The 55878-nt window shown below is 58.9% G+C and carries 41 protein-coding genes (1 of these 41 cut by a window edge); 19 read left to right on the top strand and 22 right to left on the bottom strand.

The window, feature by feature from the left end; genetic code table 11:
• On the top strand, positions 1-1048 hold the 3' portion of the coding sequence (locus HMPREF2847_RS02810; RefSeq protein ID WP_070851445.1) for a restriction endonuclease subunit S. It extends 119 nt beyond the left edge of the window; 1048 of the gene's 1167 nt are visible here — the last part of the coding sequence; the start codon falls outside the window, past its left edge; it ends in the stop codon at positions 1046-1048.
• Between the two features lie 136 nt (positions 1049-1184).
• Here HMPREF2847_RS02810 and HMPREF2847_RS02815 read toward each other — a convergent pair whose 3' ends face one another.
• Entirely contained in the window at positions 1185-2906 is a 1722-nt protein-coding gene (locus tag HMPREF2847_RS02815) for a DUF5635 domain-containing protein (protein ID WP_070851446.1), read from the bottom strand.
• Positions 2907-3104: 198 nt separating this feature from the next.
• On the opposite strand from HMPREF2847_RS02815, the gene HMPREF2847_RS02820 reads away from it, so the two are divergent.
• The 8 genes from HMPREF2847_RS02820 (at position 3105) to HMPREF2847_RS02855 (ending at position 17779) form a co-directional block, all read left to right on the top strand.
• Entirely contained in the window at positions 3105-6314 is a 3210-nt protein-coding gene (locus HMPREF2847_RS02820) for a type I restriction endonuclease subunit R (protein WP_070851447.1), read from the top strand.
• A gap of 280 nt (positions 6315-6594) precedes the next feature.
• Positions 6595-7830: an acetyl-CoA C-acetyltransferase gene (locus HMPREF2847_RS02825; protein WP_070851448.1), complete on the top strand. Its 1236-nt coding sequence runs from the start codon at positions 6595-6597 to the stop codon at positions 7828-7830.
• 74 nt (positions 7831-7904) lie between these two features.
• Positions 7905-10136, top strand: a complete 2232-nt coding sequence (locus tag HMPREF2847_RS02830; RefSeq protein WP_070851449.1) for a 3-hydroxyacyl-CoA dehydrogenase NAD-binding domain-containing protein — start codon at positions 7905-7907, stop codon at positions 10134-10136.
• Between the two features lie 142 nt (positions 10137-10278).
• Complete coding sequence (locus HMPREF2847_RS02835) at positions 10279-11895, top strand: protein adenylyltransferase SelO (RefSeq protein WP_070851450.1); 1617 nt, start codon at positions 10279-10281, stop codon at positions 11893-11895.
• A 540-nt stretch (positions 11896-12435) separates the two neighbouring features.
• Positions 12436-14181 (top strand): peptide ABC transporter substrate-binding protein, encoded by a 1746-nt coding sequence (locus HMPREF2847_RS02840; protein ID WP_070851451.1) that lies wholly within the window; start codon positions 12436-12438, stop codon positions 14179-14181.
• A gap of 4 nt (positions 14182-14185) precedes the next feature.
• Complete coding sequence (locus tag HMPREF2847_RS02845) at positions 14186-15112, top strand: ABC transporter permease (protein WP_016421610.1); 927 nt, start codon at positions 14186-14188, stop codon at positions 15110-15112.
• Positions 15105-16100, top strand: a complete 996-nt coding sequence (locus tag HMPREF2847_RS02850) for an ABC transporter permease (protein ID WP_070851452.1) — start codon at positions 15105-15107, stop codon at positions 16098-16100. The genes HMPREF2847_RS02845 and HMPREF2847_RS02850 overlap by 8 nt, the downstream gene beginning before the upstream one ends.
• A complete protein-coding gene (locus HMPREF2847_RS02855; protein WP_070851453.1) occupies positions 16097-17779 on the top strand; it encodes a dipeptide ABC transporter ATP-binding protein in 1683 nt (560 codons plus the stop codon). Before HMPREF2847_RS02850 ends, HMPREF2847_RS02855 begins: the two co-directional genes overlap by 4 nt.
• Before the next feature lie 238 nt (positions 17780-18017).
• Here HMPREF2847_RS02855 and HMPREF2847_RS02860 read toward each other — a convergent pair whose 3' ends face one another.
• The 8 genes from HMPREF2847_RS02860 to HMPREF2847_RS02895 all read right to left on the bottom strand — a co-directional run bounded on the left by HMPREF2847_RS02860 (position 18018) and on the right by HMPREF2847_RS02895 (position 28836).
• Positions 18018-18761: a response regulator transcription factor gene (locus HMPREF2847_RS02860; RefSeq protein ID WP_049181799.1), complete on the bottom strand. Its 744-nt coding sequence runs from the start codon at positions 18759-18761 to the stop codon at positions 18018-18020.
• 6 nt (positions 18762-18767) lie between these two features.
• Positions 18768-21371, bottom strand: a complete 2604-nt coding sequence (locus HMPREF2847_RS02865; protein ID WP_070851454.1) for a sensor histidine kinase — start codon at positions 21369-21371, stop codon at positions 18768-18770.
• Positions 21372-21417: 46 nt separating this feature from the next.
• Positions 21418-22008, bottom strand: coding sequence for a K(+)-transporting ATPase subunit C (gene kdpC / locus HMPREF2847_RS02870; protein ID WP_070429892.1), 591 nt, complete (start codon positions 22006-22008; stop codon positions 21418-21420).
• Positions 22009-22089: 81 nt separating this feature from the next.
• Complete coding sequence (kdpB, locus tag HMPREF2847_RS02875; RefSeq protein ID WP_070851455.1) at positions 22090-24198, bottom strand: potassium-transporting ATPase subunit KdpB; 2109 nt, start codon at positions 24196-24198, stop codon at positions 22090-22092.
• Positions 24195-25847 (bottom strand): potassium-transporting ATPase subunit KdpA, encoded by a 1653-nt coding sequence (kdpA, locus tag HMPREF2847_RS02880; protein WP_070851456.1) that lies wholly within the window; start codon positions 25845-25847, stop codon positions 24195-24197. Before kdpA ends, kdpB begins: the two co-directional genes overlap by 4 nt.
• Positions 25844-25936 carry a potassium-transporting ATPase subunit F gene (locus tag HMPREF2847_RS02885; protein WP_048734304.1) on the bottom strand — a complete coding sequence of 31 codons (93 nt, stop codon included), beginning with the start codon at positions 25934-25936 and terminating at the stop codon, positions 25844-25846. Before HMPREF2847_RS02885 ends, kdpA begins: the two co-directional genes overlap by 4 nt.
• 667 nt (positions 25937-26603) lie before the next feature.
• Positions 26604-27275, bottom strand: coding sequence for a YdhK family protein (locus tag HMPREF2847_RS02890; protein WP_083327301.1), 672 nt, complete (start codon positions 27273-27275; stop codon positions 26604-26606).
• A 76-nt stretch (positions 27276-27351) separates the two neighbouring features.
• Complete coding sequence (locus tag HMPREF2847_RS02895; protein ID WP_070851457.1) at positions 27352-28836, bottom strand: YeeE/YedE thiosulfate transporter family protein; 1485 nt, start codon at positions 28834-28836, stop codon at positions 27352-27354.
• Positions 28837-29059: 223 nt separating this feature from the next.
• Here HMPREF2847_RS02895 and HMPREF2847_RS02900 point away from each other — a divergent pair, with 223 nt between their 5' ends.
• Entirely contained in the window at positions 29060-30052 is a 993-nt protein-coding gene (locus HMPREF2847_RS02900) for a hypothetical protein (protein WP_070600990.1), read from the top strand.
• On the opposite strand, the gene HMPREF2847_RS02905 is transcribed toward HMPREF2847_RS02900, so the two are convergent.
• From HMPREF2847_RS02905 to betT, 3 genes are all read right to left on the bottom strand, one after another.
• A complete protein-coding gene (locus HMPREF2847_RS02905; RefSeq protein WP_070851458.1) occupies positions 30039-30806 on the bottom strand; it encodes a CDP-alcohol phosphatidyltransferase family protein in 768 nt (255 codons plus the stop codon). The two genes, HMPREF2847_RS02900 and HMPREF2847_RS02905, sit on opposite strands and share 14 nt — an antisense overlap.
• Before the next feature lie 143 nt (positions 30807-30949).
• Entirely contained in the window at positions 30950-32518 is a 1569-nt protein-coding gene (locus HMPREF2847_RS02910; protein WP_070851459.1) for an aldehyde dehydrogenase family protein, read from the bottom strand.
• The gene (gene betT, locus HMPREF2847_RS02915; protein ID WP_070851460.1) at positions 32519-34699 is read right to left on the bottom strand and encodes a choline BCCT transporter BetT; all 2181 of its coding nucleotides are present in this window, start codon (positions 34697-34699) and stop codon (positions 32519-32521) included. It lies immediately after the preceding gene.
• A gap of 338 nt (positions 34700-35037) precedes the next feature.
• On the opposite strand from betT, the gene betA reads away from it, so the two are divergent.
• Together betA and HMPREF2847_RS02925 are read left to right on the top strand one after the other, a co-directional pair.
• Positions 35038-36777 (top strand): choline dehydrogenase, encoded by a 1740-nt coding sequence (betA, locus tag HMPREF2847_RS02920; RefSeq protein ID WP_070851461.1) that lies wholly within the window; start codon positions 35038-35040, stop codon positions 36775-36777.
• A gap of 109 nt (positions 36778-36886) precedes the next feature.
• On the top strand, positions 36887-37993 hold the full coding sequence (locus HMPREF2847_RS02925; protein ID WP_070851462.1) for an NAD(P)H-dependent flavin oxidoreductase: 1107 nt from the start codon (positions 36887-36889) through the stop codon (positions 37991-37993).
• A 115-nt stretch (positions 37994-38108) separates the two neighbouring features.
• Here HMPREF2847_RS02925 and HMPREF2847_RS02930 read toward each other — a convergent pair whose 3' ends face one another.
• The 6 genes from HMPREF2847_RS02930 to HMPREF2847_RS02955 all read right to left on the bottom strand — a co-directional run bounded on the left by HMPREF2847_RS02930 (position 38109) and on the right by HMPREF2847_RS02955 (position 44229).
• Complete coding sequence (locus tag HMPREF2847_RS02930) at positions 38109-39305, bottom strand: globin domain-containing protein (RefSeq protein ID WP_070851463.1); 1197 nt, start codon at positions 39303-39305, stop codon at positions 38109-38111.
• 191 nt (positions 39306-39496) lie between these two features.
• Complete coding sequence (locus HMPREF2847_RS02935; RefSeq protein ID WP_048734285.1) at positions 39497-39970, bottom strand: RrF2 family transcriptional regulator; 474 nt, start codon at positions 39968-39970, stop codon at positions 39497-39499.
• A gap of 112 nt (positions 39971-40082) precedes the next feature.
• Positions 40083-41918, bottom strand: a complete 1836-nt coding sequence (locus tag HMPREF2847_RS02940) for a phosphoenolpyruvate carboxykinase (GTP) (protein ID WP_048734283.1) — start codon at positions 41916-41918, stop codon at positions 40083-40085.
• Positions 41919-42216: 298 nt separating this feature from the next.
• A complete protein-coding gene (locus HMPREF2847_RS02945; protein WP_070549951.1) occupies positions 42217-42642 on the bottom strand; it encodes a DUF6802 family protein in 426 nt (141 codons plus the stop codon).
• A 34-nt stretch (positions 42643-42676) separates the two neighbouring features.
• Positions 42677-43705, bottom strand: a complete 1029-nt coding sequence (locus HMPREF2847_RS02950) for a hypothetical protein (protein WP_070851464.1) — start codon at positions 43703-43705, stop codon at positions 42677-42679.
• Complete coding sequence (locus HMPREF2847_RS02955) at positions 43687-44229, bottom strand: hypothetical protein (protein WP_070851465.1); 543 nt, start codon at positions 44227-44229, stop codon at positions 43687-43689. The genes HMPREF2847_RS02950 and HMPREF2847_RS02955 overlap by 19 nt, the downstream gene beginning before the upstream one ends.
• A gap of 325 nt (positions 44230-44554) precedes the next feature.
• Between HMPREF2847_RS02955 and trmB the strand changes: the two genes are divergently transcribed.
• The 7 genes from trmB to HMPREF2847_RS02990 all read left to right on the top strand — a co-directional run bounded on the left by trmB (position 44555) and on the right by HMPREF2847_RS02990 (position 51107).
• Positions 44555-45403, top strand: a complete 849-nt coding sequence (gene trmB / locus HMPREF2847_RS02960) for a tRNA (guanosine(46)-N7)-methyltransferase TrmB (protein WP_246821916.1) — start codon at positions 44555-44557, stop codon at positions 45401-45403.
• Positions 45404-45407: 4 nt separating this feature from the next.
• Positions 45408-46091, top strand: a complete 684-nt coding sequence (locus HMPREF2847_RS02965) for an NYN domain-containing protein (protein WP_070432088.1) — start codon at positions 45408-45410, stop codon at positions 46089-46091.
• A gap of 47 nt (positions 46092-46138) precedes the next feature.
• Positions 46139-47182: a lysylphosphatidylglycerol synthase transmembrane domain-containing protein gene (locus tag HMPREF2847_RS02970; protein ID WP_222866939.1), complete on the top strand. Its 1044-nt coding sequence runs from the start codon at positions 46139-46141 to the stop codon at positions 47180-47182.
• A 62-nt stretch (positions 47183-47244) separates the two neighbouring features.
• Positions 47245-47616: a DUF3054 domain-containing protein gene (locus tag HMPREF2847_RS02975; RefSeq protein ID WP_016421636.1), complete on the top strand. Its 372-nt coding sequence runs from the start codon at positions 47245-47247 to the stop codon at positions 47614-47616.
• 87 nt (positions 47617-47703) lie between these two features.
• Positions 47704-49230 (top strand): peptide MFS transporter, encoded by a 1527-nt coding sequence (locus HMPREF2847_RS02980; protein ID WP_048734263.1) that lies wholly within the window; start codon positions 47704-47706, stop codon positions 49228-49230.
• Between the two features lie 228 nt (positions 49231-49458).
• The gene (locus tag HMPREF2847_RS02985) at positions 49459-49728 is read left to right on the top strand and encodes an ACT domain-containing protein (RefSeq protein WP_016421638.1); all 270 of its coding nucleotides are present in this window, start codon (positions 49459-49461) and stop codon (positions 49726-49728) included.
• 14 nt (positions 49729-49742) lie between these two features.
• Positions 49743-51107 (top strand): PFL family protein, encoded by a 1365-nt coding sequence (locus HMPREF2847_RS02990; protein ID WP_069359737.1) that lies wholly within the window; start codon positions 49743-49745, stop codon positions 51105-51107.
• Between the two features lie 18 nt (positions 51108-51125).
• Here the strand turns inward: HMPREF2847_RS02990 and HMPREF2847_RS02995 are convergent, their stop codons facing one another.
• The 4 genes from HMPREF2847_RS02995 to HMPREF2847_RS03010 form a co-directional block, all read right to left on the bottom strand.
• Positions 51126-51683 (bottom strand): TM2 domain-containing protein, encoded by a 558-nt coding sequence (locus HMPREF2847_RS02995; protein WP_070549946.1) that lies wholly within the window; start codon positions 51681-51683, stop codon positions 51126-51128.
• A gap of 219 nt (positions 51684-51902) precedes the next feature.
• A complete protein-coding gene (locus tag HMPREF2847_RS03000) occupies positions 51903-52829 on the bottom strand; it encodes a cutinase family protein (RefSeq protein ID WP_070851467.1) in 927 nt (308 codons plus the stop codon).
• 5 nt (positions 52830-52834) lie between these two features.
• Positions 52835-53323 carry a DUF732 domain-containing protein gene (locus HMPREF2847_RS03005; protein WP_049190969.1) on the bottom strand — a complete coding sequence of 163 codons (489 nt, stop codon included), beginning with the start codon at positions 53321-53323 and terminating at the stop codon, positions 52835-52837.
• A gap of 37 nt (positions 53324-53360) precedes the next feature.
• Complete coding sequence (locus HMPREF2847_RS03010) at positions 53361-55472, bottom strand: alpha/beta hydrolase-fold protein (protein WP_070851468.1); 2112 nt, start codon at positions 55470-55472, stop codon at positions 53361-53363.
• Between the last annotated feature and the right edge of the window lie 406 nt (positions 55473-55878).

Genomic DNA, 55878 nt, shown 5'->3' on the forward strand with positions numbered 1-55878 from the left:
AAGCGGTGTCGGCTGTATTCACTACGGCCAGATTTATACCCACTACGGAATCTGGGCTACGGAAACTAAGTCATTTGTCAGCGATGACTTCGCTGCGAAGAAGCGGAAGATGCTGCCTGGTGACGTTTTTATCGCTACCACTTCTGAAAACGATGAAGATTTGGGCAAAGCCACGGCTTGGCTGGGCACTGAGGAGATTGTTACAAGCGGAGACGGTTATATCTTCCGACACAGTATGAATCCAAAGTTTGTTTCATACTTCTTTAATAGTTCACTTTTCCATCGATCAATCGAACGCTGGATTACCGGAACAAAAGTTCGTCGTATTTCTTCAGCAGCAATGTCAAAAGTGATGACACCATGCCCTCCGATTGAGATACAACAAGAAATTGTAAAAATTCTCGATACCTTCCAATCGCTGGAAGCGGAGCTGGAAGCGGAGCTGGAAGCGAGGAAAAAGCAGTATGAATCTTATCTTCACTCATTCTTTTCAAATGAGAACTTTTCTAGATTCGAACCATTAGGAAACCTCAGCGATATTGGGACTGGAAGTAGAAATAGCAACGAAGCACAAGAATCCGGGAAATACTGTTTTTACACACGAGGCCAAACTATTAAATACTTAGATAAATATGATTTTGACGAGATTGCAATCATTACCGCAGGCGACGGTGTAGGAGTGGGGAAAGTCATCCATTTTATGGATGGAAAATACGCACTCCATCAACGTGCATATCGAATTCATCCAACTTCTGATGCTATTATTCCAAAATTTATTTACTACTTTATGCATGCGCAATTTCTCGAATATATGGAGCGTAAATCAGTTCATGCGTCGGTAACTTCCGTCAGAATGAAGATGCTCGTCGAGTTCCCAATCCCCATCCCTCCCCTCGAAGAACAGCAGCGCATCGTGAATATTCTCGACAAGTTTGATGCACTCGTGAACGACCTCACCTCTGGCCTACCTGCCGAAATTGAAGCTCGCCGGAAGCAATACGAGTTCTACCGGGATCAACTACTCACGTTTAAGGAGCTTTCGGCATAAACCAGGGAGGCGTCGGCGAGTCCCAGCGGGACGCCGGACTTCCCTCGCTCCATCAGGTCAGCGATACTTCCGCATTCATCACCCACCTCCAGATTGTCAGATTAGGCAGTGTCTAATCTGACAATGATTTCGGTTTCTACAGGGACCTTGACGGATTAGTGAGCCGATACCTGCGCGATCGGCCGTTGCCAATGGCAGTGACAATGCCGGCTTCTACCATGACGTCGATACAGGCCTTCACTGTGCCGCGGGAGCTTCCAGACAGAACCATGAGGTCACTTGTAGCGATATCCCCAACCTCACACAGCCACAACATCGCTGCTTTCTGGAGTTCATCCTGATCGGTGGTGAGGTACCGCGCAGGCAAGAATGGCGTCGGTTCAGCTTTGCGCAAGATTGCTCGGCATGTTTCGCCAAGCACCCGCACTCCAGCATGGGGGACAATCAGCGGTTCACCCAGTACCGTCGTTTGCCGGGCTGCATCCAGGGCATTGTGAGCCGATTCAGGCCCGGCTTGCAGCCCACGCGCTACTTCCGCAACCGTGACAAATGGGCGCTGAAAAAGTAGATACAACACGATTGCAATGCGGTAATCTTCCTGCCGTGCTTGCGGGATTATCCTTGACATCAGCTCAAGAACGGGCAGCACGGGACTGCCACCCACCAAAGTCGTTTCCACAAACGGGCCCGCTACTTCTTCAATGGTGGGCGGCCGATGCCCCAGGGCAATCATCGATTGGTACATGCGATCCACCCCAACACCCTGCTTGTCTACGAGCCCAATTGCGCGATACACATCAGCCAGAGCGGGGTAACGAGCAGAACGGTTACTTAACACATTGTTTTCGGTGATTGCTCCTGGAAAACCACCGGGGCTTCGCACAATCAAGGTGCTGTCGAGCTCAATCCATCGCACATCAATGGCTTCGCTTCGATTCCAATCGCGGTGAATCATGGCATTTAGCATCGCCTCACGCACTGCACCGCGTGGAATCTCTGGTACCGGCTTATGTACGAACCCCTCCACCACAGTGTTGTTTTTATTCACCACATTCAGAGCCTGCTCTATGTACGCAAGCTGCTCAAGACACGACTTCTCAGGTTCCGGCACCACTCTGTTAAGCACCTGACCACCGTGAACATCAAAAATGCTGAGCTCAATAACCGTACGCCCTGCCGAAGTAAATAGCTGCTTTCCTGCCATTGATAGGAATCCATTGGCATCAAGAGCACCAATGCCGTGCAGCACTTCTTGGTCGGTAAGCTCGGCAAACACTGGGGCCCATTTCCTGGCCAACGCCAGGGCACCGGGACGGACATCGGAAAGTGTTGCGGCACTAACCTGCGCCATTGAATCAAAGCCGTCCTGCGCACGCCGATACTCCCACCATTCCGACCGGTCCACCGGCTTGCACGAATCACCAACACGCCAACGCAGCCTATTCCCAGTATCTTCAACGGGTTCAGAGGCTGCCGCAACATAGATGACAAGCACCCGCTGGCCCTGCACACGCTTTTCGACAACATCAGGCGCAATATCAATCCGGCTATAGATAGCCTGCCGCAACCAATCTATGTCCAGTTCGGTACCGATAATCCGCCCTGTTTTATCCTCGATTCCAACAATCAAGGCACCGCCACCAGGAGTATTGGCCATGCAGGCCACTTCGTCGGCAAGTTTGTCGGCAGCTGTCGGATTCTCCGACTTACCAGGTTCGATCTGGGAACCTCTACGTCGGCCAGCTTCCTCTTTGAAATCAATCGACTGGGTCTCTTTGGTTTTACGCACACAATCGTCGATTGCCGACTCCAAAATAGCGTCAACTTGAGCAATCAGCTGCTCCCGGCGAACTTCCATTCCCGGAAAAGTCGGAGCCACAGCGAACCACCACCTGGGGATTGTTAGATTAGAGCCCCCTTATTCTAACAGCGGTTGTGGTTTTTTGGGGAACCTTGGTGGATTAGCTGCACCACCCCGTGCTACCCCGGACTCTCTAAGATAGAGACTCATAAAAGTAACGCTTCAAATTAACACTATGGAAAAGGTGCTGGCAGCATGAACCAGGACGGCGTCGGCAAGCGACGAGTAACCAAGTACGACCCGATCGCTGTCGGTGAGCAGAGCACCGTCGTCGCGGAGTACCAGGCCGAGGAGCGCACCTCAGAGGACTACCAAACTGAGGCGCAACTGGAGCAAGAACTCATCGACATCCTCCAGTCGCAGGCCTACGACTACCTGCCTATCCACAGCGAAGCAGATCTCGTTGCCAACCTTCGCCGCCAACTAGAAACCCTCAACCACGTCACCTTCAGCGACGCGGAATGGGAACGGTTCTATCGCACCTGCATCACCAGCGCCAACGACGGAATCAAGGAAAAGACCCGTCGCATCCACGAAGACCACATTCAGGTTCTTACGCGTGACGACGGCACAAGCAAAAACATCCGACTGCTGGATAAAGCAAATATCCATAACAACCGGCTGCAGGTCATTAACCAGTACGAGGTGGAAAAGGGCGAAAGCGGTGCGAAACACTCCAATCGTTACGACGTCACCATCCTGGTCAATGGCCTTCCCATGGTGCATATCGAACTCAAGCGTCGTGGCGTAGAGCTGCGTGAAGCCTTTAACCAGATCAGGCGCTACCAGCGTGACTCTTTCTGGTCTGGCGACGGTTTGTTCGATTATGTGCAGCTGTTTGTCATCAGTAACGGCACGCTGACCAAGTACTACTCCAACACCACCCGTGAACTGCACATCAAGGAAACGGGAGGAAAAGGCCGCCCAGCACGCGGTGCTAAGAGCTTTGAATTCACATCGTGGTGGGCTGACGCAAACAACCAACCCATCCGGGATCTTGTTGGCTTCACTAAGACATTCCTGTCCAAGCACTCGCTTCTCAATATTCTGACTAAGTTCTGCGTCTTCACCGCCGCGGAAGAACTACTGGTGATGCGCCCGTACCAGATTGTCGCTGCTGAGAAGATTCTGCAACGAATTGAGATTTCCAATAACTATCGTGAACGCCTTGGCACCACGGAGGCCGGCGGCTACATCTGGCACACGACCGGTTCGGGGAAAACCCTCACCTCATTCAAGGCAGCACAGCTGGCTAGTAAACTCTCGCATGTCGATAAGGTCCTTTTTGTCGTCGACCGCAAGGACCTCGACTACCAAACCATGCGTGAGTATGACCGCTTCCAAAAGGGTGCTGCCAACTCCAACACCTCGACCGCCGTGCTGAAGAAGCAGTTGGAAGACGACGATGCGGCCATCATCATCACCACAATTCAGAAGCTGTCGAACTTCATCGCAGGCAACAAACACCACGATGTCTACGGCAAGCACGTGGTCATCATCTTCGACGAATGCCACCGCTCCCAATTTGGCGACATGCACACTGCCATTACTAAGGCATTCAAGAAGTACAACCTCTTCGGATTCACCGGGACACCCATCTTCGCTGACAACTCCACCAGCGGCACCAAGGCCAACCTCAAAACCACCGAGCAGGCTTTCGGCAAACGACTCCACGCCTACACCATCGTTGACGCCATCACCGATAAAAATGTCCTGCCCTTCCGGATCGACTACGTCAACACCATCTCGGTTGGAAACGTTAAGGACAAGGAAGTCACAGGCATCGATACTGAAGGCGCACTCCTGGCCAAGCCACGCCTAAAAAACGTCGTCGACTACACGCTCGAACACTTCGCGCAGAAAACGAAGCGGGAAACCTTCTACGAACACCGCGTTGTCGAGAACGTATCCGCCTCAGCAAAGGCCCGACACCGCGGTCGCATTAAGGAAATAAAGAAAAATCAACGAGTTCGTGGCTTCAATGCTATCTTCGCCACCGCTTCTGTTGAGGCTGCCTACACCTATTACAACCTCTTCAAAGAAGCGCAAGCGTCACTGCCGGAAGCAGAGCGGCTGAAGATCGCCATGATTTACTCATTCGCGCCAAATGAGGCCGAAAAGGATGAGTCACCGACGATTCCGTCGTCAAGCGAAAAGAAAAACGCTGCGGCAGCTACTGCCGTGGCCGACGAGACAGGCTTGCTCCTTGAAGAAGGCATGGAGCCCGAGCAGCTACCCAAGGTTGCGCGCGATTACCTGGAAGCGGCGATTGCCGACTACAACGGGTATTTCAAGACCAACTACGACACCACTGCCGAGAAATTCCAGAACTACTACAAAGACCTCTCCCTGCGAATGAAAAACAGGGAAGTCGATATGACCATCGTGGTCAACATGTTCCTCACCGGATTCGATGCCACCACCTTGAACACCCTGTTCGTGGACAAGAACCTGAAGTACCACGGATTGATTCAGGCATTCTCGCGTACCAACCGAATCCTCAACTCAGTCAAGACGTACGGCAACATTGTCTGCTTCCGAGACCTCGAAGATGCCACAAATGAGGCGCTGCGGCTCTTCGGCGACACCGATGCGCAAAGCGTAGTGCTGCTCAAGCCCTACGCGGATTACTTTGCGGAATACGCCAAGTTGGTGAATCAGCTGCTCCAGGAATATCCACTGAACAAGGTCATTGTTGGCGAGAAGGCGAAAAAGGAGTTCATCAAGCTTTTCGGCGCGATTCTGCGTGTCCAAAACATCCTGACCTCCTTCGACCAATTCGCCGATGACGCGCTGCTGACGCCTCGCCAGGAGCAGGACTATCGCAGTATCTACCTCGACCTGTTCGCGGAATTCCGTACTGAAAGCGACGGGGAACGGGAGTCCATCAACGAAGATGTGGTCTTCGAGATGGAGCTGATTAAGCAGGTAGAGATCAATGTCGACTACATTCTCATGCTCGTCGAGCAATACCGCGAAACCCACGGCAGTAACGAGAGAGAAGAAATTCGTGCCCAGATTTCTCGTGCTGCAAACTCCAGCCCATCGCTGCGGAACAAGCGCGACCTGATTGAAGAGTTCGTCAACACCGTGAGCCTGACCCAGCCCGTTGATGAGCAGTGGGAAGAATTCATCAGGACCAAACGCACGGAAGAACTCAATGCGATCATCGCTGAAGAAAAGCTGCGGATGCCCACTGCGCAATCTTTCATTGAAGAGGCGCTGACCACCGGCATTGTCAGCACGCTTGGCACCGGAATTGTTCGAGTTCTTCCGCCAATGTCGCGGTTTACCCCAGGTAATGAGCGCGAGAAGGTCAAGACGCGGGTGCTGCAGCGCATCCAGGCCTTTGTCGAGCGCTATCGGAACTTGGGGTTCGCGCAGGATGATGGAGAGGCGGCTTGATGGTTGCGGACGGGCTTTTGCGGGGCCTGGAGGGGCGGGCGTGGCAGCTGGACAGGCGTAACGATTGGACCTTCACATGGCAGACCGTTACCGCCTCGCTTCCGCGAAGCTGTGTTTAAAACTACTTATGTAATTACCCCCGGTTTCTCCCATACCCCCAGGTGAGAGACTACGGCGAGTCAACTTTCTCCCCAGCACCCCTCAAATCACCCCCGGCAATCCGCCATTCGTTATAGAGTGACGCACGACACTTTACGACGAATCTGTGAGGTAAAAACACATGACTTCCGCCACCATTCAGCCGGGCGGCGAAGCCTTCATCTACGAGGCAATTCGCACCCCGCGCGGCAAGGGCAAGAAGGACGGCTCCCTCCACGAGGTACGCCCGGTATCACTTCTCGTCAGCCTCATCGACGAAATTCGCAACCGCTTCCCGGAGCTGGATGAAGAACGCATCAGCGACCTCATCGTTGGCTGCGTCAGCCCGGTCGGCGACCAGGGTGCGGACATTGCCCGCACCGCAGCACTCACCGCAGGCCTGCCGTACCGCACCGGCGGTGTCCAGATCAACCGCTTCTGCGCTTCCGGCCTCTCCGCCATCAACTTGGCTGCTCAGAAGGTCCGCTCCGGTATGGACGAGCTCGTCCTCGCCGGTGGCGTCGAGTCCATGTCCCGCGTGCCAATGATGTCCGACGGCGGCGCAATGGCAATGGATGCACAGGTCTCGTTCGCAACTGACTTCGTCCCGCAGGGTATCTCCGCTGACCTGATTGCATCGCTCGACGGCTTTGACCGCGAGTCCCTCGACGAAATGGCAGCACTCTCCCACGCCCGTGCCGCAAAGGCTTGGTCTGAGGGCCGCTTCGACCGCTCCGTCGTCCCAGTCAAGGACGCTAACGGCCTGACCATCCTCGACCGCGATGAGACCATCCGCGAAGGTGTCTCCGCAGAGTCCCTGGCCGGCCTGCGCGCAGCCTTCACCATGATGGGCGAGCAGGGTGGCTTCGACGCAGTTGCACTGAAGAAGTACCCGCAGCTTGAGCGCATCAACCATGTCCACCACGCAGGTAACTCCTCCGGCATCGTCGATGGCGCTGCACTGACCCTGGTTGGTTCTGAGAAGGCCGGCGCAGACATGGGTCTGACCCCGCGCGCACGCGTTGTCGCCACCGCCGTCAATGGTGTCGAGCCGACCATCATGCTCACCGGTATCGAGCCGGCTGTCCGCGAGGCTCTGGCCAAGGCCAACCTGACGGTCGACGATATCGACGTGTGGGAAATCAACGAGGCGTTTGCCGCCGTCGTCAAGCATGCTCAGCAGAACCTGGGCATCGACTACGACAAGCTCAACATCAACGGTGGCGCAATGGCCATGGGTCACCCGCTGGGTGCAACCGGTGCCATGATCACCGGCGCCGCAATCGACGAGCTGCACCGCACCGGTGGCCGTTACGCCCTCATCTCGCTCTGCGTGGCTGGCGGTATGGGTGTTGCAACCATCATCGAGCGCGTCTAAAGCAAACCGGAACGAAACTCACAGCGACAATTACCGCGGCCACACCGCGATAACCACAAAGGACTGACTGATTTATGAGCACAGATAACATGTTCCGGTGGGATCAGGACGACGCCGGAATCGTCACCCTCACCATGGATGACCCGAACGCACCGGTCAACACCATGAACAAGACTTTCCAGGACGACATCCGCGCCACCGTGGAGCGCCTGGAAAACGAAATTGGCGACGGCTCTGAGACCTCCATCAAGGGCATCATCATCACCTCTGCGAAGAAGACCTTCTTCGCAGGCGGCGACATCAAGCAGATGTCCAAGGCCACTGAGGACGATGCAGCTGACATGTTCAACATGGTCGAGGACATGAAGGCCTCCCTGCGTCGCCTGGAGAAGCTCCCGGTGCCGATTGTTGCCGCCATCAACGGCGCAGCACTGGGCGGCGGCCTCGAGGTCGCACTGGCTGCTAACCACCGCGTTGCTGCCGATGCCCGCGGTTCCAAGATTGGCCTGCCGGAGGTCACCCTCGGCCTCCTGCCGGGTGGCGGCGGTGTCTCCCGCGTCGTTCGCATGCTGGGTATTCAGGACGCGCTGATGAAGGTCATTCTGACCGGCGCTCAGATGAACCCGGGCAAGGCCCTCGCAGCTGGTCTCGTTGACGAGGTTGTTGCTCCGGAGCAGCTCATTGACACTGCTCGAGCATGGCTGACCAGCGAAGATACCAAGGCCGCACAGCCGTGGGACGAGAAGGGCTTCAAGATTCCGGGCGGCGACCCGAAGACTCCTAAGTTCGCAATGAACCTGCCGTCCTTCCCGGCAAACCTGACCAAGCAGCTCAAGGGCTCCCCGATGAAGGCTCCGCGCCTTGCGATGCAGGCTGCCATCGAGGGCTCTCAGGTCGACATCGACACCGCACTGCGTGTCGAGTCCCGCTACTTCACCGAGCTGGTCACCGGCACTCAGTCGAAGAACATGATGCAGGCGTTCTTCTTCGACCTCAATCACGCTCAGGGCGGCGGCTCCCGTCCGCTGCAGGCTGACGGCACCCCGTACCCGAAGCGCGAGTTCAAGAAGGTTGCCGTCGTTGGTGCCGGCATGATGGGCGCAGGTATTGCATACGTGTGTGCAAAGGCTGGCATGGAAGTTGTCCTGAAGGACATTTCCCTGGAGAACGCCGAGCGCGGCAAGGCCTACTCCGAGGGGCTGGAGGCGAAGGCTCTCAAGCGCGGTCGCACCACTGAGGAGAAGTCCGCAGCACTGCTGAACCGCATCAAGCCGACCGAATCCTACGATGACCTGTCCGACGTCGACCTGGTCATCGAGGCCGTCTTCGAGAACACCGACCTCAAGCACAAGGTTCACGCCGAGATCGAGGCCGCAGTTCCGGAGACCTGCATCCTGGGCTCCAACACCTCCACCCTGCCGATTACCGAGCTGGCTTCCCACGTCAAGCGTGAGAAGGACTTCATCGGTCTGCACTTCTTCTCCCCGGTGGACAAGATGCAGCTGATTGAGATCATCTCCGGCGACAACACCGACCCGGCAATCCTCGCCGCTTCGCTGGACTTCGCTGTTGCAATCCGAAAGATTCCGATTGTCGTTACCGACTCCCGCGGTTTCTACACCTCCCGCGTCATCGGCACCGTCATCAACGAGGCCCTGCGCATGGTTGCCGAGGGCTACGACCCGGCCATCATCGAGGCCGCTGGTCGCCAGGCTGGTTACCCGGCACCGCAGCTCCAGCTTGCCGACGAGCTGAACCTCAAGCTCATGGAGAAGATCGCTGGCGAGACCCGCGCTGCCGCCGAGGCCGCAGGTCAGACCTTGGACGAGGGCGGCGTGCCGGCTCTGGTCGAGGCCATGCTGCACAAGTTCGAACGCCCGGGCAAGCTCGAGGGCAAGGGCTTCTACGAGTACGTCGACGGCAAGCGCTCCGGTCTCTGGCCGGGCCTGTTCAACGAGCTGCGCGAGGAGCTGAACATCACCCCAATCGCTCCGGAAGACACCGACCTGCAGGAGCTGGTCGACCGCATGCTCTTCATCGAGGCCATCGAGACTCAGAAGTGCGTCGACGAGGGCGTTCTGCTTCACGACGCCGACGGCAACATCGGCTCCATCTTCGGTATCGGCTACCCGGCCTGGACCGGTGGTACTCGCCAGTTCATCAAGAACTACGACGGCGCCACTGTCGTCGACCCGGCTGCAGCTCACCCAGAGCGCCGCGGTGTCGCAGGCTTCGTCGAGCGCGCCGAAGAGCTGGCCGCTAAGCACGGCGAGCGCTTCAACGCTCCGGAGTCCCTGAAGAAGTAGGTTTCTTCGCGCATCCACCCCAGTTGCTGGAATTGTTCCAGTAACCGGGGTTTTCTGCCTTCGAGGCCATGCAAGGCGCATAGCACCGCTGAACGCACGAGCGCGGCAACACCTGTAAGGACATCCCCGTTAAACTGCGCACATGGCTAGAAACGTCGTTGATCTGCCCTCCGCACTGCCTGAACTCGCTATCGACCAGCAGGGGTTTGACGCCCCATCGCCGCAGCTCGTCATGCTTAACGACGAACTCGCGAGCCAGCTCGGCCTTTCCCCACAGTGGCTCCGGTCAGACGCTGGCCTGAAGTTCCTCACTGGCCGCGGAGTCGGCAAGGAAACCGATACCCCACCCGGCGCATACACAACCCCGATGGCCACGGCCTACGCCGGCCACCAGTTCGGTAACTTCGCAGGCCTACTCGGTGATGGTCGCGCGCTCTTGCTTGCCACAGTTGAGGCTGAACCGGGGCTGACTGGACTGCCGGATTACCCCAAAGAGACAACCCACAGCGACAACACCCAGGCCTACGAGATTCAGGCGAAAGGCACCGGCCCCACGACCTTCTCCCGTGGCGGTGATGGCAAAGCTACGCTGACCTCCGCCCTGCGGGAGTACCTCATCAGCGAAGCCATGTATGCGCTCGGCATTCCCACCACCCGCGCGCTGGCGGTCATCAAAACCGGCGAGGAAATCTACCGCGGCTCACAAACCCCTTTCGACAACACCGACCCCACCACCGAACTTCAACCGGGCGGCATTGTCGTGCGCGTAGCATCCAGCCACCTGCGAGTCGGCACGTTCGAGCTGGTCGCACGCTCCGGAGCGGACACCGGAATTATGGATCGGCTCATCGACTTCGCCGCGCAGCGGCATGGCTACGAGGGTTCGGCGGAGTCGGTTCTCCGGGACGTCGTCAAGCGGCAAGCCAATCTCGTTGCGGCGTGGCTGGCCTGCGGTTTTGTCCACGGTGTGATGAACACCGACAATGCCAGCATCGCGGGCGAGACCATCGACTTTGGGCCGTGTGCGTTTCTGGATGCGCACGATCCGCGGGCAGTGTTTAGCAGTATTGATCGCGGCGGTCGATACGCGTACGGCGCGCAGCCAACAATCGCGGGGTGGAACATGTCGAAGCTCGCGGAGACTTTGCTGCCGCATTTCGCAGGCACCCCGGAGGATGCCCTCGCACGCGCCCGCGACATCCTGGGAGAATTCGCCGACGAGTTCACCGATGCGCTCAGCCGCAGGTGGCTGCCCAAGTTGGGGATTCTCCCCTCGCTTTACGACGACCCGCTGGCCATCCCCTTGGTACAGCAGTGGCAGGCGTTGCTGGCGAAGTTTGGGCTCGACCACACGAATGCTCATCGGGCGCTGATTGAGGTTCTTGCCAGCGATGATGGGCAGGATTTCACTGCGCTGACCGCGCTGACCAGACTGTCTGATGATCCTGCGTTCCCCGCTGCCGCGACTGAGTGGAGGCAGTTGTGGCAGCGGACGCGGGAGGAGCTAGGAATCGACCAGGCGACGGCCCTGGCACTTATGGAGGAAACAAACCCACTGTATATTCCGCGAAATCACCTGGTCACGGAAGCGTTAGCGAAGGCAGGGGCGACAGGAGAAGCAGGGACGGGGGATTTGGCCGCCTACCGGCACCTGCTGGAGGCGGTAACCAACCCCTTTGAGTTGCAAGACGTCCCAGCGGGGTTCACTGAGCCGGCACCGCGGGAGTTGGGGGCTTTCCACTCGTACTGCGGGACTTAATGCGCTGGCTTGGCGGCGCTCCGGCGCCCCTCCACCAAGCCCCAAAGCCCACTTCACGACACGGGTGTCACCTCGTGTCAGCTGTGGAGGTGGCATGAGGTGACGTAGGTGTCGTGAAGTCGCGGATGGGGCCCGCGGACGGAGCCCGCGGACGGAGCCCGAGGATGGGACCAACGCGGGTGGCCAAAACGCGGATGGGGCCTGGCTGAGCGCCAGCGTCGCGGAGAGCCAGAGGGCAACCCCTGCGGGGGTGCCAGGATGTTACAACGTTTCACCGCTGCACAGGATTAACTCCCCAATCGAGGGTAAAAGACGCCGTCAAATAAGGGATGGTTCGCCTGATTAATACTCATATGTTTTTTGGACTTGTAAGGTTAGAGACTGTATTGAACGGTCGTATCCAAACCTTAGAGTCCGTCACAACCAAAGGTTTCACCACCGCCATTGCTAAGCAGCTGGGAGGTGGGTAGCTGAGTCGTTTGGAGTGAGCCGATCACCAAATTCATATCGCCTAGCTGGCAGAATCTAGAAAGGCTCGCGATGCATAGACCCGTTGCCTCCGGCCCCTTCCACACCCGGCAGAAACTCCGGCGGAAGCTCCGACAGCGAGAGAAGTTCCGTGCCACAAAACTGCACGCAACAGCGCTCAGCGAAAAAGGAAAGTTCACGCTGCATGTCCGCCAAATCCTGGCGGCTTTGCTGGCAATTGTCCTACCGGGCGCTGCACTTGCTGCCTGCAGCACTGACCAGCAACAGGTCGGCGCCGGGTTCATTGTGGTTCAGAACTCCGAACCGCAGTCGCTGCTGTACACTACTGACACCAATGAAACCGGTGGTGGCGATATCCTCCGCGTGCTCTACTCAGGTCTGGTGCGCTACGACACCGACGGCTCGATGATCCTGGACCATGCGGCAGAAATTAAGCCCAACGAGGACTCGACTCATTTCGACATCACGCTGAAACCGGGCTGGACCTTCCACAACGGCGAACCCGTCACCGCGCAGAGCTACATCGATGCCTGGAATTACGCTGCCTACGGCCCGAACCTGCAGAAGCAGCAGTCCTTCTTCGCAAACGTGCAGGGCTTTGATGCTGTCTCGGGAGAAAAGGCCACGGAGAAAACACTCTCCGGTCTGAAAAAGGTCGACGATCTGAAGTTCACCGTAGATCTGACCACCCCAGATTCCTCCTTCCCGCTCAGCCTCGGCTATGTCGCGTTTATGCCACTGCCGAAGGCAGCGTTCGAAGACAAGAAGGCTTTCGGTGAACACCCAATCGGCAATGGCCCGTACAAGATGGCCGAAGGCCGCGCTTGGCTGCACAACAACCAGCTAACCGTGGTCCGCAATGATGACTTCGCCGGTGAGCACAAGGCCCGTAACAACGGCCTGGTATACCGATTCTACTCGGACGTGGACACCGCATACGCAGACCTCCAGGCAGGCCGCCTGGACACGCTGCCACGCACAATTCCACCAACGGCGCTGGCCAGCTTCGAAACCGATTTCCCCGACTCCAGCGCAAACGTCCCGACCTCCTCTTCGCAGTACTTCGCAATTCCGCGAAATCTGCCAGGTTTTTCGGGTGAAGAGGGCAAGCTTCGTCGTCAAGCGATTTCCATGGCGATTGACCGGAAACTAATCACCGAGAAGATTTTCTTCGATACCCGCACCCCGGCGCGCGAGTTCAGCTCGTTGACGCTCGGCGACCTTGACCCGAACGTACCTGGCCAAGAGGTGCTGGAATACAACCCGAAGAAGGCTCGCCAACTGTGGGCCGAGGCCAACAAAATTGCGCCGTTTACTGGCTCGTTCGACATTGCCTACAACGCCGACGGCGGACACCAGCAGTGGGTCGAAGCGGTGACCAACATGATTGGCGAGACCCTCGGCATCGATTCCCACGGTAAGGCCTACCCGACGTTCAAGCAGCTGCGCGATGAAATCTCCAACGAGACCATCACCAGCGGCTACCGCACTGGTTGGGCAGCTGACTACCCATCTGTGGCCAACTATATGCTTCCGCAGTTCGTCACTGGTGGCTCCTCGAATGACAACCACTACTCCAACCCGGAGTTCGACAAGCTGATTCAGGAGGCTGCCTCGGCAAAGAGCGCAGAAGATGCCAAGCCAATTTATGTCAAGGCTCAATCTGTGCTGATGGAGGACCTGCCAGCGATTCCGCTGTGGTACCCCAATGCTTCAGTGGCGTGGAACCCGAAGCTGCGCAATGCCGTAGTGATGTGGGACGGAATCTTGGACTACCCAATGATTGAGAAGGACTAGCACCATGGGTTGGTATATCGGAAAGAGACTCCTGCAGATGGTGCCGGTATTCTTCGGTGCCACACTGCTGATTTATGCAATGGTCTTCGCCATGCCAGGCGACCCCATTGCCGCACTGGCTGGCGATAAGCAGCTGCCACCGGAGCAGGTCGCAGCGCTACGCGCCCACTACCACCTGGATGAGCCTTTCCTCGTCCAGTACTGGGAGTACCTCAAGGGCCTGTTCACCCTGGATATGGGCGAGACCTTCTCCGGCCGCTCGGTCGGCGAGGAAATCGCGCTGGCTTTCCCTATTACGATTCGCCTGGCGCTGATGGCCGTTGCCATTGAGGCCATTTTCGGTATTGGCCTCGGCGTTATTGCCGGTATGCGCAAGGGCGGCTTCTTCGACTCCACCGTTCTGGTGATGTCCCTGCTGGTTATCGCAACTCCGACCTTCGTGCTCGGCTTCGTGGCCCGCTACCTCTTCGGTGTGCGCTGGGAGATCGTCTCCCCCACCGTTGGTAGCGATGCCTCCTTTACCTCCCTACTACTTCCGGCATTCGTGCTAGGTCTCGTCTCGGTTGCTTATGTTCTGCGACTGACGCGCTCGGAGGTTTCGTCGGCACGCCATGCTGACTTCGTGCGCACCGCCCGCGCCAAGGGCTTGCCAACTTCTGAAGTCACCCGCCGCCACATCTTGCGTAACTCGCTGATTCCCGTTGTAACCTTCATCGGCGCTGATCTCGCCGCTCTGATGGGTGGCGCAATCGTCACCGAGGGCATCTTCAACGTGCCCGGTATCGGTGGCCTGATCTTCCACGCCGTCCAGATTGGTGAAGCTCCCACCGTGGTCAGCATCGTGACCATCCTGGTGGTTATTTACATGTTCGCCAACTTGCTCATCGACTTGCTCTACGCAGTCCTGGATCCGAGGATTCGTTATGCCTAAGCCAGATTCGACGCAGTTAGATTCGACTCAGCCCGAAAAGCAGGCCAACACCGCGCAGGCCGGCACCGCACAGGCCGGCACCGCACAGGCACCAAATCCGGCGACGAACCCCGACCACAAGCAGTTACCGGATACCCCGCCACTGGGGCTCTGGGGTTCGGCCTGGCAGAACCTGCGTTACCGCCCACTGTTCTGGGTTTCCGCATTCATCATTTTGCTCTCCATCGCAGTGGCCGCGTTCCCGTCGCTGTTCACCTCTGTGGACCCGACGGCGGCAAACCTGCGTGACTCGCTGGCCCCAGCCCGCGACGGCCACCCGATGGGCTTCACTCAACAGGGCTACGACGTCTACGCCCGTGTCATCTACGGTGCCCGCGCCTCGGTCATCGTCGGCATCGGCGTCACCCTGGCTGTGACCGTGGTGGGCATCATCCTCGGCGCGATTGCCGGTTATCTCGGCGGTTGGGTCGATGCGGTGCTCTCCCGCATCACGGATATGTTCTTTGCTATTCCACTGATTCTGGCCGGCATCGTGCTGATGCAGCTGTTTACCGAACGCACCATCTGGTCCGTGGTCTTCGTGCTCGCTGCTTTCGGCTGGCCGCAGATGGCGCGCGTGGTACGCTCCTCAGTGATCTCGGTGAAGAACGAGGAATACGTCACCGCTTCCAAGGCGCTCGGTCTGTCCAACACTGGCATTCTCTTCCGCCATGTGCTGCCGAACTGCCTCGCCCCTGTCATCGTTATGGCCACGACCTCACTGGGTATTTACATCGTCGCCGAAGCCACGCTGTCCTACTTGGGCATTGGCTTGCCAACGACCACCGTTTCCTGGGGCAACGACATCTCTGTCGCACAGCAGGTGCTCCGCCAGGCCCCGTCCAACCTGTTCTGGCCAGCACTCGCCCTGGCGATTACCGTTCTCGGCTTCATCCTCATGGGTGACGCTTTGAAGGATTCTCTCGACCCGAAGGAGCGTCGTCGATGAGCACCGACACCAATACTTCCGCAGCGCCCATTCTCACCTTGAAGGATGTCTGCATTGGCTTTCCGACGACCACAGCGTCCGGCCGCCGCAGTAAATCGTTGACCGATGTGGTGCACAACGTTGACCTGGAGGTTTTCCCCGGTGAGACAGTCGCCATTGTCGGCGAGTCCGGATCGGGTAAGTCCACCACTGTCCACGCCGCACTGGGGCTGTTGCCCGGTGATGGTGAAGTCACCGGTGGCACCATCACCTTCGATGGCCGTGACATCACGCACCTGACAGACCGCGAGTTTGTTAGCATCCGCGGCAACGGCATTGGCCTGGTCCCCCAGGATCCGATGACCAACCTCAATCCGGTGTGGACTATCGGTTCCCAGATTAAGGAGGCGCTGCGCGCCAATAACATCGCCACTGGCTCTGAAGCCCACAAAAAGGCGATTGAGCTGCTGGAACAGGCCGGCCTGCCGAATGCTAAAAAGCGCATCGACCAATACCCGCACGAGTTCTCCGGTGGTATGCGCCAGCGCGCACTTATCGCGATGGGCTTGGCCGCGCACCCAAAGCTACTGATTGCCGATGAGCCCACTTCCGCGCTCGACGTGACCGTGGCGAAGAAGATCCTCGACCACCTCGACAAGCTCACTAGCGAACTCGGCACGTCCGTGGTGCTTATTACTCATGACCTCGGTTTGGCTGCCGAGCGCGCTGACCGACTCGTCGTTATGCAAGCAGGACGTGTCGTGGAGACCGGCCCTGCCCTGGAAGTCCTCACTCGCCCGCAGCATCCATACACCAAGCAGCTGATCGCGGCGGCTCCGTCGCTGGCTGCCCGGCGCGGTGATCGCGTGGTGGCGGCGCCGACGACATCGGATGCGGATCAGAAGGAGATTCTGGTCGCGAAGAACTTGGTGCGCGACTTTGCCATCCCCGGCGACCGTCCGTGGCGCAAGGATTCCTTTCGCGCCGTCGATGACATCAGCTTTACGCTGCGTCGCGGTCGCACCATCGGTATCGTGGGCGAATCCGGTTCGGGTAAGTCCACTGTCGCCAACATGGCACTGGGGCTGCTCGATCCGACAGAGGGCGAAGTGCTTTTCGACGGTAAACGCGTCCAGGGCCGGGATCGTAAAGAGGAGCTGGAACTGCGGCGTCGCATTCAGCCGATTTTCCAGAACCCGTATGCGACGCTGGACCCGATGCGCACGGTGCATTCCTCCATCGAGGAGCCGCTGCGGATTCACAAGATTGGCACCAAACAGGAGCGTGAGCAGCGCGTATTCGAGCTTCTCGACCGCGTCGCGCTGCCCGCGGAGATGGGTCGCCGCTTCCCCGGTGAGCTGTCAGGTGGCCAGCGACAGCGCGTGGCCGTCGCGCGTGCACTGGCGCTAAACCCTGAAGTTGTGGTCTGTGATGAGGCCGTGTCCGCCCTGGACGTGGTGGTCCAGGCGCAGGTGCTCGAACTGCTTGCTGAGCTGCAGGAAGAGATGGATTTGGCCTACCTCTTTATTACGCATGACCTCGCTGTGGTGCGGCAGGTGGCTGATGAGGTCATCGTGATGGAGCACGGCAAGATGGTGGAGCACCGTCCTACCGACGACCTCTTCGACCACCCGGAGAAGGAATACACCCAGCGGCTGCTGGACGCTATTCCGGGCGCTTCGCTGGATTTGGATCTGTAGCTGGGCGGTGCCGCGCCCCACTCCCCCCCCCACACACACGGCACTTCACTCCACCCTCTGGGCTGGGGCAAATCGCACTTCACGACACCTATGTCACCTCGTGCCAGCTGTGGAGGTGGCATGAGGTGACATAGGTGTCGTGAAGTCGCAGGGAGAGGCAGACAGGCGAGCGGGAAGGCGGGAAGGTGCGGGCGGGAACGTGCAGGCGGGCAAGCAAGGACGGGCAAGCAGCCGGCTGCTACTCCTCGTCCAGCACCATGCGATAACCGACCCCCACCTCAGTGCGCAAGTACTTATTGTGAGCTTGCTGGGGCTCAATCTTGTGGCGCAGCTGGGAGATGTAAACGCGCAGGTAATTGGTCTCTTTTTCGTACTGGTCACCCCAGACGGCCTTGAGAAGCTCCAGTTTGGTCACCAGTTCGCCACGATGCTGCACCAGGTAGACCAGGATGTCCCACTCGCGCGGGGTCAGATGCACGAGCTCGTCCGCCACGAGAACTTGCCGTTTGGCCAGGTCAACCATTAGATGACCATCTGCGGAGGTCACCTTCGGCACCTCTTCGACCACTACTTTGCTGGCACGCCGCATGGTTGAACGCAGCCGAGCCAACAACTCCCCCATCGAGAAAGGCTTGGTGACGTAGTCATCGGCCCCTTCATTGAGGGCGTTGATTTTCCCCGCCTCGTCGTGACGCGCGGAGACAATCAGCACTGGAATATCGCTCCACCTGCGCAAAGAACGCAGAACTTCCAGGCCACTGACATCGGGCAAGCCCAGATCCAGGAGAACGGCGTCGGGCTTCCACTCGCTGACCGCGGCTAACGCCCGCGTCGCCGTTTGCGCGACACGTGGCTCGTAACCGCGGGCTTTTAAACTGACAAGCACAGTGCGGGCCATGGCGACATCATCCTCGACGATGAGTATCTTTCGCCCGGGTTTGTTGCCAGCCTGACCAGCGGGTTGTCCTGAACTGAGATTCATGGAATCCTACTTTCTCTCGCCCATTGCACGCGGCAACGTCAGCACGAAGGTAGCACCGCCGCCGGGTGTCTGTTCGGCGCGGATGGCGCCTCCCATGGCGTCGGCAAAACGCGAGGCGGCGGCAAGTCCCAGACCAAGGCCCTGAGATTGTGCCGAGTAGTCGCCAAGGCGTTGGAACGGTTGAAAAATCTCCTCCAACTTATCCTCCGGGATGCCCTTACCGTGGTCAATGATCAAAATGTCTATGCATGCGCTCGCAGCGATAGCACCCAGCGAGCCCATAACCGGCATGTCGGCGGGACCGCGCACACCGCGCTCGCTGGGCCGCGTACGAATGGTCAGGCTCGACTCCGGTGCGTACTGACGACCGTTGATGACGATGTTGGAAACAATGCGCTGGATAAGCCCCGGATCGCCTTCCACCATGCAGGCGTCATGGTCAATATCGCGGTCGATGTGACCTGCGGCTTCCGGCAGCTCCGCACATACCGCGTCCGCAACATCGGAGACGCTAACCGGCACACTATCCACACGCTTGCTGTTGGAATCAATGCGGCTGGCATCGAGTAGGTTGCCAATGACCACCTCTAGGCGGTCAGCGGAACTCTCGATTGTCTCCATGAGGATGAGACGCGTTTCGTCGTCAAGCTCGACGTCCTCCATGTTCATGCTGGAGATCGCAGCCTTGATGCTGGCCAGCGGTGTGCGCAGGTCGTGTGAAACGGCGGTCAGCACCGCGCTGCCCACGCGGTTGCCCGCCTCGAGGGCAGCGGTGGCGCGGCGCATCGCGGCAATCTCCTCCATGTCCATGAGCGCACGGATGCGCGAGCCGTGTGCGGCAATCATGGCGGTCTCAGCGGCGGTGAGTTCACGGCCACTGAGCACAAAACGCAGGTCATCGCCGGAGCTGACCTTAGTCATCGGTAGCTCGGAGGGCCAGGGCTCGGATAGACCGTGCTCGGCGGTGGTGACGATCGGAAGCCACTTCTTGCGCTCTGAGGAGTAGCGCTGCACGTCCACGCGCTCCATGGAGAACGTATCCGCCAGGCTGTGGACCAGGTTGGACATGTTGTCGCCACCGTGGACGACACCGTGTGCCAACTCGGACATTACGACTGCCTGATGCAGACTCCTGTCCGCCATCTCGCGGCGGCGCTCGGAACGTTCCACCACCGTCGCCACAGCCGCCGCAATCACACCGAAGAGCAGGATTTGCGCCAAGCTGGCCGGCTCGGTGATAGTCAGGGTGTTCACCGGAGCGGTGAAGTACCAGTTTGCCAGAATTGAGGAGACAACCACTGCCGCCAGCGCCGGCACCAATCCTGCCGCCATAGCGGCGAAGACTACCGGCATCAGGTAGGTCAGCAGCAGTACGCCCAGGAACTCCGGGCCGGTGTCCAGCTGGTAGAGCAGCAACGTCAGTAGCACTGGCCCCACCAGTGCCAGCAGCCAACCGGTGATACGTCGCTCCTTGGAAAAGCGAGAGCGCAGTTTCTTGCGGCGCTTAGCCTTTTTCTCCGATGAGCTGGAGATAATGTGCACGTCAATCGGCCCGGACTGGTCAATAATCCTCTGCGAAGTACTCAACCCCACATAGCGCCGCAGTCCTCGCTCCGAGCCGATGACCAGCTGCGATGCATTGACAGTGCGGGAGAATTCCAGCAGAATTCCCGGCACGTCATCACCGACGATGGTGCGCCACTGCCCACCGAGCGATTCGGTGAGATCCTGCAGCTTGCGCAGCCGACGCAAATATCCGCGGTCAAGGCCGTCGTCCTCGCCGGTAATGTGCACGACAATCATCTCGCGGCCGGCCACGCGCCCGGTCATGCGGGCACCGCGGCGAATCATGGACTCCGCGTTCTCATCATCGCGCACGGCCACCACGACGCGCTCACGCGTGGTCCAGTGGTCGTCGATCTCCTCGTCTTCGCGGTAAGCGTCCAGGACCTCCTCGACCTTGTCAGCCAGCCACAAAAGAGCCAGCTCACGCAGGGCGCTGAGGTTGCCCGGGCGGAAGTACTTGCGCAGCGCCAGCTCCGCCTGCTCCTTTTGGTAAATCTCACCGCGAGACAGGCGGATGCGCAGGGCGTCCGGGCTCAAGTCGATGAGCTCAATCTCGTCCGCATCGCGCAGGACACGGTCGGGTACCGTCTCCATCTGGCGCACGCCGGTGACGGCCGCAACGACGTCGTTAAGCGATTCCAAATGCTGGATGTTCATCGTCGAGATGACATCGATGCCTTCGTCGAGAAGCTGGTAGACATCGTGCCAGCGCTTGCGTTGCTGAACGAACTCGTTGCCCGGTTCCTCGGTGACGACGGTGTGCGCGAGCTCATCGACAAGAGCGACCTCAGGGCGCGCCGCGATAATCGCGTCCACGTCGAGCTCACGGTAGGTATTGCCGTGGTAGCTCACCTCACGACAATCCAGCACCGGCAGGCCCTCAATGAGCTTCTTCGTGCGCTCACGCCCATGGTGTTCCACCAGGCCAACGACCACCTCGTGCCCACGGGAATACAGATCGTGGCCTTCATTGAGCATGGCGCACGTCTTCCCCACACCCGGGGCAAACCCCAGGTAGACCTTCAGTTTTCCTCGCTGGGTCATCTCTTAGGACCTCACTACCGTACGTTGTCGACGCGTCGAATTACGCTCACTGTCCGTTTGCCAGCGCGGCGTTGAGCTTTACGACGTTGACCAGTTGCCCACCTTCCTGCGAGCCCTGTTCCGTGATTGCTTTCTCACTATTTTCCGAGATTAAACGCTCAACCTCTGCCTGTGGCAGGTTGCGTTCCTTAGCCACACGCGGTGCTTGCAGCTGTGCGTACTTCTCGGAGATATGCGGATCCAGACCGGAACCGGAGGCGGTGACTGCCTCCACCGGTACCTGGGCCGGGTCGATGCCCTCGCGGGCAGCGACATCGGTGCGGCGCTGTTCGATTTCAGCCTGGAACTCCTTGCTATACGGCGACACGTTCGATGCCGAAGACGACATCGCGTCGTAGCCATTATCCCCCGCAGCAGACGGGCGCGGGTAGAAAAATCCCGGCTTTGTCACTTCTTGGGCAATGAGCTCCGAACCCTGGGCCTTGCCTGCGGAGTCATACATCATCGAGCCATCAGCGTTATCGGACCAGATTCGCCCCACTACCCAGATTGCGGCTGGGTACAGCAGGCCGATAACCACGGTGAGCAGCAAGTATGCCTTGATTGTGGTGGATACCAACCGAAAGTTCTTGTTCATGTCCTTCTCGATTCTTTTCACATGTTGCGAGATGCCAAGTGCTGTGTGCCGGCTGCGCCTTTCGGCGCGAGGCCAAGGCACTTACATCCCGAACACTCCAGAGAGCAGGAGGTCAATAATTTTGATGCCGATAAACGGTGCGATGATGCCACCGACACCGAAGATGAGCAGATTGCGGCTCAGCAGCGATGCTGCGGAACCAGCGCGGTACTTCACGCCCTTGAGAGCCAGTGGAATCAAGGCGACAATCACGAGCGCGTTGAAGATCACCGCAGACAGGATGGCGCTTTCCGGCGAGTGCAGGTTCATGATGTTGAGCTTGTCCAGGCCAGGCAGCACCGTGACGAACATGGCTGGAATGATGGCGAAGTACTTCGCCACGTCATTGGCAATGGAGAAGGTGGTCAGCGCACCGCGGGTAATCAACAACTGCTTGCCAATTCCCACCACGTCAATGAGCTTGGTCGGGTCCGAATCCAGGTCCACCATGTTGGCCGCTTCCTTCGCCGCCGACGTACCAGTGTTCATTGCCACGCCCACATCTGCCTGCGCCAATGCCGGTGCATCGTTGGTGCCGTCACCGGTCATGGCGACCAGGCGTCCCTTCGACTGCTCCTTGCGGATCAACTCTAGCTTCTGCTCCGGGGTGGCCTCAGCGAGCACATCGTCGACACCGGCCTCCTTCGCAATCGCATGCGCCGTCACCGCATTGTCGCCCGTGATCATGACGGTACGAATGCCCATTTCACGCAGCTGATCAAAACGCTCACGCATGCCAGGCTTAACGACGTCCTTGAGATAAATAACACCCAGCACTCGTCCGGACTCACCGCTGGTTACTTCGTCGCCGCCAAATACCTCGGCGACCACCAGCGCGGTACCGCCCGCTTCTGAAATGCGCTGGACAATGCCATCGACTTCGGGCGGCACGGTGGCACCGATGCACTTCATCAGCTTCACAATCTCCGTTGCGGCACCCTTGACTACCTTGCGGTTCTTCTCGCCGCCGGTAGCGGGGAACTCGATACCACTCATACGAGTCTGAGCGGTAAAGGGAATGAAGGTCGCATTGGTATAGACGGATTCGTCGATGCGTTCATTCGATTCGGTTTCCGCGAGCTCGACAATGGAGCGGCCCTCGGGGGTTTCGTCGGCAAGCGAAGAAAGCTGGCAGGCGTGTACCAATTCAGCGTGCGTGGTGTCGCCGACCTCGGAGAACTCCGCAGCCTGACGGTTACCGAAGGTGATGGTGCCGGTCTTGTCTAGCAGCAGCGTGGCGACGTCACCAGCGGCCTCAACCGCACGGCCAGACATGGCCAACACATTGTGCTGCACTAAACGGTCCATACCGGCGATACCAATAGCGGACAGCAGCGCGCCGATGGTGGTCGGAATCAGGCAGATCAGCAGTGCGACCAGGACCAATGGGTCCTGCTCAGCGCCGTTGAAGACAGCCATTGGTGCAAGTGCAATGACGACCATGAGGAAGATCAGGGTCAACACGTGCAGCAGGGAACCAAGTGCCAACTCGTTCGGGGTCTTTTTGCGCTGTGCGCCTTCGACCAGACCAATCATGCGATCCATGAAGCTCTCACCGGGCATGGTGGTGACCTCGATGGCGATGGCGTCGGAAAGCACGCGCGTACCACCGGTGACCGCGCAGCGATCACCGCCGGCCTCGCGGATGACCGGCGCGGACTCACCGGTAATGGCGGACTCATCGACACTGGCAGCGCCGACGATCACGTCACCATCGGCGGGAATCGGCTCGCCGGCGGAGACGATGACGATGTCGCCCGGAACCAGATCCGTGGCCGCGACCTTGGTGGTCTGCGCGGCTGGGTTCTCCAGTGCTGCAGCGGCGTTGGCACCGTTGTTGAGCTTGAAGGCATCAGAGGTGGTGCGCGAAGCGCGCAGCGATTCCGCCTGTGCCTTGCCGCGGCCCTCAGCGACGGCTTCCGCCAGCGTTGCAAAAAGTACCGTCAACCACAGCCACACTGTGATGGAAATACTGAACAGCGACGGGTGCGCAATGGCCAGGACCAGCGTAAATGCGGCACCGACTTCGACCAGGAACATCACAGGGGTGGCGATGAGCTGGCGCGGGTTCATCTTGCTCAGCGCCAGCGGCAGAGCCGCTTTCAGTGCGCTGGGAGAAAATGCGGAAGATGCGTTGGAATTCTTGCTCATGACAGGACCTCCGTCAGCGGGCCAAGGACGAGGGTTGGTAGGAAGGTCAGGGCGCTGACGATGATTGCGATGGCAACGGTCAGGCCGACAAACTGCGGTCGGTGAGTTGGCAGGGTGCCAGCGGTCTCGGCGGCTGGTCGCTGCTTGGCAAAGTCACCAGCCAGACCCAGCACCATGACAATTGGAAGAAAGCGACCAAACAGCATGGCGAAACCGAGGCTCATGTTGAACCACGGGGTATCGGCACCGAAGCCCGCGAATGCCGAACCATTGTTGTTGGACGCACTGGTGAAGGCGTAAATCAGGTCGGAGAAACCGTGCGGCCCATCAGCGGACACGGAGTCCAGCGTCGACGGCAGCATGGTGGAGATACCGACACCTGCCAGCACCAGCACTGGCATGACCAGGATGTAGAGGCAAACCTTGGTGATTTCCGAAACACCAATGCGCTTGCCCAGGTATTCCGGCGTACGGCCAACCATCAGGCCGGCGATGAATACGGTCAGGATGGCGATGATGAGCATGCCGTAGAGACCGGAGCCCACACCGCCAGGGCTGATCTCGCCCAGCAGCATGTTCAGCATGAGCATGCCGCCTGCCAGTGGTGAGTAGCTGGAGTGGAAGCTGTCCACCGCGCCTGTCGACGTCATGGTGGTGGTCACCGCAAAGAAGGAACTCGGCAGCACGCCAAAGCGCATTTCCTTGCCCTCCATGCCGCCACCTTGGAAGGTCTGCAGCGCAGTCTCGCTGGACATAACGACAGCCAGAGAGATGAAGTAGAGCACCGCCATGGTGGACAGAATTGCCCAGCCCTGACGCTTGTCACCGATGATGACACCGAATGCCCTGGTCAACGAGACCGGAATCAACAGGATAAGGAAGATTTCCAGCATGTTGGTCCACGCATTCGGGTTTTCAAATGGATGCGCGGAGTTGGCGTTGAAGTAGCCACCGCCGTTGGTGCCCAATTCCTTGATGACCTCCTGCGATGCCACGGCACCGCCCGGGATAGTCTGGCTGCCGCCGGTGACAGTCTGGATAGTCTGTGGGGCCGAGAAATTCTGGATGGCACCCTGCGAAATCAGCAGAATTGCACCAATAGCGGCGATGGGCAGCAGCACTCGCAGGACGGTACGAGTCAGATCTACCCAGAAGTTGCCGATGTTGCCGTCACCGTGACGGTTGGCCAGGCCTCGAACCAGCGCCACCGCCACTGCAATACCGACTGCGGCGGAGACGAAGTTCTGAACTGCCAGGCCAGCCATCTGGGTTAGCACTGTCATGGCTTCTTCACCGGAGTAGGACTGCCAGTTGGTGTTGGTGGTAAACGACACCGCGGTGTTCCACGCCTGGTCCGGGGAGACTGGGCCCTTGCCGTGGTTGAGCGGTAGCCACTGCTGCATTCGCTGCAGCAGGTAGACGAAGATGACGCTGACAGCGGAGAAGCTCAACACACTGGCGGTGTACTTTGTCCAGTGCTGGTTGGCCTCTGGGCGCACACCGATGGCGCGGTAGAAACCGCGCTCAACACCCAAGTGCTTATCAGTGGTGAATACCCGCCCCATGTAATTGCCGAGCGGGATGTAAAGGATGGCCAGTGCGGCCATCACGATGATTACCGGGACAAATCCCATAATGACGTTGCTCACGAGAATCGCTCCGGATCAATCAGGGCGACCAGGACATAGCCCAATGCCGCCAAACCTAAAATGGCGCCGCCGATCAATTCCCACGTCATAGTTTCTTCACCGCCTTTGCGCAGCCCTGCAGTAGCAGGAAGGCCGCGACGGTGAGTAGAAGAAGCAAAATGTCTACGAACATGACAGTTATAAAACACCCATACCTACTGCGGCGGGCACCTATTAACGCTTTTTTAACACCCGACTGAACTGGGGTTATGCGCTTAGAGATGCGCGAATGCACTTCTGATTAAGAAAGTGCCAATGCAGGTACGCGGCGAATTAATACCAGCTTCGGGGCTGAGTGGGCTGAGCAGGCGCACTGGTGTTGCCGACTTATCGATGGTTTTCCGTGACCTGTCGATGACTTCCCTTGTCTTATCGATGGTTTTCCGCCACTTATGCGCACGTTGTGGGGTCTACCTGAGCACTTGTCGATGCGTTATTCACTGATGGCCACGCTATAGCGCATCGACAGGTGAATAGCTCATCGACAAGTGGCCGACCGCCCCTGCCCTCGCCGGCCCCGGCCCCGTCCCCGCCGTCTCCGCCCCTCACAGTCGGACCACGCGCTACCCGAAGGCTTTTGGACACGAGCATAGGCGCGAAGCATAAAAAACCGGGCACCACACTTCCTGCGTGATACCCGGTTTTAATGGATTGAGTTAGGCCGAAGCAACCGGCCCGAAGCAACCAACCTAGAAGTGGCGGACTAAGCCTAACTAGTTAGTCCTCCGGTGCGAGCTCGCTCTCGGTAACCCACTTGTGGTTCTTCATGGTCATGCCATCTTCGTCGATATCAACCATGTAGACCGGCTCCTGCGTGGAGTAATCAACAGTGCCCTTGGCACCCTTCATGCCCGCCATGTGCTCGGCATTGATGGTGATCTCGGAGCCGTCGGCAAGCGGAGCCTCGCCCGGGCTCTCCAGCTCCTCATGAACAACCCAACGGTGATCCTTCACCGGTTCACTGCCATCGGTCGGAGTGTAGGACACGGAGTACGTGGTGGTGTTGAAAACACCAACAACCTTGCCTTCTGCCCCCTTCATGCCCGGCATGTGATCAGCCAGAACCTTCACTTCACTACCGACCGGGAACTTCGCGTTGTCAGCCGGAACCATTCCCTCAGGAGCCGGGCCGCCATCGGCCGGGTGATTATGGCCAGCCATTGCATCGTCATCATGGTCGCCGTGCTCACCGTGGTCATCGGCATCGTCCATGTCATCCATGTCGTCCGTGTCCTCAGAGCTGGTTGCCGTTGCCGACGAGCTGGTCTCGCTAACAGTGCTGCTTGCTTCGGTATTAGTCGAATCATCGGAGGAGCAACCGGCCAGCGCAAGCACGCTGGCGGCACCTGCGGCTACAAGCGCATTAAGTGGTCGGATATTCTTTGCCATGGTCAAGCTCCTTTGTTGTTGATGTCAATCAATCTATGCCCTCACCCTACCGACGCTCCCCTAGCGCCACCAGGACTTATCGCCCTCGGCGAACGGAAATCGTCCAGCCGGCCTCACCGGTCTGCTCAAAGTTGGTGACCTCGTGGCCATCCTTCGCAGCCCAGCGCGGAATCGCATCCGTGGCCTGGGTGCAGTCGAATGGAATCACCAGCTCCTCGCCGACCTCAATCTTGTTGATTGCATCCTTGGCCTCGATCAGCGGGAATGGGCACACCGCGCCGACGGTGTCCAGCTCGTATCGCCCATCGCCCAGTGGCTTGAGCTTGCCGTCTTCCTGCTTGACGACGCTCCGGTCGAGCAACGCCACCGGAGCGACAGCAAAGGAACCGGCCAGCGGAGAGGCCTCGGTACCAGCGGCACCGGCACTGTCGCTACCCGGCAGGGACACAGGAGAAGTAGCAGCCGAAGCGACCGGAGCAGTTGCCGATACCGCCGTGTCGTTGGTGGTGGAAGGGGTGCTCGGGACGTCGTTAAGCGAAGGTGCGGACGGCTTCAGCCAGAGCTTTGCGGCGATAGCGACACCTGCGGCGATGGACGCCAGCGCAAGCCAACCCTGGTAGCTGAACAGCGAGGTCTGGACCATGCCGTTACCGACGGTGCAGCCGCCGGCCCACGCAGCGCCGACACCCATGAAGATGCCGCCGACGACCGAGCGAGCGCCCTGGGTGGCGTCCGGGACGCGGAGGCGGAATTCACCGGAGGCCTTGGCCGCGATGAAGGAGCCGACGAGGATGCCGAGGACGAGGAGGACGCCCCAGTCGAAACGCTCGGTGTCACCAGTGACAACGTAGTTAGCGAGGTTGGAGGACGGAGTCGTGATGCCGAGGCCATCGTTGCGGCCGGTAGCTGCGGACAGCGGCCATGCGATAACGCCAAGTACACCGACGATGGCGGCGGTGGCGTACACGTGCCAGGGCTTCTCAGCCAGGATGTGCGCGAGACCGGACTTACGCGGTGCCAGAGTTACCGGGCGCGGGCCGGAGAATTCTTCGCGCAGGAAGCGGACAGCGAAGTATGCCGTGACGGAGCTCAGCGCGATGACCAGTGGCCAAATGCTAATGCCGAGAGAGGCATGAATGCTGGTCAGGCCGACGGTGCGGTCCTTCAGGGAATTCTGCAGGCCATTGAGGAAGCCAGTCTTCATAGCAGCAGCGGATAGGGCGTAAAAGACCAGTGCGATCCAAGAGCCGATCAGGCCCTCACCGGAGCGGTACCAGGTACCCGAGGCACAGCCACCGGCCAGGACGATACCCAGCCCGAAGATAACGCCACCGACGATAACGGCCACCGGTGCCAGTTCGTTGTATTCGGGAGTAATCACGCCGGCGCTGGTCAGTGCGGCCAGGCCGATGGCGTGGACGGAAATAACAATCAGCAAGGCGACGAAGCCGCGCCAGCTGCGCTGAGTGAAGATATCGCGCAGGAAACCGGTGACGCAGAAACGTCCTCGCTGCATAACAAAGCCGAGCACGGCGCCCAGCGCTAGTCCTGAGATGAGCATGAAAGTAGTTCTCCTAAGTTTTGTGGACAGACCTGTCTATCTGGTGTTTAGGAAACTACTTTATACGCAGAGAAAAGTCCAAGTTTATTGCGTTTTTGCAGGATAACCGCACCCCCCACTAGACAGACCGAACCGTATATAACACTGTCGTCCAGGAAGGATTCACCACTCCGAGTTCCACTTTGTGGCAGTGTGGAAAGTTGTGAGTGCAAAAAGTTTCGCGATGACCCCGATACAGCGATTCCTTGTGCTGCGCTCCATAATCGATCTGCCTTTTACCCGGACATTCGCCATCGACGCGGAGCAGGTCGTCGAAATCTCCGGCGTCGCTCGACTCAGCGAGCTCAACGCCAAAAATGCCGTAATAATCGACAGCTTGCGTTCACTCGCCCACACCAACACACAGAACTTTTACGCCATCGATGATGCCGCCGAGGCGCTGGGCACCGCGCTTCGCATGGCAGTGTCTTCCAGGCAGCTACTGTGGCTCAGCTCGCTTCCCAAAAGCGACGTGGACAAGGTGCGCGCAATCCTCGGTGATGACCTGGTGCACGTGGTGGGCCCAGCACTGGCCGTCGACAAGCTCAACGACGACATCCTGGAGGTTCCCGACGCACTGAAGCGCCGCGGCGAACCGCTTGTTCCCATTGCACTCTCGCCGACTGCGCTAGTGCACGCGTGGGCACATGGCACGCATGAGCAGCAAAAACTGCTGGCGTACCTGCTCGAAGGCACCAACACATTGGTGATGGAGAGCAAAAATCTGCATGCGCTGCGCAAAGTCGGGGCGAACCTCATTGAGCGCAACCTGATCTGGCGGCTGCTCTACAACCCCAAGGTGCTCGCGTATCTGGTGGTGCTGATTTACTCATCTCTGCGCGCGCTACCAGTAGTTTTTGTCCCCGGCTTCCACGGCAATGTCTGGGTGCTCTGGACTATCGACATCATCACGGCAATCCCCTACACCTGGGGAATTGTGGAGATGTTCACCGGCAGCTCATTCTGGCGCCGAATGCTGGGACTGCTGGTCACACTGGTGACTTTTATCTCGCCGTATGTCTATTTCTGGTTCAACGGCCGCGACTATCCCGTGTGGGTCACCGCATTCGTCATCGCCATGATCGTGGGCGCCTTCGCCGTCGAATTCATCCGCTGGCTACGCGACCGCCTCATCCACACAATCCTGCACCAACTGCCCGCCGCTACCGGCCGGTAAACGAGCGACGCACACCACCGACAATCAGCCACGCACCGGCGGCAACGTTGACGGCCACCATCGCATGGCTCACCGTCAGGCTTAACGACGCCGCTTTCGTCACAATTGCGATAAGCAGGCCTGTCGTGACAATCCAGACAAACGTTGCAGCAATGTTGCCCACCTTGCCGCGTTGCACGCGGAACGGGTGCGTGTAGTGCAGCGGCACCAACGTCATTGTGCTGAAGATAACGATTGCGGCGATACACACTGCCATCGGCGCATTCCACACCCATAGCAGGACTGCCACAATATTCCACGCCGCCGGGAAGCCCACAAAGTAGTAGTCCCCAGACTTGGCGGCTTCGTTGGCATAACAGAACATCGAGGAGACCAACATTACGATGGCCAGGAAAATCGCCAGCGGACGTGGCCCCAGCGGCAGGTACATAACCATGAACGCTGCAGGAATGGCCGTCCACGTGAGGTAGTCGACAATATTGTCCACCACCGCACCGTTAAACCAGGGCACGACTTCCTTGATGTGGTGCTTACGCGCCATGTTGCCATCGACACCGTCGACGACAAGCGCGATACCCAGCCAGAGCCACATCCATTCCGGCTTGCCGTCGAGAAGCGCCACTACCGCCAGCGTTGCCCACACCAAACCGGTCAGCGTGAACCCGTGAACCGCCCAGGCGATAGCATGCTGCCTCCGCGTGAAGGTCTGGGGAGCAGCAGAACTGGCAATGTCAGAGCTAGTAGAAGCGTTCACGGCAGATGTCCTTTAGAGAACAAAATGCGCACAACTGCAAACCTTTATCGCAGTTGTGCGCAGAGTCGATTTTTTTCAATCGGTGAGTATAACGGCTGATGGGTCGTTTTCCCGTATTTTTGCTCGGGCTTGTGCCGAGTTATTTAACGACGATCCTCGAACCAACCGGTAACAGCCGGCGCTGTATTCTCGTAGACCAGCTTGGCTTCGGTGTACTCTTCCAGGCCGGTCGGGCCCAGCTCGCGACCAATACCGGACTGACCAAAGCCACCCCACTCGGCCTGTGGCAGGTAGGGGCCAAAGTCGTTGATCCAGACGGTACCGTGACGCAGCTCGCGGGAAACGCACTCAGAAACCTCGCGGTTGGATGTCCACACCGCACCGGCCAGGCCATATTCGGTGTCGTTGCCAATCTCGATGGCCTCGTCAACCGTGGTGAAGGTCTCCACCGTCACCACCGGGCCAAAGGCTTCGTCGTGAACGCAGTCCATTTCGCGATTGACCTGGTCAATCACGGTTGGGAGGTAGAAGTAGCCGTCGGCAAGCGAGGCGGAACCATCGGCGGTTGTGCCCGTGGCGATCTCGCCGCCAACGCGCACGCGAGCGCCCTGCTCACGCGCCCGATCGACGTATGCCGCGACCTTATCCAGGTGCTGCTTCGAAATCAGCGCACCGGTCTCGGCCTTCTCATCGAGTGGACCGCCGAGCTGGATGTGCCCGGCGCGCTCAACCAGATCGTCGACGAACTTCTCGGCGATGGACTCCTCCACAATCAAGCGAGCGCCCGCCGAGCAGACCTGACCGGAATGCAGGAACGCAGCATTGAGGGCATTGTCCAAAGCGGCTTCGTAGTCGGCGTCGGCGAAGATGATGTTCGGGTTCTTGCCGCCGAGCTCAAGTGCGACCTTCTTCACGGACTTGGCTGCTTCACCAGCAATAATCTTGCCAGTGGCAAGACCACCGGTGAAGGAGACCATGTCCACCTTCGGATGAGAGGACAGCGGTGCGCCCGCTTCGGCGCCAGCGCCGGTGATGAGGTTGGCAACGCCTGCCGGAACACCCAGCTCATCGATGACGTGCATGAGCAGAATTGCTGTGTGCGGAGTCAGCTCCGCCGGCTTGAGCACAAAGGTATTGCCCGTGGCCAGGCACGGTGCGACCTTCCATGCAGTCTGCAGCAGTGGGTAGTTCCACGGCGTAATCAGACCACAGACACCGACGGGTTCACGCACAATGCGCGCGACGACGGACGGGTCATCCGCGTCCACGAGACGACCGGCATCATTGCCTGCAAGCTTCCCGAAGTACTCAAAGCAGGCGATGATGTCATCCATATCGGCTGCCGCCTCCGGCAGGCGCTTGCCGGTATCCATGGCCTCTGCCCAGGCAAATTCGTCCTTGCGCTGCCTGATGGCAGCACCGATGTCGAGTACCAACTTGCTGCGCTCAGCTGTGCTCCAGGATGCCCAGGAACCTTCCCCGGTACGTCGGAAAGCGGCGTCGGCGGCGGCGATGGCGCGCTCGGTGTCGGTCGCATCTGCTTCCGCAACTTCGGCGATGAAAGAGCCATCGGCCGGGCACTCGATAGTGCGAGTGTTGCCAGCGGCTGCAGCGGACCAGGTGCCGTCGATAAACAGCGTGGCCGCGCCTTCGTGGGATTTGGCGGTCTCGGGTGCGAGGGCCTTATCAGTAGTTGAAGGCTTAAAGGTCATTTAGGAATCCTCCTTGGCGTAGTCATCAGACCATTCGCGGACAGGTTCGGCATTATCGGACAGATCTGAGGTGCCCGGGAGATCAGACTGCATGTGCAAAAACTCCAAGTGCCGTTCGTAGAGGTCGAGGACGTCGGAAATCAGCTGCTCTTGGGTGTAGCCATAGACGTCGTAGCCGAGCGAACCGGTCAGCGTGAAGACCTCGAGGCGGTAGTAGTAAATATCAGCATCACTGTCCAGGTGTACCAGGCCAGCAAAAGACGGCGTCAAGTGTTCAACCGGATAGACCTGGTAGCGGAAGCTCATCTCCTCGCCGAATCCGACCTGCAGGTCAATCTGGTCAATACCGACTTCTTCTGCTGGTTCACGGTGCAGCGTCACTTCACCGCCACGTTCCCTGATAGCATCTGCCACCTGTTCAAGTGCGGGCTGCACCACTCGGTCGAGGTAGCGCATGACTGGCTTCTTGCCCGGGAAGGACATGGAGCGGGCAAGTCGATTGCGCCAGTCACCCTGTTGGCCATCCACGGCGCGGCCCGACATCGCCCCGTGGAGGGCTCGACGTGTCGAATCCTGTTGCAACAGCTCCAGTCGCAGCGACTTAAACAGGCCATACATCACCAGATAGATGACAAAGGCAAACGGCAGACCCATCACAATCGTTGCCGACTGCAGTGTCGGAATACCGCCGACATAGAGCATCGAGATGGTCAGCACACCGACCACGACAGCCCAGAAAATCCGGGTCCACTTCTTGCCGTCCTGCTGTGTGTCGGTGATCTTCGAAGTGAAGTTACTCATCACCAGTGCCGCCGAGTCCGCCGAGGTGATGTAGAGCAACAGGCCAATCAGAGATGCGACTGCAGCCACCATCATCGGCGCCGGGTACTGCTCCAGCAGCAGGTAGAAGGCACGCTCCGGGTAATCCAGTGCCGTCTGGCCAAACTCCGAATCGCCATTGATAACCAGGTCCAGCGCCGAGTTACCGAACACCGACACCCACATCAGGACGAAGAGGAATGGAATGGTCAGCGTGCCGACGACAAACTGGCGCAGGCTACGGCCACGGGAAATACGGGCCAGGAACAAACCGACGAATGGAGCCCAGGCCACCCACCAAGCCCAGAAGAACAGAGTCCAGGAGTTCAACCATTCCTGTGCACCCGAGAAGGCGTAGGTATCCATAGTCATGGACGGGAACTTGGAGACGTACTCGCCGACGTTCATCACCAGGGCGTCAAACAGGAACGCCGTGCGACCAGTGACCAGGATGTAGAGCATCAGGCAAATGGCCAGGCCAACGTTGAGTTCCGAGAGACGACGAATTCCCTTGTCAACGCCCGAGACGGCAGATGCGATAGCCACTGATACCGCCACCACGATTAGCGCAATCTGCCAGGACGTACTCTCCTCCACCCCGAACAGCACGCGCAGGCCGTAATTCAGCTGGACGACGCCGATACCCAGCGAAGTTGCGACACCGAAAACGGTACCGAGCATCGCTGCGATTTCGACCGCTTCACCAGCGGGGCCGTGGATGCGCTTGCCAATGATTGGGTAGAGCGCCGAGCGAATGGTCAGTGGCATGTTCAAGCGGTAAGCGAAGTAGCCGAATGCCATGCCCATCAGCGCGTAGAGCGCCCAACCGGTCACGCCGTAGTGGAAGAGCGTAAAGACGACTGCCTGACGCGCGGCTTCGATGGTCTCCGCATCTCCGGTCGGCGGGCCATAGTACTGTGCCACCGGCTCTGCTACCGAGAAGAAGAGCAAGTCAATGCCGATACCTGCGGCAAAGAGCATAGAGGCCCAAGAAAACAGGCCGAACTGAGGTTTGGCGTGATCGGGACCGAGCTTAATCTGCCCCGTTCGCGAGATGGCGATGTAGAGCATGAAGAGCACTGCCACCGTCGCGGTCACGATATAGAACCAACCGAAGTTCTTCGATACCCAGGCGACAATGCCAGCTAGGGTGTCCGCTGCATTGTCCGGGGCAAAAATAGCCCACAGGGCAATGGCGAGAATACCAACGCCTGAAATAATAAATACAGGCCAGTTGACCTCAGGCTCAGAGGTCGCACTCGCTTGCGCTTGTTGTGGAGGGACCGACTGCGATCGCTGCATTTCTTGCGACGATCCAGATTTTTCCTCCGTTACCTTCTCAGTTGACGGAGTATCAGACATAGGAAAATCCTTCAGATTCGGGAACTAATCCAGCATACCTAGTTTGAATAATCCCTCAAGTCTTAGAATCGATTCAGAAGAATTCCTTAACCCCAATATCAACACCATTACCTGCATCTTTACCTAGTTTTCACGGCGTTGAAAATCATTCCAACTGGAATTGAATGTCAATTGTATGCCATTCTATATCTGTGAAGGGGATTTGAGATACGCCTCCGGCCACTTATTTCAATATCGATATATAGGGTACGCCTTTAAATATCACTTGAGGCTTATCGCAGTCCTTGAAAACCATTCCGATACACATCGGTACACAACCTACGGAGGTACACCAGAACATGGGAGCTTTCCCGGCTGTCTTCAACTTCGGTAAAAAGAATGGCAACACCACAGTCGAACACCGCGACGTCGTCATCGTTGGCGCGGGCTCTGCCGGCTCTGTGCTGGCTAACCGGCTGTCCGCAGACCACACTCAGCAGGTGCTCGTACTCGAGGCCGGCCGCATGGACTCCCTCTGGGACCTTTACATTCACATGCCTTCGGCATTCTCCTTCCCAATCGGCAACAAGTACTACGACTGGAAGTACGAATCCGAGCCGGAACCGGAGATGAACGGTCGCCGTATCTACCACGCCCGCGGCAAGGTCGTCGGCGGTTCCTCCTCCATCAACGGCCAGATCTACCAGCGCGGTAACCCCATGGACTACGACAAGTGGGGCGACACCAAGGGGCTGGAGAACTGGGGCTGGAACCACGTTCTGCCTTACTTCAAGCGCATGGAAAATGCGCTGGGCTCCGACAAGGATGACCCGCGCCGTGGCCACGACGGTCCGCTGCGCATGAAGCGCGGTCCGGCCGATTCTCCGCTGTTCAAGGCTTTCTTTAAGTCTGTGCAGCAGGCAGGCTACAACTACACCCCGGACGTCAATGGCTACCGCCAGGAGGGCTTCGGCCCCTTCGACGCGAACATCGACAAGGGCCGTCGTCTCTCCGCAGCTCGCGCATACCTGCACCCAGCCCTGCAGCGCCCGAATCTGGAGCTCCGCACCCGCGCGGAAGCCACCCGCATCCTCTTCGAGGGCACCAAGGCCGTCGGCGTGGAGTACACCTGGAAGGGTCACACGCGCCAGGTGCGAGCAGACAAGGTTATCCTCTGCGGTGGCGCTTTCAACTCTCCCCAGCTGCTCGAGGTCTCCGGCATTGGCGATGAGAAAATCTTGAGTGCCGCCGGAGTGAACGTCGTCAAGCACCTGCCTGGCGTCGGCGAGAACCTGCAGGACCACCTGGAGGTCTACATTCAGTACAACGCTACCCAGCCGGTGTCTTCACAGCCGTACCTGGAGAAGTGGCGTTGGCCGTTCATTGGCCTGTGGTGGATGCTCACCCACAAGGGCCCGGTGGCGACGTCGCACTTTGAGGGTGGCGGTTTCGCCCGCTCCAACGACAACGAGCCCTACCCGAACCTGATGTTCCACTTCCTGCCGCTGGCCATGCGTTACGACGGCACAAAGATCGATAGCCCGCACGGTTTCCAGTTCCACGTTGGTCCGATGTACTCGGACGCCCGTGGCCATGTTCACATCACCTCCTCGGACATCAAGGTCAAGCCGTCGATCCTGTTCAACTACCTGTCCACTGATCAGGACCGTCGTGAATGGGTCGAGGCTGTCAAGGTCTCCCGTAAGCTGCTGGACACTCCAGCAATGAAGGAGTACACCGACGGCGAGATTTCCCCGGGTGCGGACGTGCAGACCGACGAGGAAATCCTCGAGTGGGTCCGCAAGGATGCCGAGACCGCACTGCACCCATCCTGCACCTGCAAGATGGGACCGGCCTCCGACGAGATGGCCGTGGTCGATCCGGAAACCATGCAGGTTCACGGCACCGAGGGCCTCTACGTGGTTGACGCTTCGGTCATGCCGGGCATCACCAACGGCAATATCTACGCACCGACCATGATGATTGCCGAAAAGGCCGCTGACCTCATCGCCGGCAAGACTCCGCTGGCACCGCAGGACATTCCGTTCTACCGCGCCGGCCAGGGTATGCCGCTGGATCCGCCGGAGAACAATAAGTAGTTCTTGAGGCGGTAACGGGTAGCGCGGAGTCTATTGCGCAACGCCGTTCGTCGGCATTGGCCGGGTTCTCCCACACGGGGGAATCCGGCCTTAGTGTTACTCTCGTCCTATGAGCAGCACAACCTCGCAATCACCCGAAAACCTACGACGCTCATCAATCATCTTGGCACCGATGGCTGGAGGTCCATCCACGCCCGAACTCGTCGCCGCAGTTTCCAATGCTGGTGGGGTTGGCACGCTTGCCGTCGGCTATCTCACTGTTGAAAAGCTCACTGAACAGGCACGGCAGACGTGCGCACTGCTTGACGACGGCAAAGGTTTCGGCATCAACCTCTTCTGCCCCAACACGGCTGACGCCGGTGGCGGAACCTCCGAGGAGGAGCTTGCGCAGTGGACCACGTTTCGCGGCCACTTAGCACCGGCAGCAGACCACTTCGACATCGACTTGCCCGATGCTCCGACCTGGTCAGATGACTACTTCTCGGCGAAAGTCGAAGCAATTCTCGCTGATGATTTTCTGCCCAACCCCGATGCGCTGGAGTTCGTCTCCTTCACCTTTGGCTATCCAGATAAAGAGGTCATTGCTCGGGTAAAGGAATCTGGCCGCAAAGTGGTGCTGAATGCGACCTCGATCGAGGGGGTGCGGGCGGCGGCTGCAGCCGGCGCTGATCGCATTGTTCTGCAGGGATTAGCTGCGGGTGGACACCGCGCATTCGTGAAGGGCAAGGACTCGTCCGACAACATTGGGGCCTCTGTAGAAGAGCTCGCCCAAGCAGTCACCGCGGCGAGTGCAGTTACCGATGCACCCATCATCGCCGCTGGTGGGGTGGGTAACCGAGAGGACGTCGTCAAGCTTTTGGGTGCTGGTGCGACAGCTGTACAAGTTGGCACACGGTTCCTCACCACCGCAGAGGCGGGTACGAAGGAGACGCACCGACGGGCATTGCGTGAGCTCACGGAGCGCGGCACCGTTTTGACCCACGCCTTTTCCGGCAAGCCCGCGCGGGCAATTGAGAACACGTTTACCCGGGAGTTTTCTAGGGTCGCGCCGGAACTTTATCCGCAATTGCACTACTTGACCACGCCAATCCGTGGTACCGCGAATCAGGCCGGCGATCCAGAATATCTCAACTTATGGGCGGGTATTGCTTTTTCTCAGTGCGAGAACCAAACTGCGGGCGAGGTTGTTGCGGAGCTTTCCGGCTCAGCCGAGTAATACGAAGCCACCGAAGCTACAAACAGCACAATGACCAGCCCCGGGCATACATCGTGGCTGGTCATTCGGCTTTATTTGTGACGATGGCTTTTATGCCGACGGCGCAGTTGTGGCGTTAGGCGTCGAGCAGCCAATCGTTCGGGCTGAACAGCTCGAAGTGAACGTTATTGCGGTCAATACCGCGATCGGCGAGCTGCTGGCGAATGGCCTGCAGGAAACCATTGCCACCACAGAGGTAGAACTGAGCACCCTCCGGCAGCTCCGTATCAGCCAGATTCATCAAATCCGGCTCGTACCACACCTGCTGGCGGGCATTGGCTAGCGCAGAGACTGCGTTATTGCGTTCTGCACGCAGTGCGTCGGTGTTCTCGGCGCGGTCCGCGTGGAGGACGACAACATCACGCTTAGAGTCGGCGGCCACCAGGGCATCCAGCATGCCGATCATGGGGGTGGCGCCAATACCTGCGGAAATGAGCACTACCGGGTCATCGGACTTTGTATCCAACACCAGGTCACCTGCAGGCAGAGAAATTTCGATGGCATCGCCCGGCTGCACCTTTTCCCACAGCTGTGTGGAAACTTCGCCAGCCGGCAGGTCCTCGGAGGCATCGACACGACGAACCGCGAAGGTCAGAACACCTTCCTCGCCGCCGACCAGAGAGTATTGCCGTAGCTGGCCGGCGCCGTCCGGCATGGTCTGGCGCACAGAGATGTACTGTCCTGGGAGGTAGGAAACGGGGGTTTCGTCGTCAAGCTTGACGGAGAACACTGCGACGTCATCACCGCGCTCTTCACGGGAGACGACGTGAGCGGCGCGGAAGACATCGCCTGCTTCGACACCGAGGTCGTCATAGAGCCCCTTCTCGAAGTTGATGAGAACACGCTCCATCTCCAGGTAGACGGCATCCCACGCATCGCGGACAGCTCCCTGAAAGACCTCTGGGGTGAGGATTTCCTCGATGGCATCGAAGAGGTGCTTGTGTACGATTGGGTACTGCTCCGGCTTGATGCCAACGGAGATGTGCTTGTGGCCGATGCGGGAAAGCAGTTCTTCCGGGGCGGGAGCATCTGGGTCGACCAGGGTAGCTGCGAAGGTAGCGACGGATGCCGCCAGCGCCTTCTGCTGAGCACCTTGCTTCTGGTTGCCGCGGTTGAAGGTATCGGCAATGAGCTCTGGGTGAGCAGCGAACATCCGATTGTAGAAGTTCGGCGTGATCTTCTCGATGTTGGCACCGACGACGGGCAGGGTTTGAGTGACGATTTCAGCCTGCTCTGGAGTCAGGCCGTTCTTGTTAACATTCAGGTTTGGCATGACTTCACAATAACACCATATTGCGCATTCTGTTTGCGTATTATTGCCCAATGGAGTCCATAACTACTCTTTGTGGTTGAGTTTTACCCGTCTTGAACTGCACAAATGGCAATGTCGAAAACTTCACCAGAAAACTTCGACAGCACCATTTTTAGCTTTTTCAACCCGCGGTCAGACCTTCAGCTCTGCACCTAAACCGGACGAATATTGAGCTGGGTACTCCCCTGCGGACCGCCTCCCTCGGGGCGATTGGCATTCACACCATTAGCCGATTCGGGCGGAATGAGATCAGCAATCAACACCGGATCCAGTGCGGCGAAGAACGCCTCCTGCGCAGCCGCTAACTTGCCACGCAACAGGCACGTCGGCAGCAATGGGCAGTCAGTGCCGACGCAATCGACGACCTCGTTGTTTTCCAGAGTGCGCAGCAGCTTGCCGACGGATTTTTCCGTAGCCGACTCGCGCAGATAGATGCCACCATTGCGCCCCTTGACCGCCTCCAAGAAGCCGAGCTCCACAAGTCGCGAGACAACCTTGGAAACATGCGCGCGAGACGCATTGAGGGACTCAGCCACCTCGGCAGCGGTGTACTTCCGTCCCGGCTCCCCCATCGCCATCAAAGTGATGACACGCAGGCTCAAATCAGAGAAAAGCGTTAATTGCATTGCGTGTCACCCTTCATCGTTGTACTGCACAAACCACCCCCTTGCCAGCCACTTCGGGCAACAAGGGGGTGGTTCTATGTTCTAGCTTTTAGCAAGGCTAGCTAGCAAGATCTTAGTCCTGCAGGCTCTTCTCGATACGAGCCTTCAGAGCCTCGAACTCGTCCCAGACTTCCTGCGGAACGCGGTCGCCGAGGAACTTCAGCCACTCCTCGTTGTCCGGCAGGTCACCCTGCCACTTAGCAGCCGGTGCCTTCAGGGCTTCCTTGACATCTTCAAAGTCGATGTCCAGGCCAGTCAGGTCCAGGTCCTCTGCCTTAGCGGTGTGACCAACAACGGTCTCCTTGGCGCCAACACGGCCCTCAATGCGGTCGATGATCCACTTGAGAACACGAGAGTTGTCACCGAAGCCCGGCCACAGGAAGCGGCCGTCTTCGCCACGGCGGAACCAGTTAACCAGGAAGACCTCTGGCATCTTGTCGCCGCCCTTGGCGCCCATGTCGATCCAGTGCTGCAGGTAGTCACCGACGTTGTAGCCAATGAACGGCAGCATTGCCATCGGGTCATGGCGCAGGGAACCGACCTTGGCCTCAGCGGAAGCAGCGGTCTGGCCGGAAGCCAGGGTTGCACCGATGAAGGTTGCGTGGTTCCAGGACAGTGCCTGGGTCACCAGCGGCACAGTGTCCGGGCGGCGGCCACCGAACAGGATGGCGTCGATCGGAACACCCTGCGGGTCGTCGTACTCCGGTGCGGCGACCGGGCACTGCGAAATCGGGGTGCAGTAACGGGAGTTCGGGTGCGAGGACAGCTCGTCGGAATCCGGAGTCCAGTCATTGCCCTTCCAGTCAATGAGGTGATCCGGCTTGCCTTCCATGCCTTCCCACCAGACGTCACCATCGTCGGTCAGTGCGACGTTGGTGAACAGGGTGTTACCGGCCTCCATGGTCTTCATGGCGTTCGGGTTGGAGGAGTAGTTGGTGCCCGGCGCAACACCGAAGAAGCCGTTCTCCGGGTTAACAGCGTACAGGCGACCGTCCTCACCGAACTTCAGCCATGCAATGTCGTCGCCGACGACCTCGGCCTTCCAGCCCTCGATGGTCGGAGTCAGCATAGCCAGGTTGGTCTTACCACATGCAGACGGGAATGCAGCGGCGATGTGGTAGGCCTTGCCCTCCGGATTAGTGAGCTTCAGGATGAGCATGTGCTCAGCCATCCAGCCCTCTTCCTTAGCCATGACCGAAGCGATACGCAGTGCGTAGCACTTCTTGGCCAGGATGGCGTTTCCGCCGTAGCCGGAACCGTAGGACCAAATCTCCTTGGTCTCCGGGAACTGGGTGATGTACTTCTCATCGTTGCACGGCCATGCAACGTCCTCCTGGCCCTCCTCCAGCGGAGCGCCAACGGAGTGCAGAGCGTGGACGAAGTCTCCGTCCGGGCCAATCTTGTCCAGGGCATCCTGACCCATGCGGGTCATGATTCGCATGGAGAGAACCACGTACTCCGAGTCGGTCAGCTGAACACCCAGCTTTGGCTCCGGGTCGGTGATCGGACCCATGCAGAACGGAACGGCGAACATGGTGCGGCCCTTCATGGAACCGCGGTAGTGCTCGGTCATTTCCTTCTTCAGCTCGACCGGATCCGCCCAGTTGTTGGTCGGGCCAGCGTCCTCTTCCTTTTCAGAAGCGATGAACGTGCGGGACTCCACACGAGCAACGTCCTTCGGGTTAGAGCGGGCAAGGAAAGAGTTCGGGCGCTTTTCCTCATTCAGCTTGATAAGAGTTCCCTTATCAACCAGGTCCTGGGTAAGGCGGTTCCACTCTTCTTCCGAGCCATCAGCAAAGACAACCTTGTCTGGCTGGGTCAGTTCTACGACCTCAGCAATCCAGCGCAGCAGTTCGGCGTTCTCGGTCGGGGCCTGGCCCTCGAGACCAGGAATAGAAGGTGCGGACATCAGTTCTCCTGACTCATTGATTCGCGTCTTAATTTAAGGCTACCTGGGGATACCGAAAGTTGCCGGGCCCCACATCGACAATCTGCTCGTTCCCGCATTTGCAAGCCGTGACATCACAGCTTTACAACAAATAATTTTCCTCGCCCCATTCTTGCGACCTGTTCATTTACGGCCATAACCAGTGAATAAGGCCAGCCTCACCACATAAATTTACAACCATTAGCCCTTTGGGTGCAGTTACCCCCATTTGTAAGCAACCGAGACACGGGTACCCCCGCGCACCGTGGTTCCAAAGTCGTTAGTCCCAGCTGCCCCGAGCGGATTGCTCCCATGAGTACGCATCCCACTTCCCCGCGGCTGATGCCGGTTCCACTGCTGCTTCGCCCATCGCGTCAGCAGCCCTCACATCATCACTGCTCCAAGACTCCCAAGTGCCGTCAAAACGGACCGTCGTAACGTGATCCACCGTGCCGTCACCGTCCAGATCTGAATAGATTGACAACCCGGAATCGTCGGCAAGCGTAATTGACCCCTCGTCGTCGCCGAGGTCGTAGAGCTGCCCATCGACCTCCACAACCAGCCCGGCGCCACCAACGTCCACCGACTGCCCATCAATCGGTGTCGCCGCCTCCAAACCACACGGCGTAGCGGGCGAACGCGCCTCCACCCCGCCATCGGACGCGGGTTGATCGGAAAAGTACTGCAGTAAAGAAAACTCATCCATCGTGATATCCCCCTATTTCTTTTCGCTGTCACAGCTATCGTGCAGGCGTTCCGGTGTACTCCGCCAGCTGCTCTATTCGCCATCCCGGACCCCGCGCACCAATGGCTTCACGCACCGTCATCTCCACGGACTGTGTCCATTTTTGCCGCAGATGGGCAAGATAATTTGCCCGCCACTGCGCGGTGCGTTGGCGTGCGTTACGACGAATCGTTGCGCCCACCGCCGCCACCGCAACACCGAGGCCTATTGCAAGTGCGACCAGCTGCGCCGCAGGCGTCGGCACCCCAATCCACATCAGCAATCCGTGGACGATCCGCACTGCGCCGACCGCCACGCCAAGCGATGCCACCGCCACCAGAGCGTCCATGGCATAACTGGGGCGAGCTGGGCTTGCTGGAGCGGGCACTGAGATTTCCACACGAAGACCCAATTCGTCGCCACACCGCTGTTGCAGCCGCGTCGCTGCGACCTCGGCACGACCCTGAAGTTCCGCTTGATCACCTGCGGGGCCGTCAGCCACTTCCTGGAGTGCATCCCGCACCGCGCTCTCAGCTGCCAACTGCATCTTCCGCTGCAATCGCGCCGCCGCCCCGGCTCCGCGCGATCGCTCCTGTGTCAGCTGAGCTCGCACATTTCGAGCCCGGCGCGCACTCAGTGTTTCCCCCGGGTTTCTGGGCGGACCTTCTGCCAGCAGAACCAGGGTTCTGGCCATCCTCGCGTCCAGCGCTCCCATTGGGATTGTGCTGTCGATTTCCTGACGCCAGGCCTCGGCATACTCACCATTGCCAATCAGGCCAACTGCAACACGGCCGGTGGCTTGGCTAATGGCTGCAACCGTGCTGACGCACTCCCGCGTGGGCTGCACCTCGCTGTCTGCAACATAGAGCACGACGGCGCTGCGTTTATCCACAAACTCCAGGCGTCGTGGCGGAGTCGCAGTATCGACAATCTGCGAGAAGTCCGCGCGGTCCGCTGCGTCCCCGGCTTTGGTGACAAGAAGCGGTGGCTGCTCCGGCCCCTCGGCCGAGACCGGGCGTGGCTCAACTACCTCCGGTGCTGCCATAACAGCTCCTCCAGGCTGTCTCTAGCAGCGGGAAAGGCCGCCGCAATCTCAGTCAACTGCACTGCGAGTAGCCCGTCATCATTGCGTGATCCGCCTTTCGCACCGTGGCGTTCAGCAATCTTCCGCAACGCGGAGCTGAACAAAAAGGCGTGTTCAGCTGTCTCGTTTGTGGCGATGTCGCAATACTCGTCGGCAAGCGAATGGCGAATCGGTTGTTGCTCGATGACCAGCGCGACAGGGACGGACAGCTTGTCGGTCAGCTCCGCGTGACATTGCGAAAACGCCTCGCGCACAGCGGTTTCGCGCACGCCCCTGCGCAATCGCGCGCAGATTATCGATGGCCGTTTCTCACGCTCAAGCGCCTTGGCGACGCATACCTCCGCACCGCTCGTGTGTGTGGTGTCCGAGTGCGCGACCTGCCGTTCTGACAGCCAGTCCACCACAGCGGCGCGCAACGACGACGATGTAGATCCTGTTGACGGCTGTGTTGTTTCCGTGACGTCAATTGCGGAAATAAGGTCCATCCGGCCTAGTCCCCTCCCATAAATCCCCTGCGTGGTTTAGTTAAAAACCTGCGTAACCCCCATACGGCCCGTGGGCCAGAATCCGCGCCCTGAAACACTGCACTAGGCAGACCCCAAGCACCGCTTCAACCAACGAATAAGCGCGGCTTCGCGTTCAGCCTACAGCGGACCGCGGATTCGGCAAGTCGACAAAACAACTTGTCCCGCCATGCCGCCAGTTCGGGACGACGCGGCATCGTCAACCGAAGTGAAACCGCCAGGACAACAACAAAAATCCTAGGGGCAATGATTGGATAGTTGGCCGATGTCGTGGACAATAGGGAACGTGACTACTTCTGATTTTTCTGAAAATATCGAACAGCCTGCGGTTTCGCAGGAATCTGAACCATTGCCAACTCGCGGAGACGAGCAGACAGTACAGCCGCATGAGCGCCAGCCGAAGAAGGGCGAATTGCCTGCAGGTCGTCCGGAAAAGACCCAATTCGACGACGGTCTTGACTACCCGCGCATCGGCAATCTGTCCTTCCGCCGCGGCACTTTGACCCCCAACCAGGAAAAAATCTGGGAAGACAACTGGGACACTTACGGCAAGGTCCTCTCCGACGAAGTCATTGACGTGGAGGAATGGTTCGGCCGCAAGGGCCCGACCATCGTCGAGATTGGCTGCGGCACCGGCACGTCCACCGTGGCTATGGCTCCGCAAGAACCGGACCACAACATCATCGCAGTTGAGCTTTACCGCCCTGGCCTGGCGAAACTGCTCTCTGCCACCGTGCGCAATGAGGCGTCGAACATCCGCATGGTCCGCGGCGACGGCGTCGAGGTTTTGCAGCGCATGATCGAGCCGGAGTCGCTGGCCGGCGTGCGCCTGTTCTTCCCGGACCCGTGGCCGAAGGCACGCCATCACAAGCGCCGCATTGTGCAGTCCGGCACGTTGCGCCTGATCTCTTCGCGTCTGAAGCCCGGCGGCATTTTCCACGCCGCCACCGACCACGCGGACTACGCGGAGTGGATTGAGGAACTCCGCGAGGTCGAGCCGACGCTCGAGCCCATCGCCTGGCCGTGGCCGGAATCCCCCATGCTTCTCGACCGACCGACGACCAAGTTCGAAGCCCGCGGCCTGAACCTCGACCACGACATCCACGAGTTCATCTGGCGCAAGAAAGAGGCATAGGAACATGAGCACTACCCAGAACACCTCTGCCAGCTACAACACCACCGAAACGCACCCCACCGCACTGCTCGTATGGGACGCCCCGAACTTGGACATGGGGCTCGGCGCTATCCTTGGATCCCGCCCGACCGCCGCACACCGCCCGCGCTTCGACGCCGTGGGCAAATGGCTTATCGACGAAGCCGAGCGCGTATCCAACAAAATCGGTTCCGATGTCCTCCCCGAGGCCACGGTATTCACCAACGTCAACCCGGGCTCTGCGGAGATTGTCCGCCCCTGGGTCGAGGCCCTGCGCAATGTCGGTTTCGCGGTCTTCGCAAAGCCGAAGATCGAAGAGGACACCGACGTTGACCCCGACATGATTGCGCACATCCAACGGCGTTACGACGAGGGCGTGTTGCGCAGTGTCGTCGTTGCGTCCGCCGATGGCCAGAATTTCCAGGAACTGCTGGAAAAGCTCGCATCCGAGGGGATTCCGGTAACCGTCATCGGTTTTCACGAGCACGCTTCCTGGGCGCTGGCTTCCGATGCGATTCGCTTCGTTGACCTGGAGGAAATCAAGGGCGTCTTCCGCGAGCCGCTACCGCGTATCGACCTCGACCGCCTGCCAGATGGCGGTGCGTGGCTGCAGCCGTTCCGTCCGCTCACGTCGTTGCTCAAGGAGCGCGACGGTAAGAACGACGACTAGGGAGACCACCGCCGCGACGAACAGGAAGACGAACAGGCTTCTTTTTTATGTCACGACTTAAAAATGTCCTCAAAACCGGCAATTCGAGCTGGCTACGATCGATAATCCTCGTAGCCCTCGTGATTGCCGGTATCGTCCTGACGGTAAGAAACTGGGACAGTGTCGTCCAAGGGCTGCAAATCCTTGCGGATGTTGACGCTAAGTGGCTGTTCATCTCCATTTTTTCCGTGGCTTTTTCGCTCTACGCGATGGCGGAAGTGATGCGTCTGCTGTTGCGAGCTGGAGACGTCAAAGCAGCCACTCGCCGTAGCACCAATGCGTTAACCCTCGCATCCAACGCGTGGGCGGTCACCGTTCCCGGTGGTGCTGCATTTTCCACGGCGCTGCAGATTAAGCGCATGATGCAGTGGGGCGCATCCGCGGTCCTTGTCAGCTGGTTCGTGCTTTTTTCGGGTGCGTTGTCGTTTTTAGGTCTGGCATTTCTGGGGCTTGGCAGCCTCTTCTTCGTAGGACAGGGCGGCACGACCGCAGTGCTCATCGCTATGGCAATTGTGGTGTTACTAGCCACCATTTTGCTGTGGCGGATTTCGCAGAACCCAGCTTTCCTCAACAAGGCGGGTGCATGGTGTCTACGTGTCTTTAACAAGATTCGAAAGAAGCCCGCGGACACCGATGTCGACCGACTTGAAGAGTCCATCAAACAGCTGACCAGCGTGAAGTTGCCCGTGCAAACTTTAGCTCTTTCCTTCACCTGGTCCTTTATCAACTGGGTCGCGGAAATTGTCTGTCTCTACGCCGCCATCCGGGCCGTTGGTGTCGATGACATCTCCGCTACGAAGGTGCTGCTGGCCTTCGTAACCGGCAAGCTCGCGGGTTTCATCCAGGCCACACCGGGCGGCATCGGCACTGTCGAGGCCGCTTTGACTGCGGCTCTCATCGCAGGCGGCACCACCGGCGCCGAGGCTTTTGCAGCGGTGCTGGTCTACCGCATCGTTTCCTTCGTCCTGGTGGCAATTGTGGGCTGGATTATCTACGCCCTCGGCTTCGACCATAAGGATCAGTCCGAGCATCAGCCTGTCGCTGACCGCTAATGGCTTCCTCGCCGCTGGTCGCTAGTCACCCACCAATCTGAGGGGTCGCTAGACTAAGAAGCATGAACACACGCGTATCGACGTTCTTGATTGACATCCTCGCCATCTTTATTTTCGCCGTGTTAGCGCGCCTGGCTCACAACACTCCCGAGGATCCGTTTACTTTCATCAATATCCTCGATACCTGGTGGCCGTTCGCATTCGGTGTCCTCCTGGGCACCGCGCTGATTAAGAATGAGCCGAACCCGCGTGCAGTGAGTTCAGGCGCAATTGTGTGGCTCGGTACTGTCGTCGTCGGCCTCGCTGTGTGGGCCACCCGCAATTCGGCAGTCCCGCACTGGTCCTTCATTCTGGTCGCCTCAGTCATGAGCGCCTTGCTGCTGCTGGGCTGGCGAGCAGCGTCGAATGCGGTTGCTCGTAAGTCTCTGGACTAAGCCTTCGGCCCCGTTCCTAACCCTTCGGTTTAGTTCACTGACTAAATCTGGTTTTTAATTTTTGCGCCACGCCTCGATAATTGAAGAATGGACAAATCTTCTGACGAGGCTCTCGGCAATCAACCAACTGCTGAGACCCAACGAAATCATAAGCCCGCAGGGTCCAGCGAAGAACGCACGTTCATGGGCCAACCGTGGGGTCTCGCCAACCTCTTCGGCATCGAAATGTGGGAGCGCTTCAGCTTCTACGGCATGCAGGCCATCCTGGCTTTCTACATGTACTACGAGACCACTCAGGGCGGTCTCGGCCTGGACAAGGGTGCCGCTACCTCCATCGTCGGTGCTTACGGCGGTCTTGTCTACATGGCCGCACTCGTTGCTTCTCTGGTTGCCGACCGTATCCTTGGCTCGGAGCGGACACTGTTCTACTCCGCCATCCTGGTCATGATTGGCCACATCTCCTTGGCATTCATCCCCGGCGTGATTGGCCTGGCTATTGGCCTTGTCTCCATCGCGATTGGCTCCGGCGGCGTGAAGACCAACGCACAGGTCGTGCTGGGTCAGCTCTACGCCAAGGACGACCCGCGTCGTGATGCCGGCTTCTCCATCTTTTACATGGGCGTCAATATCGGCGCCCTGTTCGGCCCACTGCTCACCGGCTGGATTTGGGGCATGAAGGGCTTCCACTGGGGCTTCGGCCTTGCCGCTATCGGTATGGCTGCCGGCCTGGTTCAGTACATCCTGATGCGCAAGTCCACCATCGCCGAAGCTGGCCATGAGGTTCCGAACCCGCTGCCGAAGAAGCAGTACCCGGTATGGATTGGCATTGCAGTGATCATCACTGTTGTCTCGGTTACGCTGGTTTCCACCGGAATTGTTCCGGTCACTACTCTTTCCACTGTGGTCACAGTGATTGCACTGATCGCCGCTGTGGTGCTGTGGTGGCAGATGTACTCCTCGCCACTTACGACGAAATCGGAGAAGACTCGTCTGGTTGGCTTTATTCCGATGTTCGTCTCAGGCGTGCTGTTCTTCGGTATCTTCCAGCAGCAGTTCACGGTGCTGGCCATCTACTCAGATATCCGCCTCGACCGCGAGATCTTCGGTTGGGAAATGTCTCCAGCCTGGGTTAACTCGATCAACCCAATCTTCATCATCGCCTTCTCGATGGTCTTTGCAGCTGCCTGGTCCAAGCTTGGTGACCGTCAGTGGTCCACCCCAGTCAAGTTCGGCGTCGCCAACATCATCATCGGTATCTCGCTGTTCTTCTTCATTCCATTCTCCGGTGGCGGTGAGAACTCCACTCCGCTGTATGCGATTATCTGGATTCTCTTCCTGTTCACCATGGGTGAGCTCATGCTGAGCCCGGTCGGCAACGCCCTTGCTACCAAGGTCGCTCCCGCGGCATTCCCTTCGCGCATGATGGCCGTCTGGCTGATGGCAATCGCTATGGGTACTTCGCTGGCAGGCACCCTGGCCGGCTTCTACAACTACGAAGATGCCGCTGCTGAGAACACCTTCTTTATCACCCTGGGTATCGCCTCGGTTGTCCTGGGCCTGATTCTGCTCGCACTGCGCAAGTGGATTGTCAAGGAGTTCGTCGACGTCCGTTAGGGCTGTAGGGCTGGCTCGCGCTCTGGCACTGCCACGTCCACGCTCTCCCCTCCCCCCCACTTCACGACACCTATGTCACCTCATGCCACCTCCACAGCTGGCACAAGGTTCCACGGGTGTCGTGAAGTGTCTTAAGCAGTCCCTGAACATGCTTCGCCACAAACTTGCCACCAGCACAACCGTCATCCACAGATTTTCCCCGCCTCCCCACCGGCTAAAATTGAGGCCATGTTTGCCATCATTACCGTCACCGGCGAAGATCACACCGGCATCATCGCCGCCGTCACCACTGCTCTGGCGGAGCAGGACGTCAACATCGTCGATGTTTCCCAGACCCTCATGGATAAATGGTTCACCATGATCCTGCGGGTGGAGTTCAACGAGAAGGCCACCCCCATCAGCACGCTGCAGGGTTACATGGATTCCGTCGGCAAGCGGGAGGGGCTTGTCATTCGAATCCAGTCTGAGGCGCTGTTCAACGCCGTCAACGAGATTTAAAGGGCGCGACCAGGATGGATTTCAACTTCGCGCAATCTAAGTTCCTCGACACCATTGACATGATCGAGAAGTACCGTCTGGATATCCGGACGGTCACTATGGGAATTTCCCTGCTCGAGTGCTCTCGCTCTGAAATGGAAGCCACCGCACAGGCGGTGTATGACCGCGTAACCAGGCAGGCCGCTCGCCTCGTGGAGGTCTGCGAGGGTATCGAGGCGGAGCTGGGCATTCCGATTGTCAATAAGCGCATCTCCGTCACACCGGTTTCCCTCATCACGGCCGGTTGCGAAGGCGACCCCACCGTGGTTGCCAAGGCGCTCGACCGCGCCGCCCGCGATTCTGGCGTGAACTTCCTCGGCGGCTACTCGGCGCTCGTCGAAAAGGGTGCGACGACCAGCGAGAAGCGGCTCATCGACTCCATTCCCCACGCTCTGAGCGAGACCGAATTGGTGTGCAGCTCGGTCAACGTTGCGTCGTCACGCGCGGGCATCAACATGGATGCAGTGCGTCGCATGGGCGAGGTAGTAAAGGAAGCCGCGGCGCAAACCGCTGACCGCAGCTCGATTGCCTGCGCAAAGCTGGTGGTTTTCGCCAATGCGGTGGGCGACAATCCGTTCATGGCCGGCGCGTTCCACGGCGTCGGGGAGCCCGATTGTGTCGTGTCCGTCGGCGTTTCGGGTCCGGGGGTGGTCGATCGCGCGCTCGGCGATCTGCAGGGCGCCAGCTTCAACGAAGTCGCCGAGGAGATCAAGAAGGCGGCGTTCAAGATCACACGTACGGGTCAGCTGGTCGGCACGATGGCGTCGGAGCGCCTGGGCGTGCCTTTTGGCATCGTGGATCTCTCGCTCGCGCCGACCGCTGAGATGGGTGACTCCGTCGCTCACATCCTCGAGCACATGGGGTTGGAGCAGGTCGGTACGCACGGCACCACTGCCGCGCTCGCGCTGCTTAACGACGCCGTCAAGAAAGGCGGCCTGATGGCTTGTTCACGCGTCGGTGGACTGTCCGGGTCGTTCATCCCGGTCTCTGAGGACAAGGGCATGATTGATGCTGTCCGTGCGGGGTCGATCAGCATGGACAAGCTGGAGGCGATGACCTCTATTTGTTCGGTGGGCTTCGACATGATTGCAATTCCTGGTGACACGCCTGCGACCACGATTTCCGGCATGATTGCCGACGAAGCCGCCATCGGTGTGATGAACCACAAAACCACCGCCGCCCGCCTCATTCCGGTGCCGGGTACCAAGCCGGGCGATGAGGTGAACTTCGGTGGTCTGCTCGGATATGCGCCGGTCATTGATGTCAATGCCAAGGGCAATGCCGAGTTCATTGCCCGTGGCGGCTACATCCCCGCCCCGGTGCACGGGTTCAGGAACTAGCGGCTTCGGACGAGGCTCCTACGATTGCAGGCGGCGCCCATTAGCGTCATAGGCGTAGGAGCCACTACCGACGAGAATCAAAATGAACTCGATAAATGCCCAAATGCTGACGCCGATGATTAGGAAGAATCCGACCAGAAGGATAGCCGTAATCCAGCCGAATACCGTCAGTGCTAGTTGAATAGCACCACGCGAGTTGTGCCCCAGGTAGAAGTTGTGAACACCGAGGGTACCCAGGAAGAAGGCAAGCAGAGCCGCTGCAATCTTGGACTTATCCGAGACAGGAGCACCTGCGCCTCCGTAGCCCTGGTGCGGGTTTGGGCCACCGAAGCCAGCGGAATACGCCGGCGCCTGCTGGTTTGGGTAACCACTCTGATACGGGTTCGAGTACCCGTTGTGGAAATTGTGCTGGCTCGGGTCCTGGTATCCCTGCCCCATGTTCGGCTGCTGCGGTGGGTACGGATCCGAGTACGGCATACCGGAGCTGTAAGCACCCGAGCTGTCAGCGAACTTTCCCCGGGATCTCGGCATACCGTCTTCGTCGAAATCTCCATATGGGTTTGTCGGATTCGTCATTGCACCCTACCTTTTCGACTAGATTATCCGGTCATGAACAGCAGTTCCTTGGGCGATAATAACCGGTTCTGTCAGACTGCTTCCTGCAATTTTTGTCAATTTCTTTCGAAACTTTAGCGAACCTGTTGTTTTGAAACGTTAAACACCAGTTCTTGAGCAAGATTCTAACAGCAAGTACCCGTCGAGGTCGGGCTCGTCTCGCACATTTTTGAGCTGCCTCTACCGTCGCGCCAGCGATTGTTCAATCAGTTCGCGAGTCCAGCCCTCAGTCCAGGCCAGCGGAGTCGTACCCGGGATTGCTACGTCATTCGTGGCGTAGGTCGCATGCGCTCCTGCGCCGGCAATCATCTCCTGCGCTCGCGCAATCGCATCAGCCACTGCCGGAGGAACATCACAGAAGGAATCCGATGGCACGCAGACATTCTGGACCTTGTCATTAAGAGGCCCAAAGCCGTCTCGTGGACCGCGCATCGTTGCGCCCGGAACCACAGCCTGCACAATGCCGCCGAGGGGCTGCAATGACAGCTCGACACCCACACCAGCCAGCGGAACGCCCTGGTTCACGCCCTGATTAGGGTCACGCCGCGGGTCGCCCAACAGAGCCACGCCCGCGATGCGCTCGGCCGGAACGACACCGCGGCCATTGCCGATGTCAGAGGCCAAATCACCTGCAATAGCCGCACCCTGGGAGAAGCCCATCAGGACGAAGTCCGTCAGCGGGCACTGCCCGTGTAAGTCAGCCATTTCCTTAGCGGTGACATCGCGCCCGACTGCCTGCGAATCATCGTAGGTGAGTTGGTCGGGCAGCTGATGCGTCTTAATCTGTGCCGGGTACGGCGTAGTCCAGACCTTGACATCACCCTCCGAGTAGGACTGCGAAATCGAGTTTGTCAGGCCAAGCAGCAGCGAATGTGGGTTCGCGGCCGGGGCCATTGGGTCATCGTCAGCACGCGATTCCGCAGTTCCGGGCACCGCGATAACTTCTACCGCCGGGCACCACTCGGGCTGTTCGGCCAGAATCCCACCATCGTCGCCGGGGGTCGGTGGGGTTTGACCGCCTTGGTCGTCGTTAAGCCATTGCACTACGCCGAAGCCAATAGCGGCCACCAGCACAATGACCGCCAGAATTGTCAGCACTTTACGCATGAGTGCTAGCAATACGCCTTTTTAGCGGAGCTTGCAATAGTCTTCGCCACTTCTTCGGCACTTTCCTGTGAGCGCCCCTGTGCGACCAGCTGTCCGGCAATCGCCAGCGCGATGACCTGACGCTCCTCCTCCGGTGCGTCTGCGCATGCCGCGCGACCTGTGCCGATGAGCTGATCCTCCACCCCAGCAACATCAATTCCCGCTTTTTCCAGCGCTTCGAGGTATGAATCGTCCGCCTCACTGAGCTTCATCTGTCCATCGGGCGCTTCGTCCACGCGCTTAGCTTGGGGATCTGTGATCTCCGGCGCAGACTTTTCGCTCGACTTCGGCGCAGAAGTTTTCGTGCTTGACGACGTCGTGGAGGTCTTCGTAGTCGTCGACGAGGTGACCTCCGAAGACTCCACTGTGGAACTGCCACAGGCGGCCACCCCGAAGGTCAGCAGCGCAACAGCTGTGGTTGTAGCCAGTGTCCGGAAGGACTTGTTCATGGACATTTGTCTATCCCTTATTCAGTGCCCTGCTTTGGTTGGCTTACTTGTCATCACCGTTGTCGGCGGTTGGGGCCGGTGCTTCTGGCTTATTGCGCTCTTCAACAATCTTGCCGTTGAGCTGGCGAATCCAGCCACCCTCGAACTGCTGTTCAAGACCGCCGGCCTTGACTGGCTGCAGTGGGCCGACCGGGTAACCGAACGGGCCATTTTCGTAGCCAGTGCTGCCCCAGTGGTCAGTGATGTCGTTGGAGCGCACCGGTTGTGCGCCAGTTTCCGGAGTCCAGTAAATGGCACCGTGCTCAAAGCGCTGGAAAGCGCCGCGAGCGAGCTTGACCTCGTCGCCGTCGACAGGCAGACCCAAATCGGACTCGGCGCCACCGAGCTCCTTGTAGACACGGCCGATTTCACCACGCACGATGCGAGGTTCTTCGCCGCCAATCTTGACGATGGTGCCACCCTGGAAGTCTTGGGCGACACCGCCCGGAATATCGCGGTGGTTGGCGACTGGGTAGCCCAGCGGACCAGTCTCGAAGCCGGCCTTGCCCCAGACGTTCATAATGTCACCGGTGACTTCGTGGGCTCCGCCTTCCGGAGTCCAGTAAATCGAGCCCTTTTCAAAGTGGACGAATCGTCCCGAGCCATCCGGCGTAGCCAATTCGTTGGTCACTGGGTAGCCGAGCGGCGAGGACGGACCGCCGAGCTCGTTGTAACGCGAACCGATGCGCCCCCAGACCACATGTGCCCCGGAATCCGGGTGCCAGTAGGCGGTACCGCCGGTGAAGTCCTGAGCCACGCCATTCTTGGCGACGCCATACTCATCCGACAGGCAGGTGCCGATTCCTGGCAGCGATGCGACGGCCTTTTCAATCTCGCCGCCTACACGGCAGACCGCGCCACGATCGGACTCCGGCAACTGGAGTGCATCGGCCAGCGTTGGCCAGGCCTGACTGACCTCGAATTGCCAGTACGGCCAGGTGTGAGTACCCGAGCTCCGGAAGTTCACAACCGGCTCGACGCCCTTTTCACGAGCATTCCGGATGAAGGTCTCACTGGTCATGCGGGAAAGCACTTCCAATGCGTAACCGGTCGGATTGTCCGGCTTCGTCGGATCGATCTGCGACGGCACGTCCCACTCACCGGTGTTGCCGTTACCCGCCGAGATGTACAGCGACATGCCCTTGAGCTTGTCGATGTTCAGCTTCGGATCATTGTCCTTCCAACGCTGCGAACCGAGCGGGCCCCACATCTTCGTCGCGTCATAGCCACCGGTGTTCTTCATCGCCAGAGCGATTGCCTGCGGCATGCCCGGCGAAGTCATGTCCAGGTAACCTGAGAGGCTACCGGCAAACTTCCACAGCTCCGGCGAGTGTGCTGCGACGTTATAAGCACCGGTAGCTCCCATGGAGATACCGATGATGCCGCGTTCATCGTTGCCGCGGAAGCCGTTGGTGATAACCGGCACGAGCTCCTTAGTAATGAAGCTCTCCCACTTGTAGTTCTGACCGTTATCCGGCTGATCCCAGTCAGAGTAGAAGGACGATGTACCGCCGGCGGGCATAACCACCAGGACATTCTTGTCCTCGTAGAAGCGTTCGATATTGGTAGCGCGAATCCAACCGGAGTAGTCATCAAACGATGCCATACCGTCAAGGTGGTAGACGCTCGGGAATGTGCGCTCCTTGTCGCGGTACCAATCGCGCGGCAGCAAAATCTCAACCTGAATTGGCTTCTCCGGCATGGCAGCCGAGCGAATGTGCGCAATGACGTGGTGATCTGTGTACCACTCGACTTTGTCTACGCTGACTCCGCTGGGCAGGTTCGCCACTGCGGGAGTATCGACTTTAAATGGCGTACGCTCCGGCCCCGGCATCGGCTTCGGCATGCCCAGGCCAGGTAGCTGCGCACCAGCAGCTTGCGCTGCTTCAGCGGCCTTAGCAAGGTCTCCCAGGTCTCCAGATTGAGCTAACTGCCCCTGAACGGCCTGAAGTTCCTCGTAGCTGGGCAGACCTGGCTGAGCTGGCTCGGGAGCCGCCACTGCAGCAGGGGCACCGAGAGCGAGAGTCAACGGTAGTGCCAAAAGTGCGGTCAACGCCCGCGATGACTTCCGGCTGTTGCCGAGGCCACCACGGAGGAATCTAGCGGTTACGCGCATAAGAGGGCTTCCCTTTACAAAGTCGCTGGTTGAAATTATTTGAGACATTGAGTGTTGCACCGGCGCCGATTAGGCACCTGCAGATAGCATCACGCGGCGCTAGAGCTATGCGTTTACCGTTCCGCTTCTCAGAATTACGTGGTGACCAGCAACGTATCCGAAGGTTCCCCTCCTCCGGCGTGCCGCTGCAAGAAGAATCTCACACACGTTCTGCGAAACAAACGGTATAGCTACCTGAATAGCTTCACCCTTTACTTTAAGGTTCGACTCTCATGTTTACCCTCTTACGGGTAAAAACCGTGGAGACACACGCAAAAGGAACTGAATTCAAGCGTTGACAGCGCAACTCTTTGCGCCCCTCTAAGCCGTTACCCAGGGTTAAGTAAAGAAAAGTGTGTCCGCATGC

This window comes from Corynebacterium sp. HMSC074C03 (assembly GCF_001838285.1).
GTDB classification, from domain to species: Bacteria; Actinomycetota; Actinomycetes; order Mycobacteriales; family Mycobacteriaceae; genus Corynebacterium; species Corynebacterium amycolatum.

Excerpts from the sequence above, each read along its gene's own strand:
- HMPREF2847_RS02815 (WP_070851446.1), bottom strand. The coding sequence starts at position 2,906 with ATGGAAGTTCGCCGGGAGCAGCTGATTGCTCAAGTTGACGCTATTTTG.
- HMPREF2847_RS02820 (WP_070851447.1), top strand. The coding sequence starts at position 3,105 with ATGAACCAGGACGGCGTCGGCAAGCGACGAGTAACCAAGTACGACCCG.
- HMPREF2847_RS02825 (WP_070851448.1), top strand. The coding sequence starts at position 6,595 with ATGACTTCCGCCACCATTCAGCCGGGCGGCGAAGCCTTCATCTACGAG.
- HMPREF2847_RS02830 (WP_070851449.1), top strand. The coding sequence starts at position 7,905 with ATGAGCACAGATAACATGTTCCGGTGGGATCAGGACGACGCCGGAATC.
- HMPREF2847_RS02835 (WP_070851450.1), top strand. The coding sequence starts at position 10,279 with ATGGCTAGAAACGTCGTTGATCTGCCCTCCGCACTGCCTGAACTCGCT.
- HMPREF2847_RS02840 (WP_070851451.1), top strand. The coding sequence starts at position 12,436 with ATGCATAGACCCGTTGCCTCCGGCCCCTTCCACACCCGGCAGAAACTC.
- HMPREF2847_RS02845 (WP_016421610.1), top strand. The coding sequence starts at position 14,186 with ATGGGTTGGTATATCGGAAAGAGACTCCTGCAGATGGTGCCGGTATTC.
- HMPREF2847_RS02850 (WP_070851452.1), top strand. The coding sequence starts at position 15,105 with ATGCCTAAGCCAGATTCGACGCAGTTAGATTCGACTCAGCCCGAAAAG.
- HMPREF2847_RS02855 (WP_070851453.1), top strand. The coding sequence starts at position 16,097 with ATGAGCACCGACACCAATACTTCCGCAGCGCCCATTCTCACCTTGAAG.
- HMPREF2847_RS02860 (WP_049181799.1), bottom strand. The coding sequence starts at position 18,761 with ATGAATCTCAGTTCAGGACAACCCGCTGGTCAGGCTGGCAACAAACCC.
- HMPREF2847_RS02865 (WP_070851454.1), bottom strand. The coding sequence starts at position 21,371 with ATGACCCAGCGAGGAAAACTGAAGGTCTACCTGGGGTTTGCCCCGGGT.
- kdpC (WP_070429892.1), bottom strand. The coding sequence starts at position 22,008 with ATGAACAAGAACTTTCGGTTGGTATCCACCACAATCAAGGCATACTTG.
- kdpB (WP_070851455.1), bottom strand. The coding sequence starts at position 24,198 with ATGAGCAAGAATTCCAACGCATCTTCCGCATTTTCTCCCAGCGCACTG.
- HMPREF2847_RS02885 (WP_048734304.1), bottom strand. The coding sequence starts at position 25,936 with ATGACGTGGGAATTGATCGGCGGCGCCATTTTAGGTTTGGCGGCATTG.
- HMPREF2847_RS02890 (WP_083327301.1), bottom strand. The coding sequence starts at position 27,275 with ATGGCAAAGAATATCCGACCACTTAATGCGCTTGTAGCCGCAGGTGCC.
- HMPREF2847_RS02895 (WP_070851457.1), bottom strand. The coding sequence starts at position 28,836 with ATGCTCATCTCAGGACTAGCGCTGGGCGCCGTGCTCGGCTTTGTTATG.
- HMPREF2847_RS02900 (WP_070600990.1), top strand. The coding sequence starts at position 29,060 with ATGACCCCGATACAGCGATTCCTTGTGCTGCGCTCCATAATCGATCTG.
- HMPREF2847_RS02910 (WP_070851459.1), bottom strand. The coding sequence starts at position 32,518 with ATGACCTTTAAGCCTTCAACTACTGATAAGGCCCTCGCACCCGAGACC.
- betT (WP_070851460.1), bottom strand. The coding sequence starts at position 34,699 with ATGTCTGATACTCCGTCAACTGAGAAGGTAACGGAGGAAAAATCTGGA.
- betA (WP_070851461.1), top strand. The coding sequence starts at position 35,038 with ATGGGAGCTTTCCCGGCTGTCTTCAACTTCGGTAAAAAGAATGGCAAC.
- HMPREF2847_RS02925 (WP_070851462.1), top strand. The coding sequence starts at position 36,887 with ATGAGCAGCACAACCTCGCAATCACCCGAAAACCTACGACGCTCATCA.
- HMPREF2847_RS02930 (WP_070851463.1), bottom strand. The coding sequence starts at position 39,305 with ATGCCAAACCTGAATGTTAACAAGAACGGCCTGACTCCAGAGCAGGCT.
- HMPREF2847_RS02935 (WP_048734285.1), bottom strand. The coding sequence starts at position 39,970 with ATGCAATTAACGCTTTTCTCTGATTTGAGCCTGCGTGTCATCACTTTG.
- HMPREF2847_RS02940 (WP_048734283.1), bottom strand. The coding sequence starts at position 41,918 with ATGTCCGCACCTTCTATTCCTGGTCTCGAGGGCCAGGCCCCGACCGAG.
- HMPREF2847_RS02945 (WP_070549951.1), bottom strand. The coding sequence starts at position 42,642 with ATGGATGAGTTTTCTTTACTGCAGTACTTTTCCGATCAACCCGCGTCC.
- HMPREF2847_RS02950 (WP_070851464.1), bottom strand. The coding sequence starts at position 43,705 with ATGGCAGCACCGGAGGTAGTTGAGCCACGCCCGGTCTCGGCCGAGGGG.
- HMPREF2847_RS02955 (WP_070851465.1), bottom strand. The coding sequence starts at position 44,229 with ATGGACCTTATTTCCGCAATTGACGTCACGGAAACAACACAGCCGTCA.
- HMPREF2847_RS02965 (WP_070432088.1), top strand. The coding sequence starts at position 45,408 with ATGAGCACTACCCAGAACACCTCTGCCAGCTACAACACCACCGAAACG.
- HMPREF2847_RS02970 (WP_222866939.1), top strand. The coding sequence starts at position 46,139 with ATGTCACGACTTAAAAATGTCCTCAAAACCGGCAATTCGAGCTGGCTA.
- HMPREF2847_RS02975 (WP_016421636.1), top strand. The coding sequence starts at position 47,245 with ATGAACACACGCGTATCGACGTTCTTGATTGACATCCTCGCCATCTTT.
- HMPREF2847_RS02980 (WP_048734263.1), top strand. The coding sequence starts at position 47,704 with ATGGACAAATCTTCTGACGAGGCTCTCGGCAATCAACCAACTGCTGAG.
- HMPREF2847_RS02985 (WP_016421638.1), top strand. The coding sequence starts at position 49,459 with ATGTTTGCCATCATTACCGTCACCGGCGAAGATCACACCGGCATCATC.
- HMPREF2847_RS02990 (WP_069359737.1), top strand. The coding sequence starts at position 49,743 with ATGGATTTCAACTTCGCGCAATCTAAGTTCCTCGACACCATTGACATG.
- HMPREF2847_RS02995 (WP_070549946.1), bottom strand. The coding sequence starts at position 51,683 with ATGACGAATCCGACAAACCCATATGGAGATTTCGACGAAGACGGTATG.
- HMPREF2847_RS03000 (WP_070851467.1), bottom strand. The coding sequence starts at position 52,829 with ATGCGTAAAGTGCTGACAATTCTGGCGGTCATTGTGCTGGTGGCCGCT.
- HMPREF2847_RS03005 (WP_049190969.1), bottom strand. The coding sequence starts at position 53,323 with ATGTCCATGAACAAGTCCTTCCGGACACTGGCTACAACCACAGCTGTT.
- HMPREF2847_RS03010 (WP_070851468.1), bottom strand. The coding sequence starts at position 55,472 with ATGCGCGTAACCGCTAGATTCCTCCGTGGTGGCCTCGGCAACAGCCGG.